This is a genomic window from Paenibacillus thiaminolyticus (assembly GCF_003591545.1).
Lineage (GTDB): Bacteria > Bacillota > Bacilli > Paenibacillales > Paenibacillaceae > Paenibacillus_B > Paenibacillus_B thiaminolyticus_A.
On record NZ_QYZD01000037.1, the window covers coordinates 1 to 52,660 of the forward strand.

48 protein-coding genes and 1 other RNA gene are annotated in these 52,660 nt (G+C 55.1%); 30 read left to right on the plus strand and 19 right to left on the minus strand.

All coding sequences use genetic code 11. The annotated features are described in order from the left end of the window. Positions 1-191 precede the first annotated feature (191 nt). On the minus strand, positions 192-887 hold the full coding sequence (locus DQX05_RS25370; protein WP_259392225.1) for a hypothetical protein: 696 nt from the start codon (positions 885-887) through the stop codon (positions 192-194). Positions 888-1,168: 281 nt separating this feature from the next. Further along, on the minus strand, positions 1,169-2,383 hold the full coding sequence (locus DQX05_RS25375; protein WP_119796132.1) for an MFS transporter: 1,215 nt from the start codon (positions 2,381-2,383) through the stop codon (positions 1,169-1,171). A 351-nt stretch (positions 2,384-2,734) separates the two neighbouring features. Between DQX05_RS25375 and hemE the strand changes: the two genes are divergently transcribed. The 9 genes from hemE (at position 2,735) to DQX05_RS31125 (ending at position 12,752) form a co-directional block, all read left to right on the plus strand. Next, complete coding sequence (gene hemE / locus DQX05_RS25380; protein WP_119796133.1) at positions 2,735-3,781, plus strand: uroporphyrinogen decarboxylase; 1,047 nt, start codon at positions 2,735-2,737, stop codon at positions 3,779-3,781. Positions 3,782-3,812: 31 nt separating this feature from the next. Next, a complete protein-coding gene (gene hemH, locus DQX05_RS25385) occupies positions 3,813-4,784 on the plus strand; it encodes a ferrochelatase (RefSeq protein ID WP_119796134.1) in 972 nt (323 codons plus the stop codon). A 15-nt stretch (positions 4,785-4,799) separates the two neighbouring features. Further along, positions 4,800-6,281: a protoporphyrinogen oxidase gene (gene hemG / locus DQX05_RS25390; protein WP_119796135.1), complete on the plus strand. Its 1,482-nt coding sequence runs from the start codon at positions 4,800-4,802 to the stop codon at positions 6,279-6,281. A gap of 295 nt (positions 6,282-6,576) precedes the next feature. Next, positions 6,577-7,875, plus strand: a complete 1,299-nt coding sequence (locus DQX05_RS25395; RefSeq protein ID WP_259392226.1) for a CapA family protein — start codon at positions 6,577-6,579, stop codon at positions 7,873-7,875. A gap of 47 nt (positions 7,876-7,922) precedes the next feature. Further along, positions 7,923-8,585, plus strand: coding sequence for a fumarylacetoacetate hydrolase family protein (locus DQX05_RS25400; RefSeq protein ID WP_259392227.1), 663 nt, complete (start codon positions 7,923-7,925; stop codon positions 8,583-8,585). Between the two features lie 23 nt (positions 8,586-8,608). Continuing rightward, positions 8,609-9,472, plus strand: a complete 864-nt coding sequence (locus DQX05_RS25405) for a DUF92 domain-containing protein (protein ID WP_119796136.1) — start codon at positions 8,609-8,611, stop codon at positions 9,470-9,472. Positions 9,473-9,582: 110 nt separating this feature from the next. Then, positions 9,583-10,218 (plus strand): TetR/AcrR family transcriptional regulator, encoded by a 636-nt coding sequence (locus DQX05_RS25410; protein ID WP_119796137.1) that lies wholly within the window; start codon positions 9,583-9,585, stop codon positions 10,216-10,218. 141 nt (positions 10,219-10,359) lie between these two features. Next, complete coding sequence (locus DQX05_RS25415; protein WP_119796138.1) at positions 10,360-12,288, plus strand: ABC-F family ATP-binding cassette domain-containing protein; 1,929 nt, start codon at positions 10,360-10,362, stop codon at positions 12,286-12,288. A gap of 293 nt (positions 12,289-12,581) precedes the next feature. Continuing rightward, positions 12,582-12,752, plus strand: a complete 171-nt coding sequence (locus DQX05_RS31125; protein WP_220483276.1) for a hypothetical protein — start codon at positions 12,582-12,584, stop codon at positions 12,750-12,752. Between the two features lie 137 nt (positions 12,753-12,889). Here DQX05_RS31125 and DQX05_RS25425 read toward each other — a convergent pair whose 3' ends face one another. From DQX05_RS25425 to DQX05_RS25450, 6 genes are all read right to left on the minus strand, one after another. Further along, positions 12,890-13,900, minus strand: coding sequence for an oxidoreductase (locus DQX05_RS25425; RefSeq protein ID WP_119796140.1), 1,011 nt, complete (start codon positions 13,898-13,900; stop codon positions 12,890-12,892). A 129-nt stretch (positions 13,901-14,029) separates the two neighbouring features. Further along, on the minus strand, positions 14,030-15,109 hold the full coding sequence (locus DQX05_RS25430; RefSeq protein WP_119796141.1) for a M42 family metallopeptidase: 1,080 nt from the start codon (positions 15,107-15,109) through the stop codon (positions 14,030-14,032). Between the two features lie 60 nt (positions 15,110-15,169). Then, complete coding sequence (locus DQX05_RS25435; protein ID WP_119796142.1) at positions 15,170-15,517, minus strand: LapA family protein; 348 nt, start codon at positions 15,515-15,517, stop codon at positions 15,170-15,172. A 181-nt stretch (positions 15,518-15,698) separates the two neighbouring features. Then, a complete protein-coding gene (gene pepF, locus DQX05_RS25440; RefSeq protein WP_182914901.1) occupies positions 15,699-17,495 on the minus strand; it encodes an oligoendopeptidase F in 1,797 nt (598 codons plus the stop codon). A gap of 297 nt (positions 17,496-17,792) precedes the next feature. Continuing rightward, positions 17,793-17,972 (minus strand): hypothetical protein, encoded by a 180-nt coding sequence (locus DQX05_RS25445; RefSeq protein ID WP_087445321.1) that lies wholly within the window; start codon positions 17,970-17,972, stop codon positions 17,793-17,795. A 51-nt stretch (positions 17,973-18,023) separates the two neighbouring features. Further along, positions 18,024-18,257: a hypothetical protein gene (locus DQX05_RS25450; RefSeq protein ID WP_119796144.1), complete on the minus strand. Its 234-nt coding sequence runs from the start codon at positions 18,255-18,257 to the stop codon at positions 18,024-18,026. A gap of 156 nt (positions 18,258-18,413) precedes the next feature. Between DQX05_RS25450 and DQX05_RS25455 the strand changes: the two genes are divergently transcribed. After that, a complete protein-coding gene (locus DQX05_RS25455) occupies positions 18,414-18,659 on the plus strand; it encodes a cold shock domain-containing protein (protein ID WP_006287735.1) in 246 nt (81 codons plus the stop codon). A 1,330-nt stretch (positions 18,660-19,989) separates the two neighbouring features. On the opposite strand, the gene DQX05_RS25460 is transcribed toward DQX05_RS25455, so the two are convergent. Further along, positions 19,990-23,145, minus strand: coding sequence for a glycoside hydrolase family 2 TIM barrel-domain containing protein (locus tag DQX05_RS25460; RefSeq protein WP_397336042.1), 3,156 nt, complete (start codon positions 23,143-23,145; stop codon positions 19,990-19,992). A 164-nt stretch (positions 23,146-23,309) separates the two neighbouring features. Here DQX05_RS25460 and DQX05_RS25465 point away from each other — a divergent pair, with 164 nt between their 5' ends. Next, complete coding sequence (locus tag DQX05_RS25465; RefSeq protein ID WP_119796146.1) at positions 23,310-24,194, plus strand: helix-turn-helix transcriptional regulator; 885 nt, start codon at positions 23,310-23,312, stop codon at positions 24,192-24,194. Positions 24,195-24,335: 141 nt separating this feature from the next. On the opposite strand, the gene DQX05_RS25470 is transcribed toward DQX05_RS25465, so the two are convergent. Together DQX05_RS25470 and DQX05_RS25475 are read right to left on the minus strand one after the other, a co-directional pair. Continuing rightward, positions 24,336-24,986 (minus strand): nitroreductase family protein, encoded by a 651-nt coding sequence (locus DQX05_RS25470; RefSeq protein WP_119796147.1) that lies wholly within the window; start codon positions 24,984-24,986, stop codon positions 24,336-24,338. Positions 24,987-25,318: 332 nt separating this feature from the next. Then, entirely contained in the window at positions 25,319-26,512 is a 1,194-nt protein-coding gene (locus DQX05_RS25475; protein ID WP_119796148.1) for an MFS transporter, read from the minus strand. Between the two features lie 179 nt (positions 26,513-26,691). Between DQX05_RS25475 and DQX05_RS25480 the strand changes: the two genes are divergently transcribed. From DQX05_RS25480 to pfkA, 3 genes are all read left to right on the plus strand, one after another. Then, the gene (locus DQX05_RS25480; RefSeq protein ID WP_119796149.1) at positions 26,692-27,009 is read left to right on the plus strand and encodes a hypothetical protein; all 318 of its coding nucleotides are present in this window, start codon (positions 26,692-26,694) and stop codon (positions 27,007-27,009) included. A 161-nt stretch (positions 27,010-27,170) separates the two neighbouring features. Further along, positions 27,171-28,208, plus strand: coding sequence for a tetraprenyl-beta-curcumene synthase family protein (locus tag DQX05_RS25485; protein WP_182914903.1), 1,038 nt, complete (start codon positions 27,171-27,173; stop codon positions 28,206-28,208). A gap of 11 nt (positions 28,209-28,219) precedes the next feature. Beyond that, a complete protein-coding gene (gene pfkA, locus DQX05_RS25490) occupies positions 28,220-29,191 on the plus strand; it encodes a 6-phosphofructokinase (RefSeq protein ID WP_119796151.1) in 972 nt (323 codons plus the stop codon). 90 nt (positions 29,192-29,281) lie between these two features. Here the strand turns inward: pfkA and DQX05_RS25495 are convergent, their stop codons facing one another. Continuing rightward, entirely contained in the window at positions 29,282-29,659 is a 378-nt protein-coding gene (locus tag DQX05_RS25495) for a DUF3899 domain-containing protein (RefSeq protein WP_119796152.1), read from the minus strand. Between the two features lie 451 nt (positions 29,660-30,110). On the opposite strand from DQX05_RS25495, the gene DQX05_RS25500 reads away from it, so the two are divergent. From DQX05_RS25500 to DQX05_RS25530, 7 genes are all read left to right on the plus strand, one after another. Beyond that, on the plus strand, positions 30,111-31,895 hold the full coding sequence (locus DQX05_RS25500; RefSeq protein ID WP_119796153.1) for a peptide ABC transporter substrate-binding protein: 1,785 nt from the start codon (positions 30,111-30,113) through the stop codon (positions 31,893-31,895). 74 nt (positions 31,896-31,969) lie between these two features. Beyond that, entirely contained in the window at positions 31,970-32,917 is a 948-nt protein-coding gene (locus DQX05_RS25505) for an ABC transporter permease (RefSeq protein ID WP_119796154.1), read from the plus strand. Next, positions 32,914-34,050, plus strand: coding sequence for an ABC transporter permease (locus DQX05_RS25510; RefSeq protein WP_259392228.1), 1,137 nt, complete (start codon positions 32,914-32,916; stop codon positions 34,048-34,050). The genes DQX05_RS25505 and DQX05_RS25510 overlap by 4 nt, the downstream gene beginning before the upstream one ends. A gap of 17 nt (positions 34,051-34,067) precedes the next feature. Further along, positions 34,068-35,123: an ABC transporter ATP-binding protein gene (locus DQX05_RS25515; protein ID WP_182914902.1), complete on the plus strand. Its 1,056-nt coding sequence runs from the start codon at positions 34,068-34,070 to the stop codon at positions 35,121-35,123. 1 nt (position 35,124) lies between these two features. After that, positions 35,125-36,078 (plus strand): ABC transporter ATP-binding protein, encoded by a 954-nt coding sequence (locus DQX05_RS25520; RefSeq protein WP_119796155.1) that lies wholly within the window; start codon positions 35,125-35,127, stop codon positions 36,076-36,078. A 184-nt stretch (positions 36,079-36,262) separates the two neighbouring features. Next, positions 36,263-36,463, plus strand: a complete 201-nt coding sequence (locus tag DQX05_RS25525; protein WP_119796156.1) for a DUF3906 family protein — start codon at positions 36,263-36,265, stop codon at positions 36,461-36,463. A gap of 97 nt (positions 36,464-36,560) precedes the next feature. Continuing rightward, positions 36,561-37,097, plus strand: coding sequence for an NADPH-dependent FMN reductase (locus tag DQX05_RS25530; protein ID WP_119796177.1), 537 nt, complete (start codon positions 36,561-36,563; stop codon positions 37,095-37,097). 103 nt (positions 37,098-37,200) lie between these two features. On the opposite strand, the gene DQX05_RS25535 is transcribed toward DQX05_RS25530, so the two are convergent. Next, positions 37,201-38,028, minus strand: a complete 828-nt coding sequence (locus DQX05_RS25535) for a YitT family protein (protein WP_119796157.1) — start codon at positions 38,026-38,028, stop codon at positions 37,201-37,203. A 270-nt stretch (positions 38,029-38,298) separates the two neighbouring features. On the opposite strand from DQX05_RS25535, the gene cshA reads away from it, so the two are divergent. Next, positions 38,299-39,849: a degradosome RNA helicase CshA gene (gene cshA, locus DQX05_RS25540; RefSeq protein ID WP_119796158.1), complete on the plus strand. Its 1,551-nt coding sequence runs from the start codon at positions 38,299-38,301 to the stop codon at positions 39,847-39,849. A 90-nt stretch (positions 39,850-39,939) separates the two neighbouring features. On the opposite strand, the gene DQX05_RS25545 is transcribed toward cshA, so the two are convergent. After that, positions 39,940-40,041: a sporulation protein YjcZ gene (locus tag DQX05_RS25545; protein WP_119796159.1), complete on the minus strand. Its 102-nt coding sequence runs from the start codon at positions 40,039-40,041 to the stop codon at positions 39,940-39,942. A gap of 174 nt (positions 40,042-40,215) precedes the next feature. Here DQX05_RS25545 and DQX05_RS25550 point away from each other — a divergent pair, with 174 nt between their 5' ends. From DQX05_RS25550 to DQX05_RS25560, 3 genes are all read left to right on the plus strand, one after another. Further along, on the plus strand, positions 40,216-41,046 hold the full coding sequence (locus tag DQX05_RS25550; protein ID WP_119796160.1) for a YesL family protein: 831 nt from the start codon (positions 40,216-40,218) through the stop codon (positions 41,044-41,046). 102 nt (positions 41,047-41,148) lie between these two features. Beyond that, positions 41,149-41,330: non-coding RNA, 6S RNA (gene ssrS / locus DQX05_RS25555), on the plus strand. Positions 41,331-41,481: 151 nt separating this feature from the next. Beyond that, on the plus strand, positions 41,482-41,874 hold the full coding sequence (locus tag DQX05_RS25560) for a DUF1499 domain-containing protein (protein ID WP_006678038.1): 393 nt from the start codon (positions 41,482-41,484) through the stop codon (positions 41,872-41,874). Between the two features lie 98 nt (positions 41,875-41,972). Here the strand turns inward: DQX05_RS25560 and tpx are convergent, their stop codons facing one another. After that, positions 41,973-42,485, minus strand: coding sequence for a thiol peroxidase (gene tpx / locus DQX05_RS25565; protein ID WP_119796161.1), 513 nt, complete (start codon positions 42,483-42,485; stop codon positions 41,973-41,975). A 222-nt stretch (positions 42,486-42,707) separates the two neighbouring features. Between tpx and DQX05_RS25570 the strand changes: the two genes are divergently transcribed. Both DQX05_RS25570 and DQX05_RS25575 read left to right on the plus strand, forming a co-directional pair. Further along, a complete protein-coding gene (locus tag DQX05_RS25570) occupies positions 42,708-43,307 on the plus strand; it encodes a rhomboid family intramembrane serine protease (RefSeq protein WP_119796162.1) in 600 nt (199 codons plus the stop codon). 57 nt (positions 43,308-43,364) lie between these two features. Continuing rightward, positions 43,365-44,315, plus strand: coding sequence for a glutamate biosynthesis transcriptional regulator GltC (locus DQX05_RS25575; RefSeq protein WP_119796163.1), 951 nt, complete (start codon positions 43,365-43,367; stop codon positions 44,313-44,315). 84 nt (positions 44,316-44,399) lie between these two features. Here DQX05_RS25575 and DQX05_RS25580 read toward each other — a convergent pair whose 3' ends face one another. The 3 genes from DQX05_RS25580 to DQX05_RS25590 all read right to left on the minus strand — a co-directional run bounded on the left by DQX05_RS25580 (position 44,400) and on the right by DQX05_RS25590 (position 47,156). Continuing rightward, the gene (locus tag DQX05_RS25580) at positions 44,400-45,080 is read right to left on the minus strand and encodes a zinc metallopeptidase (RefSeq protein WP_119796164.1); all 681 of its coding nucleotides are present in this window, start codon (positions 45,078-45,080) and stop codon (positions 44,400-44,402) included. 55 nt (positions 45,081-45,135) lie between these two features. After that, on the minus strand, positions 45,136-45,564 hold the full coding sequence (locus DQX05_RS25585) for a MerR family transcriptional regulator (protein ID WP_119796165.1): 429 nt from the start codon (positions 45,562-45,564) through the stop codon (positions 45,136-45,138). Between the two features lie 383 nt (positions 45,565-45,947). Beyond that, complete coding sequence (locus tag DQX05_RS25590) at positions 45,948-47,156, minus strand: MFS transporter (RefSeq protein WP_119796166.1); 1,209 nt, start codon at positions 47,154-47,156, stop codon at positions 45,948-45,950. Between the two features lie 238 nt (positions 47,157-47,394). Between DQX05_RS25590 and DQX05_RS25595 the strand changes: the two genes are divergently transcribed. After that, the gene (locus DQX05_RS25595) at positions 47,395-47,958 is read left to right on the plus strand and encodes a TlpA family protein disulfide reductase (RefSeq protein ID WP_119796167.1); all 564 of its coding nucleotides are present in this window, start codon (positions 47,395-47,397) and stop codon (positions 47,956-47,958) included. Between the two features lie 1,049 nt (positions 47,959-49,007). Here the strand turns inward: DQX05_RS25595 and cimA are convergent. Continuing rightward, a complete protein-coding gene (cimA, locus tag DQX05_RS25605; protein ID WP_119796169.1) occupies positions 49,008-50,621 on the minus strand; it encodes a citramalate synthase in 1,614 nt (537 codons plus the stop codon). A 239-nt stretch (positions 50,622-50,860) separates the two neighbouring features. Here cimA and DQX05_RS25610 point away from each other — a divergent pair, with 239 nt between their 5' ends. Beyond that, positions 50,861-52,180, plus strand: coding sequence for a DNA polymerase IV (locus tag DQX05_RS25610; protein WP_119796170.1), 1,320 nt, complete (start codon positions 50,861-50,863; stop codon positions 52,178-52,180). Between the two features lie 135 nt (positions 52,181-52,315). After that, entirely contained in the window at positions 52,316-52,549 is a 234-nt protein-coding gene (locus tag DQX05_RS25615) for a ferredoxin (RefSeq protein ID WP_119796171.1), read from the plus strand. The last annotated feature ends 111 nt before the right edge of the window (positions 52,550-52,660 follow it).

Sequence of the window (52,660 nt, forward strand, 5' to 3'; positions counted from 1 at the left end):
GGGATAGTGGCACAAAGGCGCTTGTACGCATCTAGTCTGACGGAATGGGATAGTGTCGCAAAGGCTCGTGGACGCATCCGGTCTGACGGAATGGGATAGTGGCACAAAGGAGCGCGGAGGTGTCCTATCTAAGCAGCCCCTTCATCCGGTCTTCGCTGATCGGAGGAGGGGCTGTTGTTGTTGGATACCCGCTACAGCTTCAGCTTCTTTATGTTGATGATGTACATATTTTTAAGCGGGTATTTCCCGTCTGCGTATTTGCGCGCGCCGGATTCGAAGAGCACATAGAGGCTGCTTCCCGTCTGGGAGATGCCTTCGGACATCGGAGGCATTTTCAAGGAGCTGACCTGCTTGCCCGAGGCTTCGCGCGTATATACGAGCAGGGTGCTGTCGTTGTTGCGGCCGCAGGATTGACTGTAGTTTTTCATGATGACATTGCTATAATCCTTTTTGCCGGAGACCGTGCTGACGGGAATTTGGTATACGCTTTTGCCGGATGCGATCCATATGTATTTGGCGCTGGCTGCAACGCCCCCGACATGTCCGGTATGCTTCTTGTTGGCGCTCTCGTACAGGTAGAGCGTCTTTATCCGCTTTTTGGTCTTCGTGTCGGTAATCGAGATGGCGCTTGCCTGACTGCTGGATTTCCCCGAATAATGCGAGACGATGCCCCAATTTTTCCCCGGTATGACCGCCAGTCCTTGAGGCACCCATTCATTTTTGGCGTTTAATCCCGGAATGACCTGACCTACGGTCGACACTTTGTCGAATGCCGGATAACTCGGCTTAGCCTCCGCCTCGGTCGGCCCCAGCACAGCCACCGCGGTCCAGAGCAAGACGAAGCACAGCATGGTCGTCAAGGTACGCGCTGTCCATTGGTTCACCATGTTTTACAATCTCCCCTCTTATTGGATATATACGCACGAAAGCGGAGATCCAAACAGGGAGAAGCTGCCGATAATTTTTTTGAATCGAACCCACGCGGCGATAAATAAAATAAAGAAAGCCGCCTGCCGTAACGCCCCAACGATGTTGTCAGGTAACGCCGGCTGATGGCGGCTCTCTTCATACTGTAGCGGATGAAATGCTTTTCAGATCAAGCCCTTTTGCAAAAAAATAATTCTGCCAGCCACGTTGTTAAGCAAGGCGACATGGCGTGCTGAAGGCATTACGTATGCCGATGACTCGTTCTTTTTCTCCCATATAAGGAGTAACGGGCCCATGCCGTGTTGACGAGCAGCAAAATGCCGGAAATGATAAAAATGCCTTGAATGCCGATAATTCCGGACACCGCTCCGCCGAATATGGGTCCGATCATATTGCCGAGCGCGAGCGTGCTCGTATTGAAGCTGTAGGCGCGGCTCTCCATGCCGTCCGGCGTATACTTCCGTATCAGCGCATTGACGGATGGGAGCAGGCCGCCCATAAATATTCCGAGCAAGAAGCGGACGACGAGCAGCTGCCATACGGTGCCGACGAAGGCCTGCGGAATCAAGGTTAGCGCAGCGCCGATCAGACATACGGTCAAAATCCGGTGGGAGCCGTACTGGTCGCTCATTTTCCCCAGTATCGGGGAACAGATCATGTTGGACACGCCGGTGACTGCGGTGACGAGCCCGGCGAGAAACGCCAGATTTTGCGTCGAGCCATGAAGGTCCTGTACATATAGCGGCAGCAGCGACATTGGGCTAAGCATGGCGAATTGCAGCAGAAAGGTTACCGCGAACAGAGACAGCAGCTGCGGAATGCCAGATAGCTGTTTGAAGCCGGCGAGAACCGAGATTTGCGGCTCTTCCGCCGCTTTCTCGCGGTCGAACGGCTCCTTCACCATGAACAGCGTCAGCATCGTGGCCAGGAACAGCAGTGTTCCGGTAATATAGAAAATCGGCCGATAGCCGACCCAGTCCGCGAGCCCCCCGCCGATAAGCGGCCCGAGAATCGTCCCTGCGACGACGCCGGACTGCAGTATGCCCATTGCGAAGCCGGTCCGTTCCCGCGGCGTTGTCGACGATACAAGTGCGACTGCGGCCGGGTTGAAGCCCGAGATCGTTCCGTTCAGCAGACGAAGCAGCAGCAGATGCACCGGCGTCTGCGCGAAGCCCATTAATACCGTCACGATCGCCATACCTAAGCCGGAACGGATAATCATGACTTTGCGGCCATACTTATCCGCGAACTTGCCCCAGATTGGCTGAAAAATAAATGAGGTCAAAAAATTCGCCGCAAAGATAAGTCCCGTCCAAATTGCAATTTGATGCGGATCGCTCAATCCGATATCATGTTGCAAATACAGCGCCAAGAACGGCGTAACCATGGTCATGCCCGACATGACCAGAAATGATCCAAACCAGAGAATAATCAGATTCAGTTTCCATTGCTGCATAAGATGTTCACCACTTTCTGTCACGGTCCGTACAATGTTCAGCAACGGGTATTATTATACCATACATATATATATCAATTGTCATATGAAAGCAGGGATATGGATGCAGTTGGCAGCAAGTCAGAATAGGTTATGCAATTTCTGGTCATTTCATAGTTTTATGCGGGCAAATTGTCGAAAAATCATCATATACGAACGTTTTTTGTCAACAGATTGTCATAGCTACCCGGAACGGCGAGGTTGTGAGAAGCCTAGAAAAGGGGCATAATGGAAGCGGTAGCTATAAAAAAGTGCGTGTCCAAAACGGACGATTTGTCTATAAGCACAATACCGTCAAAGCGGGGTATATGAATGACTTATAATGATCGTTTTCTGAAAGCGTGTCGACAGGAACAAGTAGACCGTGTGCCAGTATGGTACATGCGGCAGGCCGGGCGTTATGATCCCGACTATCGCAAGATTAAAGAGAAATATAGTCTGCTTGAAATATGCCGCCAGCCGGAGCTGGCCGCCGAAGTGACGATGATGCCCGTCCGCAAGCTAGGCGTGGATGCAGCTATTCTCTATTCCGATATTATGAATCCGGTCGCTTCGATGGGCATCGATTTCGATATCGTGGCCAATGTGGGGCCGGTCATTCACAATCCGATACGAAGCGCGGCTGATGTCGAGCGCCTGACACCGGTCGATCCGGAAGGCGATCTGGGCCATATTCTGGAGACGATTCGCATCCTTGACAGGGAGCTGAAGGTTCCGCTCATCACGTTCGCGGGCTCTCCGTTCACGATTGCGAGCTATTTGATCGAAGGCCGTCCTTCTAAAAATTATATCCTTACAAAGACGATGATGTATGAGACTCCGGAAGTATGGTATGCCTTGATGAACAAGCTGGGAGATATGGTGATTGCCTATGTTCGTTCCCAAGTGGCGAACGGAGCCAAAGCGTTCCAATTGTTCGACAGCTGGGTTGGCTCCTTGTCTCCGCGCGATTTCGAACGGTACGTGCTGCCGACGATGACGCGCATTTTTGCGGAGCTGTCCGAGCTGGACGTTCCGAAAATATATTTCCCGGGCGTCAGCTCCGGCGAATTGCTTCCGACTCTCCATGAGCTGAAGGCGGATGTGATTGGCTTGGACTGGCGGGTGTCCGTAACGGAAGGACGCCGCCGGCTGAACGGCCGGTTCGCCGTGCAGGGCAATCTGGACCCTTATGTGTTGACCGGGCCGCTGAGCGTCATCGAGCGGGAAGCCGCCCATATCGTAGAGCAGGGAATTCAGGAGCCGGGCTACATTTTCAATCTCGGCCACGGGCTGTTCCCGGAAGCTTCGCTGGACAAATTGCAGCGGCTGACCGAGTTCGTGCATGAATATTCCAGCCGATTGCTGGCGAAGAAATAAGAAACAGGATGTAACGCGAGAACGAGTCGGAATGGAGGAACAGCGAGTGTCCAAGCGTAAAATCGGCGTGCTGGTGATGTCCTACGGAACACCCCGCAGCCTCGAAGAAATCGAGCCATATTACACGCATATCCGGCGGGGCAATCCGCCTTCCGAGGAGCAGTTGAAGGAACTGACAGACCGGTATGAAGCGATTGTCGGGGGCGTGTTCCCGCTGCGGGAGCATACGAACCGCCAAGTTGAAGCGCTGCAGGAGACGCTGAACCGCCGTACCGAAGGCACGGGAGTTCAGTATGTGTGCTACCAAGGCTTGAAGCATGCGCAGCCGTATATCGAGGACGGCGTCGCGGCGATGGCCGATGACGGTATCAAGGAAGCCGTGTCCGTCGTGCTGGCGCCGCATTATTCCGCGATGAGCGTAGGCGGCTATAATTCGCGGGCGAAGGAAGCGGCGGCCAAGCACGGGATCGAGCTTCGCTGCGTCAACAGCTACCATCTAAATCCCGAGCTGCTGGATGCGTTGACCGAGCGGGTGAATGAGCGGCTGGACGCCTTCGTCGCCGAAGGGGCGGAGCGGGATGAGATCCAGGTGCTGTTCAGCGCCCACAGCCTGCCCGCGCGCATCCTGGAGATGAATGATCCGTATGTGGATGAATTGAACGCGACATCGGCCGCGATAGCCGATCGCTGCGGGCTGAAGGAAGGGCAGTGGAGATTCACCTGGCAAAGCGCGGGCCGGACGGCAACGCCTTGGCTGGGGCCGGATATTTTGGACACGCTCGCCGCGGTTCAGCAGGAAGGCATCCGCTGGGTGCTGTCGGCGCCGATCGGATTCGTATCCGATCATCTGGAAGTGCTGTATGATCTCGATATCGAGGCGGTTCAGGAGGCCGAGCGCCTGGGCATCCGCTTCAAGCGGACTCGTATGCTGAACGATGATCCGAAGTATATGGCGACATTGGCCGACGTTACGATGAAGGCGATATCGGAAGTGAGTAACTAGAAAGAAGGTAACAACATGAAAGCTCTGCGGAAACTTGTCGTTATCGGTGGAGGAATTACGGGATTGAGCGCGGCGTTCTATGCGCTGAAGCAGGCGGATGAAGAGGGGCAGCCCATTTCCGTTACCATCATAGAGCAATCGGACCGTCTCGGCGGGAAGATTCAGACCCTGCGTAAGGAAGGGTGTGTCATTGAGAAAGGACCGGACTCCTTCCTCGCCCGGAAGCTGCCGATGATCGATTTGGCGCGCGACCTCGGAATGGATTCTGAATTGGTCGCAACGAATCCGCATGCCAAAAAAACATATATATTGCGCCGGGGCAAGCTGTACCGGATGCCGCCCGGCCTCGTGCTGGGCATCCCGACGGAGCTGGGGCCGTTCGCGAAAACCGGGCTCATCTCCCCGTGGGGGAAGCTGCGCGCGGCTATGGATCTGTTCATCAAGCCGCGTCCGGCGGATGAAGATGAATCCGTCGGCGCGTTCCTGGACAGACGTCTCGGACGCGAAGTGACAGAGCATATTGCCGAGCCGCTGCTTGCCGGTATTTATGCCGGAGATTTGCAGGCGCTGAGCCTGCAGGCCACCTTCCCGCAGTTCGCGCAGGTGGAGCGGAAGCACGGAGGCCTGATACGCGGAATGAAGGCGAGCCGCCAAGCAGGCCAATCGGTACCGGGGCTGCCGGATGTCGCCAAAGGAACGATGTTCCTGACATTCCGCAACGGCTTGACCTCGCTCGTCGAACGGCTGGAGGAGACGCTGCGGGACCGGGCCGAATTGCGCCTTGGCATCGGCGCGGAAGGATTCGAGAAGCGGGAGGACGGAACGTATCTGGTGCGATTGAGCGACGGGAGCAGGCTGCAGGCGGATGCCGTCATCGTGACGACGCCTTCGTATCATGCGGGTGCTTTGCTGGAGGAGCATGTCGACGCCAGCGCCTTGAAGGCGATCCGTCATGTATCGGTCGCGAACGTCGTTAGCGTGTTCGACCGCAAGCAGGTCAAGAATCAGTTCGACGGCACAGGGTTCGTCATCTCGCGCCGGGAAGGCCGGGCGATTACGGCCTGCACGTGGACCTCGGTGAAGTGGCCGCATACGAGCCGCGGAGACAAGCTTATCATCCGCTGCTACATTGGCCGGGCCGGCGACGAGGAACGGGTGGACTGGCCGGACGAGGCGCTCAAGCGCACGGTGCGCAGCGAGCTGCGGGAGCTGCTTGATATCGATATCGACCCGGAGTTCGTTGAGATTACGCGCCTTCGCCACTCGATGCCCCAGTATCCGGTCGGCCATGTGCAGGAGATCCGCTCGCTGAGGGACGAGGTGGGGCGGGCACTGCCAGGCGTGTTCCTGGCCGGACAGCCGTACGAAGGGGTCGGCATGCCCGATTGCGTTCGCAGCGGCCGCGATGCGGCGGAAGCGGCGCTTAGCGCGATGCAGGCCATGAGTACGGATACAGAGGCGCCAGCCGAAGATGCCGCCACTGGAACGGCGGGGTAACCGGATCTGCCGGATCAGCGGGAATAGACAGATTTCAATAGGGGAGCCGCGCGAATGCGCGGCTTTTTGGCGTGGTTATGGAGCGAGGTTACGCTTCGGTCTGAGGGCAAGGATATCGGCTGAGTCGTGGGCAGGAGGGCTGTTCGCGGTTAAGCGGATTGATGAGAGCGAGCCTGACGGCCGTCTCCAGGACTATGGTTGCGTTATTTGTCCTTCATGGTTCGATTGGAAAAAAAGGGCGGGAACGCGTTATAATGAAACATATTTGCAAAAATCGGGCGGAAGGAGCGGAACATTGAGACAATCGCGGAAGGAACGCGAAGGGCACGTGCGAAGGAGACGGCGCCGCCCGCTGCTTGTCCTGAATATCGTGCTGGCGGCCACCGTCGCCGGAACGGCCTACGCTGGTTGGCAGCAGGGATGGCTGCCCGGCGAACAAGCGGAAGGTCCGCAGCCGCCGGCGGCCTCCTCCGGAGGGGAAGCGGCAGCGCCGGAGAAGCCGGCGAGCGGGCTGCCCGGCCAACAGGCGGATGGGCCAGACGGTTCATCCCCCGGCGGTGCCGACGGCCAAGAGGCGGGAGCGGGTACGGAGCATCCCGATCAGGATGCGTCTCTTCCGAGGAGCGGGCCAGAGGAGGAGCCGCGCGTTCGTCTTGCCTTCGCCGGCGACGTGATGACGGCCGGACGCGTGGAGGATGTCGTGAAGGAGCATGGATACGACTTTCCTTTTGTACACGCCAAGCGTTGGTTCCAGGAAGCGGATATCGCCGCCGTCAATCTGGAGACGCCGCTGACCGTGCGGGGAGTCCCGGCGCAGGACAAGGAATTCGTCTACAAGTCATCGCCGCGGACGGCACAGGCGATGAGCGATGCGGGCATTGACCTTGTCAGCCTGGCCAACAACCATTCGATGGATCAAGGGGAAGAGGGGCTGCTGGATACGTTCGCCGCGTTGCAGGACGTTCATCTTCCTTACGTCGGAGCGGGGCATGATGCGGAGGAAGCCTTCACTCCGGTACTGTTGGAGAGCCAAGGCATCAAGCTCGCCTTCCTTGGGTTCACGCGCGTCGTTCCGGAAGTAAGCTGGTATGCGGGCAAGAATAAGCCGGGGCTTGCGACAACTTATGACGGGATGAAGGAGAAGGCGGCGGAAGCGGTCGCGAGGGCGAAGGAGCAGGCGGATCTCGTCGTGGTCATTGCGCATTGGGGCAAGGAGAAGGTGGACTTCCCGGAGGACTACCAACGGGAGCTTGCTCACCTGTATATTGATGCGGGCGCCGACCTGATCGTGGGAGGACATCCCCACGTCCTGCAAGGCCTGGAGCAGTACAAGGGCAAATGGATCGCATATAGTCTGGGGAACTTTATTTTTACGCGGGCCGTCCAGCCCGTGACGTGGGAGACAGCCATTTTGCAGGCGGAATGCACGAAGCAGGGCCAATGCGAGCTAGCCGTCGTTCCGTTCTATACCGAACTGGGGCAGCCCGTTCCGCTAGAAGGGGAAGCGGGACAGGCGGTGCTGCAGCGCGTGGAGAGCATATCGGAACAGGTGTCCATCGACGCGGAGGGACGCGTGACGCATGTGAAGAAGTGAGCCGCCGGATGGCCGGCTATCCATAGATCCAGGGGGAGAGATGAAGGATGAGCAATCATAGAGGAATGATGAGCGATGGGCGCCAGGTGCGCAATGTATATTGCATCGGGCGGAACTATCGGCTGCATGCGGCTGAATTGGGCAATGCGGTTCCCGAGCAGCCGATGGTGTTTTTGAAGCCTTCCCATGCGGTGATAACGATGGAGACGGATACGATGCTGCCGCTCCCGCTCGACCGCGGGGCGGTCCATCATGAAGTGGAACTGGTGCTTCGCATCGGACGCCGGGTCGAGCCGGGCATGACGGCTGGGGAAGCAGTCGACGCCTTTGGTCTCGGCATTGATTTCACGCTGCGCGACGTACAGGACATCCTGAAGCAGAAGGGCCATCCTTGGCTGGCGGCCAAGGGCGTGCTGAACTCGGCCCCGGTCACCCGTTTTCTGCCTTTTCCGGGCACGGAGACGCTGGAACGGACGATCTTCGCGATGCATAACAACGGCCGTCTCGTGCAGGAGGGACGTGCGGAGGAGATGCTGTTCTCTCTCGATACGCTGATCGAATATACGGCCCGCCATTATGGGCTCGGAGAAGGGGATCTCCTCTTCACGGGAACGCCGGCAGGGGTAGGCCCGGTACAGGCGGGGGATCGCCTGGAATTAAGCTGGGACGGAGAACTGCTGGGCTCCTGCGTCATCGCGGCGCAGAATTGACCGGTGGGCTAGGAGGAATTCGATTGATACAGGAAGCTATCGGATGGCATACGAGCTGGGGTCCCTGGATTATCGGGCTGCTGGGGAGCCTGCTGGTGGCCGGGGCCGCATGGTGGAAGAAGTCGTTAACCGGATCCGGCGCCGCAGCGGCCATCGTGATGGGGACGATCTATTGCGGCAGCGGCGCGCTGATCTGGTTCGGATTGCTGCTTACTTTTTTTGTGACGTCGACGCTATGGTCCAAGTGGAAGAAGAAAGCGAAGGGGCGTTTCGAGGATAATTATGAAAAGTCAGGGACTCGGGATGCAGGACAAGTCTTCGCCAATGGAGGCTTGGGCCTGCTCCTCTGTCTTGCCTATATTATCGCGCCCCATCCCGCTTGGGTCGCCCTCTTCGTCGGGGCGATGGCCTCGGTGAACGCCGATACATGGGCGACCGAGATCGGCAGTCTGAGCCGCCGCCCGCCGCGATCGATCGTGACCGGGCGAATCGTCCCCCCGGGAACGTCCGGCGGTGTATCTCTGCTTGGCACGACGGCGTCGGCGGCGGGGGCCTTCGTTATCGGGGTGGCCGCGGCCGTCTTCCTGCTGCTTGATCCGTTGCAGACCGGGCTGGAGACGTCCTTCCGCGCCCTGACCGTTCTGCTGTTCGCCGGGACGCTGGGCGGCTTGGCCGGGGCACTGCTCGACTCCCTGCTGGGCGCGACCTTGCAGGCAGGCTACCGCTGCCCGCAGTGCGGAACGGACACGGAACGGACCTCGCATTGCGGAAGCGCAACGAAGCTCGTTCGCGGCTACCGCTGGCTCAATAATGATCGGGTGAATCTGCTCTGTTCCTGCGCCGGCGCGGCCATCTCCTGTCTCATCTGGTTGCTGTCCGGAGGCTAAGCCGCCACATGGCACCCGGGAGTCAAATCGACAACTTGCCGATCTCGTGATATATTCGTATCAGCAGCCGGGATTGCAAGGCTTGCGTCAGATTGGAAGGAGGTGTGCCGATGAGTTACGGGCAAAGCGACAAACTGCATCTGATATTGGATGCGGCCTATGAGCTTTTCGGTGCCAATGGCTTCTATGAGACGAAGATGTCGGATATCGCCGAGAAGGCCGGCATTGCCAAAGGAACGATTTATATTTATTTCAAAAGCAAAGAAGAATTGTTCACGGCCATGTCGGTCCGTGATTTTGAACAATATTTGCGCGAGCTCGATTACGGCTTGAGCCAGGCCGGTTCGCTGGAGGACGGGCTGCGCTTCGCTGCGGATCATCATCTGCGCTATTATTTTAGACGGAGGCAGTATACGAATCTGTTCTTCAAGTCACCGAACAAAGATCCCGATATGATGCAGGCGCTGAGCAAGTTCATGCAACGCTACATCGAGGCGATGGCAGGACTGATGCGGCGCTTCGAGCTGCCCGAGCCGGTGCTTCATGCGAAGTCGTATACGGGGATGCTGGACATGATGAAGATGGACATGCTGTTCTCCCCCGAGTTCACCGAGCAAGATATGGAGCAGCGCATCCGCTTCGTGGCTGATTTGTTCATTCACGGCTGCCCGGCAGCGGGAACCGCTTCACCGGGGGTGGATGCCGGGAACGGATCGCAAGGTGAAGAGAGAGCGCCGAATCGCTAGAAGCGGCAGCAACTGCCGGGATTCGGGACAGCGATGAGGATATAATGGGGGAGAACCGACGGTTCTCCCCTTTGGCTATGGCATGCGGGGCATGCCGAAGCGTCAGGGCAAGCAGATAGGACGTGAATGGGGGAGTACAAGATGCACATCATGACGATTGAAGAGCTAGGTAAAAGCTATGGCGATAAAATACTGTTCCGGGATGTATCCTTCGGCATTGAAGAAGGGGATCGGTTCGGCATTATCGGCGTCAATGGGACGGGGAAATCGACCTTCCTGCGCACAATAGCGGGTTGGGAGCAGCCTGAGCAAGGAAAAGTGCTGGCCGGCAGCCGGATTACAATCCGCTTCGTGCCGCAGGAGCCGGAATTCGATCCGGAGGCGACCATTCTGGATCAGGTGTTGGGGGGAGATGCTCCCGATATGACAGCGGTGCGTGTATATACGGAAGCGCTGGAGCGGGCCGCGCAGCGGCCGGACGATGAAGCGGCGCAGGCCGCATTCATCCGGGCGACCGATGATATGGATCGGCTGCAGGCCTGGCAGCTGGAGAGCGAAGCGAAGTCGATCCTGTCCCGGCTTGGGCTGGATCAATTCGGTGCCAAGATGGGGGATTTGTCCGGCGGCCAACGCAAGCGCGTCGCTCTTGCTGCAGCCCTGATCCATCCGTCGGATCTGCTTCTGCTTGACGAGCCGACGAACCATATCGACAACGACACGGTCACTTGGCTGGAGACGATGCTGCAGAAGCGGAGCGGCGCGCTGCTGATGATTACGCATGACCGCTATTTCCTGGATAGGGTAGCGAACCGGATCGTGGAGCTGGATCGGGGACGGGCGTTCTTCTATGAAGCCAATTATTCGCGCTTCCTGGAGCTCAAGGCAGACCGTGAAGCGCGGGAAGCGGCGTCGGAGGATAAGCGTCAGAACCTGCTTCGCCAGGAGCTGGCCTGGATCCGGCGCGGCGCAAGAGCGCGGACGACGAAGCAGAAGGCCCGGATCGAGCGCTTCGAGGCACTGCAGAAGCAGGAGGGGCCGGGGCAGAACGGGCAAGTGGATATCTCGGCAGCCTCCGCCCGCCTCGGGAAAAAAATTATGGAGCTGGACGAAGTCGAGGCCAGACTGGCGGATCGGCCGCTGTTCGAAGGACTGAGCTATATCGCCGTGCCGGAGGACCGTATCGGCATTATCGGTCCGAACGGAAGCGGGAAGTCGACGCTGCTGCGCATCATTGCTGGCGAGCGCGAGCCTGACGGCGGTTCGATCGTGCTCGGGCCAACCGTTCGCATCGGCTTCTTCACCCAGGAGCATGCGGAGATGGACGAGTCGATGCGGGTGATCGAATATATCCGCGAAGCGGCCGAGACGGTTCACACGGCCGATGGCAATTCGATTACGGCGGCGCAAATGCTGGAACGGTTCCTGTTCGAGCCTGCGATGCAGTGGACTGTAATCGGGAAGCTGTCCGGGGGCGAGAAGCGGCGCTTGCAGCTGCTTCGCATGCTGATGGAAGCGCCGAATGTGCTGCTGCTTGATGAGCCGACGAACGATCTGGATGTGCAGACGCTTGCCGTGCTGGAAGATTATTTGGACGAGTTCCCGGGCGTCGTCATCGCGGTTTCTCATGATCGCTATTTCCTGGATCGGGTCGCTGAACGGATCTGGTCGTTCGAAGAGGGCGCTATCCGTCAGCATGTCGGGAACTATAGCGAGTATATGGAATGGAAATCACGGCACGGGAAGGAGGCCGACGAGCCGAAGCCGAAGGCGCAGACGCCGGCGGAAGGGGCCTCGTCTGGCAAATCGGAACGGCCGGACCGGAAGCCGAGATTAAAAATGTCTTACAAGGAAGAACGCGAATATGAGCGGATTGAAGACGACATCATGGAGGCGGAGGAGCGCATTCAGCAGATCCAGCGGGACATGGAGCTGGCATTCAGCGATTCGGCGCGGCTGCAGGAATTGATGAAGGAAGAAAGCGAGGCCCAGCAGCGGCTTGAAGCGCTGATGGAGCGGTGGACTTATTTGAGCGAGCTGGCGGAACAGATCGAGGCGGAGAAGCAGAAATAAGGGGAGGCAGACCTTCTCCGCTTCGTTACCGGACAAAACGTCCTAGGGTCGCTTGGGCAGCGGCTTGTACCCGGAAGCTTCTCCAGGGTTGTGTCGGGGTCATGTGTATTGGAATCGACGCATTCGTATCCCGGATCCGAAGAGTTGTATCCGGGCAAGCGTAAAATGATTCCTATCCTGCTCGGCCCGGCGCTGTTCGTCGCGGCAGGGATATTCCTCATGAATGCCGAGGAAGGCTTTGCGGTCGCGGTAGGGGCCTCTGCGCCTGTATCAAGGTCGAAAAGCCTGAACGAGTGCTGGCCCATCTTCCATCCTTGAAGCGTGCGCTTCTTCGCGCCAATCGCGGCATGTTCGAGTCGACGGTGAATCTTCCCGTCGCGGCGTTCTCGGAGACGCTGGAGGACGTGGCCCGAAAGCTGCACGAACGGTGGGAGCAGTACAAACGGGCCCAGAGCCGGGCATAGACGCCAGCCGAAGTCCCTATGCGGATGCAGAGGGCCGGGCCATGGCACGCATATTAGAAAACAGACCGAGCGGGTGATTCGCTCGGTCTGTTGCTGTTGTCAGAAGAATTGCGGACTATTGGCCCGGGCTTCCTTTTCTATTCCCCTTCTCCGCTCAGCCGGACGACGGCCCGGCCGGAAATGCCGCCTTCTCTCATGGTCCGCCCATAAGCCGGCACGTCTTCCAGGCGGAGCTCCCGCACCCAGCCATCGAAGTGAACGGCATCGCGCCAATCGGAGGCCATGCGGCTCCACAGCTTCAATCGCAGCTCATGCGGCGCATAGACGGAGTCGATGCCGTACAGCGTGATCCCCCGCAGGATGAACGGGAAGACGCTCGCGGGCCAATCTCCACCCGCTGTCATACCCGTGGCGGCCACCGCGCCGCCATACTTCGTGGAAGCGACTGCGGCGGCCAGGATGCCGCCTCCGCAGACGTCCACGACGCCGGCCCAGCGCTGCTTGTCCAGCGCGCGCGGGCGTTCCGGCCGCCAGTCGTCGCGGGATACGACGCTGGCGGCTCCGAGGCGCCGGAGCGCATCGCTTAGCTCCGGCTTGCCGCTGGCTGCGACGACCTCGCAGCCAAGCTGCGCCAGCATGGCGACCGCCAGCGAGCCAACGCCGCCGCTGGCGCCGGTGACGAGCACCGGGCCATCGCCAGGGCGCAGGCCGTGCCGCTCCAGGCGCTCGACGGCCATTGCTGCCGTCAGTCCGGCCGTGCCGAAGGCCATCGCATCGCGCAGGCTGAGCGCCTCCGGCACCGGCACGATCCAATCGCCGGGAACGCGCGCATATTCGCTCAGTCCGCCGAAATGCGACACGCCGAGCTCATATCCGGTGACGAGGACGCGTTGTCCCGGCGTGAAGCGCGGATCATCGCTGGCCGCGACGATGCCGGACAGGTCGATGCCCGGTACGAAAGGATAGGTTTTGACGATATGCCCGTCCGCCGAGCAGGCGAGGGCATCCTTGAAGTTGACCCCCGAATAGGCGACGCGTATCGTCACGGCGCCTTCCGGCAGATCGCCAAGCGTCCGCTCGCGCACGGCGGCCTGGACATTGCCGTCCGCGGTCTGGTCGACGACCAGGGCAGAGAATTGTTCTTTCATCCCAATTCCTCCTTCATGAAGCTTACTTTTGTCCCAGCTGGGGTACTCACGACGGTCGGCAGCGCTCGCGAACTGGCGGGCTCTGCCGAACAAAGACAGGGGAGAGCGCCCGCCTCCCCTGTCTTCTCCTTATGCTTCGGTAATATACGCGGCAGCGAGCCGGGCCGTGTTCAGCACGGCCTTCAAATGTGTGCGCTCCATCGCATGGGATGCATGGACGCCCGGACCGATGAGCGCGGCGCGAATATTATTGCCGCCGCGCAGCGCCGCGGATGCGTCCGAACCGTAGTGCGGATAGACGTCAACGGCGTAGTCGATGCCTTCCCGTTCAGCCAATGCAATCAGCCGGCCCGTCATCATGTAGTCGTAAGGGCCGGACGAATCTTTGGCACAGATCGAGACGTCGGTTTCCTTGCAGGCGAGATCATCGCCGATGCACCCCATGTCGATGGCGATCATTTCGGTTATTTCCTGGGGAATATACGAAGCGCCATGGCCGATTTCTTCATAATTCGTAATAAAGATGACAGTGTCATGCAGAGGCTGCCATTCTGTGCGCTTCATGCTTTCCAGCATGCCGAACAGGGCGGAGACGCTCGCTTTGTCATCCAGATGGCGGGATTTGAGATAGCCGTTCGGAAGCCGTACCGGGCGGGCGTCGAACGAGACGTAATCCCCGGTGCGGATGCCGAGCTGCTCCGTATCCTGCTTCGAGTGCACCGGCTCGTCGATGCGTACGATCATATTCGCTTCCTCGCGGCGGTAGTCGCGGGCATCGGAGTATACGTGCACGGACGGATGATTGCTCATTATCGTGCCCGTATAGACTTTGCCGCTGCGGGTATGAATTTGGCAGTATTCATTCTCCATCGACTGCATCATGAATCCGCCCACGGAAGTGAGGCGGAGCGTGCCGTCGCTATGAACCGAACGGACCATGGCGCCCAGCGTATCGACGTGAGCGGACAAGCCGATGACCTTGCCGCTGTCTCGGTTCGAGCCGGGAACGCGAATGACGCCGCAGCCTTTGCGCGTCAATTCGAAGGCGTACCCGAGCTGCGTGGCTTCCACTTCAATCCGCTTCATGACATGATGGGTGTAGCCCGTCGGAGACGGAGTATTCAGCAATTCCATCAGCACGGAGGCGACATAGTTCTCATCAATGTCAGCGCGCAGCGGCTGGGATGACAGGGAGTGTGGTTGATTCATCGTACGAATTCCTCCTCGATATTGGAAATTAAGCCGGAACGGCTTGCCGAAGGCAAGCCGCTATGCCAAGTCCTCTTGATTTCGCCCCTCGGCGGTAAATCCTTGAACCTCCTCGTTGGGCGGCGAGAGCGGCATTTCCGCTTCCACTGCTTCCGCCTCCGGCCTCAGTTGGGCAAGCTGCTGCTCCAACTGTTGGATTTTCTTCTGCGATCGGTACTGCAAATAGATGCTATAGGAGCCGACAATGATGGCGCCCAGCAGCGTGCAACCGAGAATCAATAAGATGAGCGGCACTTCGAAGGTGCCGAACAACAGATTGACTTGTACCGGATTCACGTTGATTACGGCGAAGATGGCGGTAATCAAAGCGAAGATAAGCCCTGCTATCAGGGACCATTGAATGCGCATCAGGCATCCTCCTCATGATTTCTATGTATCTACCTTCCAGTATAATATTCGACTCCTTCGGTCACAAGGTGATTTCTCACTTGCTCCCGGCTCCTGGGGTCGAACGGGTTCAGCCATCTTCGGCAGGCAGTCGCAAAAGGAAATGGCGGATTCGCCAAAGGGAACCCGCCATTCGTCCTGTTTATTTTTCCGCAGCTATCTTTTCCATTTCTTCAATCAGCGATTCCAGCAGGCTCATGCCTTCCACAATTGGTGTAGACGCGGACATGTCAACACCGGCTTTTTGGAGGATGTTGATCGAATAATCGCTTCCGCCGCTCTTCAGGAAGCCGAGGTAGCGGTCAACCGCCGGCTGGCCTTCATCGAGAATCTGCTTCGCGAAGCTTTGCGCCGCCGAGAAGCCGGTTGCGTATTTGTACACGTAGAAGCTCGTATAGAAATGGGGAATACGAGCCCATTCCATCTCGATGTCTTGATCGACAACCATATCGTCACCATAATACTTTTTGTTAAGATCATAGTAGATTTCGCATAGGAGCTGCGGCGTCAGGGCCTCGCCCTTCTCGGCATGCTCGTGGATAAGCAATTCGAACTCGGCGAACATCGTCTGACGGAACACCGTCGTGCGGAATTGGTCGATATAATAGGCGAGCAGATACATTTTTTCTTTCTTGTCGTTCGTCTTCTTCAGCATGTAGTCCATCAGCAGCGCCTCGTTCAGCGTAGATGCCACTTCCGCAAGGAAGATCGTGTACTGCGCGTCGCGGTAAGGCAGATTGTTGTCCGAGTAATACGAATGCAGCGCATGGCCCATCTCATGGGTGAGCGTGAACATGCTATTCAGATTGTCTTTATGATTCAGAAGCACGTACGGGTGGGTGCCGTAAGCGCCCCAGCTGTATGCGCCGGTACGCTTGCCCTCGTTCTCGTACACGTCGATCCACCCGTTGTCGAAGCCTTCCTGGAGCGTGGACAGATAATTCTCGCCGAGCGGCTTCAAGCTCTCTTTGACGATCTTTTTCGCTTCGTCGAACGTAATGTCCATGTCGAACTCTTCGACCACCGGAGCGAACAGATCGTACATATGAAGCTCGTCGACCTGAAGCAGTTGCTTGCGCAGCTTCATGTAACGGTGCATGAGCGGCAAATGCTTATGAATCGTATTGATCAGATTGGTGTATACCTCTTTCGGAATATTGTCACCGAACAGGTACATTTCCAGGGCGGATGGATATTTGCGCGCCCGTGCGTAGAACAAGTTTTTGGTTACGTTGGCGCTTAGCGTCGCTGCAATCGTGTTGCGCTGCTTGCGGTATGTAGAGTAGACGCCTTCAAAAGCCGCCCGGCGCACGTCACTGTTGCGGCTCTCCAGGAATTGGACGTAACGGCCATGCGTCAACTCCACTTCCTCGCCCTTTTCGTTTTTGATTTTCGGAAATTTCATGTCCGCATTGTTCAGCATGCTGTAAATCGTCTCCGGCGCCTTCGACATATTGCCGACCTGGGCTAGCAGCGCTTCTTCGCCTTTGCTCAGCACATGGGCCTTCTGGCGCTTCATCTCGACGAGCGTGAAGCGATAGGCGGACAGGGAAGGATCGGCAATCAAGCGATCCAATTCCTCGTCGGATAAGGACAGAACCTCCGGCGTAATGAAGGAGAGCGCTTCGCTGACTTTCACGGACAGCTGCTTCGCTTTCTCGGACAGCGCCTGATAGACCGGGTCGGCTGTATCCTCGTGATGGCTCATGTTGGCATACACATATAAACGTTCCGTATGTAGGGAAATATCGTCTTCCAGCTCAAAGCATGCCTTGAGCGCGGTGGCTTGATTAAGCTTGCCGTGGTATTGCTTCATTTTCTCGACCAATTGAAGCACAAGTTCGTATTCCTTATCCCATTCAGCCCGGGAGCCGAACAGGTCTTGCAGCTTCCAGCGGTGTTCCTGCGGAACTTCCGAGCGTTTCATCAATTGCTGCATATGTATCCTCCTCTTCAATGGTTGTTGCGTTTTGGACGGTTTCGATGGGTTCGCGGCTGTACGGGCCACCGTTTCCTGATGGGAAATGGCGGAAGCCGGAACCAACGTCGAACCCAATACTGAGATGACGATGAGCATAATAAGGATGCGTTGCCGATTCATCCAAACCCCCCTGAATTATTCCGGATTCATACTTGTCGTTACTGTTCACAATGTCTAACGTGACTTGATGAACATACTTCCATAGTATGGCCGGCAGGGGGAGAGTCTAACACGTTCTTCCGGATGCCGATGGGTCTATGTGCCGGCGGTCCAGAAGGAATAGACAACCAGGAAAAAGGCAAAGACAAGGAACAGGAGCGCCGCAATAGCCATCGGGCGGCGAAGGGCAGGCGGCACGCTATCCTTTTTCCATACAAGTATCGCTCCCAGCGAGAATGCCAAAATGATGAAAATAATATTGGTAGACGAATTCATAAGCGACCTGCCTTCATCGAACTGATATAATACCGTGGAGGCGAAGCAAGCTTAGACTTGCTTGAACGCATCCATAATGCTCTGCCACTCTTCTTCCTTACCTGCGTAGCTTTCCTTCGGGAAACGCTGCTCAGCCCACTGCATCAGTGCAGGACGGCTAAGGAAGTTGTGGCACTCTTCTCCCCATTGATCGGATATCTCACGCAAGACGATATGACGGCCCTGCACTTCTACCGTCATCATGTTCCATTTGTCATGCTTGTAAATGACATGCTTTTTTATCATTGTGAAAACCTCATTTCTGCGTTGCCGGGACAGGGCTTGCATTCAGCGCCTGCCTTCGTGTCGCATCCTTGTAACGATCATGATAACCCAGGCCGTGAGCGAAAATCAAATTGAAGTGGCAAAAAAAAGTTGCGTTCCACATAAGCCTCCAGTATAATGACATTATTCACCTGTAAGGGTGGATTATGTGAGGAGGTTTTGACTTTGAAAGGTACTGTAAAATGGTTCAACGCAGAAAAAGGCTACGGATTCATTCAAGTGGAAGACGGCGACGATGTATTCGTGCACTACTCCGCAATCCAAGGTGATGGATTCAAGAGCTTGGATGAAGGCCAAGCGGTAGAATTCGAAATTTCCGAAGGAAACCGTGGTCCACAAGCTGCTAATGTCATTAAATTATAATGAAATGCCCACGACGGGCCCTTCATTTATAAATAGTGTACAATAGCACGACCCAACAGCCCTGACCTCTGGTCAGGGCTGTTTTTTAACGGGTTGATGAGCAGGGAAGGGCTCGGGCTCGGCCTGTTCAAAGCGATACCTTACTTTCTAGTTAAAGCGTATTTCCATATATTTCAACCAGCTGGTCAGATGCTTCTGCGGCTGCATGATGCTTCGGCAACCATATGCTTGCTATCCCCGTCAGTCACGCTCCGCAACACCTTACGCACGATATCCCCGTCGTTCATGCAGTCTCTGCAATGCCTTACGCACGATATCCCCCTCGGTCAGGAAAGTCTCCGCAACACCTTACCCACGATATCCCCGTCGTTCATGGAAGCCACCGCAACGCCTTTGCTAACGATATCCCTGTCGCCCATAGAAGCCTTTGTACTTCCCTATGTTCCGGTCGAACGAGGAAGCCACAGCGGTTCCTTATGTTCAATATTCTCGCCGTTCATGAAGTCTTCGTAGCTCCTTATGTTCAGTATCCCTGTTGGTCAGGGAGCGTCCGCGATTCCTTATGTTCAATATCTCCGTCGTTCATGCTGCCTCCGTAATGCCTTATGCTCAATCTCCCCACCAGTCATGATTCCGTTGTCGTCCTTACATCACTTCTGCAGAATCGCCTTGTTTGAATAGATCGTTTCATATTCCCTTGTCGGTAAGAACGATGAAGTATAAGACCAAGCAGAAACAGTTTCTTACAATATTCTGAATCACGGGGATATCGTGCATAAGGAGAGTGGAAGTAAGGTTATAAGTTGCTCTCCTGCGTTAGAGGGATACGCTTAATTAGCCTGTAGCTGAGCGGATTCTTCGGCCTCCTGCGCGACGGGGATATCGTTCATAAGCAGCGTGGAAGTAAGGCTGCAAGTTGAACTCCTGCGTTGAGGGGATGCGGAATGTATGCCTGTGACTCTACTCTGTGAATTTTTCGACCTCCTGCGTTACAGGGATAGTGCTTATAGGAGACAGGGGAGCATGAGGACTCACTGAAACTTTCTGCGCTACGGGGATAATGGTCTTAAGGACTCAGACCTATGAGTTCTTCTGTATACTGCATCATTCAAGGTTTTTCTATTTTAAAAAGGGTCCTCCACATAACCCGCATATGTGCCGCTGAACGTAAAGCGTGTGTTCCGAGAACGACGAGCCAGGGGAAGGGAGGAACAGAAAGCAGACATTCATCCCCTAAGCCGGCGCTAGCCGATTGTTTCAACTAAGAGCTGTGGGTCCGGCGGAAGCATAAGGAACGGAGCCGCAGATAGCGGCCCCGTTCCTGTATCACTTAGTCCGCGTCCTGAAGAGAAGCGACCCGGCGGGCTAGCGCATCCGGTGTGATGGCGTCCCGGCTAAATGGGACGAGCGTGACGGTGAAGGCGATGTCGTCCACGCGGAGTTCATGCTGGGGCAGCGCCTTCGGTCCGCAGCTGTTGCTGCCGAGGCCATGCTGGGCTTTATCCAGATGGATGATAATATCTTCCCGCGGCGTCAGATCTGCGTGATGCGCCGCGCGCTCCAGGTCGGCAATCGTGTAGCGATGGGCGCTGAAGTCGAATGTGCCGTCGCTTAGCGCCAGCAGGCCGAATCCACGGCGGTTCGTCCAGGCAGCCCAACGCGTGTCGGTCCGGTTGCCGTTCTCCTGCGGCTTCTCATAGGCGGTCATCAGATCGCTAACGCTCGCCTCGTACCAGCCGTAGCTTGCCGCTTGTTTGCTGTCTGTGTAGCTCTCGCCCGGCCCGCGACCGTACCAGACGCAGCGATCGAAGGCGCCCGGAAGCGAGAGCTCGTAACCGAACCGCGGCATCACCTGCGGATGATTCCCCTCTGGCGTGCTGTGAACTTGCACGGTGATGGTTCCGTCCTGCCGGATCGTCCATTCATGCCGGCAGCGGAGTCCCCAACACAAGGCCGGCGCACCCAGGCGAGTGAGGCGGATAACGCGAACCACACCATCGCCGGCTCGGGACGCGTCGAGCTGAACCTCGTCCACCCGCTCATCCAACTGATGAAGACCGAGGGAACGCCACTCCGACACGTTGTACATATCGTTGTCAATGGCGGCCCGCCATAATTGCAGCCGAGGGCCCGATGTCAGCAGCTCCGCGCCTTCGGCTTGCCAGGCGAGAAGGGTGCCACTGCGACGATCGATGTCGAGGCGGAAGCTGCGCCCGGACAATATATAGGCCCCTTCTTCTTCCCGCACGCCGATTGGCGCTACGGATCGATTCGAGTGGCCGTGTGGAGCCATCTCCGCCGAAGCTGGCGGCAGGAAGACGGCCGGATCAAGCGGGAACTGGGCCCAGGACAATTCATGGCCCGCTTCCGCCCAGGCCGTGCTGACCGGCATCTGGAAGGACAGCTTCAGCCATACGTCTTGCCCGATTAGGGAAGGGGCGATCTCGCACAGCGCCGGAACGATGTGCCAGGTCCAAGCCGCTTTGCGGCGAGGAGCGATGTCCGGCACGGGGAATCTTCCGCTTGCGGCAATGCGCCCGCTGGCCACGATGGTGTAGAACCCTTGCAGGACATTCAATGGCAGGAAGTCAAAACGGTTCTCTACTTCGAATTGTCCGGAAGCGGCATCGATGGCGGTGACTTTGACGGGCTCGATTGCCTTTTTGTATTCATGCAGCGCGGGCCATGGCTGGCGGTCGCCGTCGATGAGCCCGTTCAGGCAGAAGTTGCCGTCGTGAATCCGCTCCCCGAACTCTCCGCCATAAGCCATCTCCTGCTGGCCGTCCTCTCTGGTTCGGCGGATGCCCTGATCGACCCAATCCCAGACGAAGGCCCCCTGCAGCTTCGGATAGCGGTAGAACAGCTCGATATAGTCCTCGAACGCGCCCGGACCGTTACCCATCGCATGGGCGAATTCGCACAGAATGAACGGGCGCGGATCGTCATTACCGGCAATCTCCTCCACTTCCTGAACGGAGGTGTACATATGGGAGTGAACATCCATGCCGAGCGCATCATCCCAATCGCCTTCGTAATGGAGGGGCCGGGTAGGGTCATAGCTGCGCGCCCACTCCGCCATCGCGCCATGATTTGGTCCATAGCCCGATTCATTGCCGAGCGACCACATGACGATGCTCGCGAAGTTTTTGTCGCGCATAACCATTCGCTCCATCCGATCAACAAAAGCGGCGGTCCAGGCCGGATCCTTGCTGAGGCGGGACCAATCCCCCGCTGGCTGGAATCCGTGCGTCTCCAAGTCGGCCTCATCAATGACGTACAGCCCATATTCATCACACAGCTCGTAGAAGCGGGGATCGTTCGGGTAATGCGACGTGCGTACCGCATTTACGTTGAAGCGCTTCATCAGCTTGATATCTTCGATCATGGTGGCAAGCGGCACGGCCCGCCCCAAGTCAGGATGGAATTCGTGGCGGTTGACGCCCTTGAACATGACCGCCCGGCCGTTCACGCGCAGATTGCCGCCCTCCAGCTTCACTTCGCGGATACCGACCCGGTGGGCGACGTTCTGAGTCACTTCGCCCTGGGCGTTTTTCAACTCCAGCAGCAGATGGTACAAGTGAGGCGTCTCGGCGCTCCATAGCTTCGGCTCCGCCACGTCAAGAGCGGCGCTGATCGATCGTGATTCTGCTGCGGTCAGCATGTCGATGTCGACGGCAACCGTCTCGGACGCCGGCCGCAAGGAGCGATCCAGCAGGGTGATGGACAGGGTGCCGCCCGAAGAAGAACCGCCTGCGTTGTGAAGGAGCGTCTGTACATCCACGCGGGCGTGATTGCCGGAGTCGAACAGGGTTGTCCGCACGGTCATGTCCCACAGATGCATTTCCGGGAAGGCGAGCAAATAAACGTCACGAAAAATCCCGCTCAGCCACCACATATCCTGATCCTCAAGATAGGTGCCGTCGCTCCACTGATACACCTGCACGGCGATCAGGTTCGCTCCGCTGCGAACATGGCCGGTAATATCGAACTCGGCAGGCATGCGGCTTACTTGGCTGTAGCCAATTAGGACGCCGTTCACCCAGACGTGATAGGAGCTGTCTACCCCTTCGAAGCGGAGCACGATTCTCCGGCCGGACCAGGACTCGTCGATCCAGAACGTGCGACGGTACGAGCCGGTTGGATTCTCGTCGGGAACATGCGGCGGATCGACAGGGAACGGATAAAGTATATTGGTGTAGGCGGGAGCTCCAAACCCTTCCATTTGCCAATTCGACGGTACGGGAATGCGCTCCCACGCCGTGTCATCATAGTCCGGTTGCTCGAACTCCTTCGGTGCTTGCTCCGGCGAAGCCGCGTAATTGAACTTCCACTCTCCGTTCAGCAACTGGAAGAAGGGCGACAGCCCTCTTTCATAGGTCAGCGCATCGTCTGCGTGGGCATGCGGAATGAAGTAGGCTCTCGAATCCAGCCGGTTGAGATGAAGCTTGGTCGGATCTTGCCAGATAGGCAGTGTCAAGGAAATCATCCTCTCGTTGGTTATCGGGAAACATGAATGAAAATAATGACACAATATGAAGCTGTTCTCTATCTATGATAGGACCGTGATCCGTTGCATTTCAATCTAACGATTTTATAATGGATATAATAATATGAAAGAATTCGACATTTCTATGATAAGGAGGGGGCCGATTGGACAGCATTCATTTCCCCATTCTGACAGACGAAGAGCGTCTGCTTCCTCTGGTCGTAACGACGGTGGGAAGCTGGACGAATCAACTGGAGACGATCCGCCCGCACGGTTACCCGGATTATCAGTGGCTGCAATGCACGAGCGGAAGAGGCATGTTCCAATGGGAAGGCGGCGGCCCGGCCGTGGAGATCGGTCCGGGCCAGGGGGTGCTGCTGTACCCGGATGTGCCGCATGTATATCGGCCGCTGGAGGAGCCGTGGGGCATCTATTGGCTCGGTTATCACGGAGCGCTGGCTCAGGAACTGACCTCGATGGTGCATGTACACCAATCAGCCGCCATGACGGTCGGTGACCCGGAGCAGACGCTGGTTCTCATTCGGCGCGCGATCTATTCGTTGGACCGGGCGAGCGGCGGCCATGGACCCCGCTTGTCCGCACTGGCTTATGAGTTGATGATGGCATGGCCCGAATGCGGCCGGCATGACAGGGGGTTGCATCGCAAGTCAGGCGTGCAGCCGTTGGCACCGCTGCTCGATTGGATTCACGAGCATTATCAGGAGGATGTCTCCCTGCAGCAGATGGCGGATCGGCTGCAAGTATCTCCGCAGTACGTCTGCACACTGTTCCGCCGCACCTTCGGCCTGCGGCCGCTGCAATATGTGAATCGCCTTCGCATCCGGAAGTCGAAGCAACTCCTGATCAGCTGCCCGGACATGGCCGTCGCTCAGGTGGGCAAGGAGGCAGGGTTCCGGCATGCAAGCTATTTCATCCAGCGTTTCAAGCAGCAGGAGCATATGACACCGGTCCAGTTCCGCCAGATGTACGGGCGGCTGCCTTACAAGCCGGACGAGCAGGAACGGATGCTGCTGCCGGATTCGATGTAACGTTATAGGCTGGGCCACTAAGAAAAGCTGATGTGGAATCCAATTGGGGAGGAAAACATAAAGACAAGCCCCTCAGCCCATTCGTCTGAATGGAGGCCGGAGGAGCTTGTCTGTATAGAAGGCTGGAACCATCGAGCGCGATTATTCGATAATGCGGAGAATCTCTTCGACAGGCTTGCGTGGAAGCTTGGCCGGCGTATCTGCCGCATAGCCGAGCGAGAGCACCATATTGACCTGCCGGTCGGGCGGAATGTCAAGCAGCGACTTGATCGGATCGGCGGCAAGCAGTACGGGCCCGGTCATCGGGCAGGTCGCCAATCCGCGCGCATGGGCGGCGAGCATCAGATTTTGCAGCGCGAGACAGCTGCTCTTAATGCCCTCTTCCTCCCATACGGCTTCCGGCACGAATTGTATCGGATCGAAGATCCGATCGCGGAACTTGGACGTATAAGGCGTCGCCAGTCCGATGATCAGGACGGGCGCGTCGGAGAAGGCGGTGGCATAAGGACCGAACGACTTGACGAGCAGGCGTGCTTCCTTGGCGAGGCCCCGCTCTTCCGCTTCGGCCGCCTTGGCGTGCAGTGCGTCCCAGGTCATCTGTTCGATCTGCCGAATCCGTTCCCGGTTCATGACTGCAATGAATTCCCACGTCTGCGAGTTCGTGTCGCTTGGTGCATACCGCGCGCAGTCGATCAATTCCTTCACGTCTTCGACGGCGACGGATTGCTCCGTGAAGCGGCGGACGCTCCGGCGGCTGTGAATGACTTCCTTCACGGTATCATATAACGTCATCGTATCATTTCTCCTTCGCTGTATAAGAGGTTGTTCAAAAAGTCCGTCTCTCATTTTGGCCTGCACTGCTCCTTGCAAGTATTGCGATGTGTATTATTTAGTACCACGTACTAAGACCTGATCATATTATACGGGCCGCTATGCCGGATTGCAATGATTTCCGCTTTACGGGCAAAGTGACCACGACGCTTCCTAGCGGCTTGCAGCGATCTGACAGCGACATTTCTCAAAGAGTTGAGTTGGCGCGATCTGACAGTCGACATCTCCCAAATGGCTGGCTGCTTCCTGGCGCCGATGGTCTGCACGGCGTAGTTCCGTCTTCTTGCCGCAGATTATCGGCGGCGCCTTGGCCATCGCGTCCCGGTCTCGGCATAGCGGGAATGAACGGCCATTGCGAGGAAGCCGGCGCAGGCGGCGACGGCGAATGCTGCTCCGACATGGAAGACCATGTCCTTGCCATGTGCTTCGAGCAGAATGCCTCCGAACGTGCCGCTCAGCAGACCGGCGATGCTCGACCATACGATCGTATAGAGCGCGAGTCCCGTGGAACGATATTCTTCGGGTATAACCCGGCTAATATAACGGACGGCGACAAAATAAAAAATGCCGAAGGACACGCTGTGCATCAGCTGCGTCGCCACGATGGCGCCTGGGGTCTGCAGATTGGCTACGAGCAGCAGCCGGATCGCATAGGTCAATCCGGACAAAGCGAGCAGCGGGAGCTCCTTGAAGCGATCGCCGAAGGCGTTGAGCAGGAAGAAGATCGGTATCTCGCTCACGGCCGACAGCATCCAGGCCCAGCCGACGAGCGATTCGTCCGCGCCGAGTCCGGTCAGCGTCACTCCAAGGAAGGCCTCGTTCAACCGGTGCGCGATGGCGAGCAGCAGTACGAACAGGAAGAACAACAGCACCTCGCGTTGTTTGAGCACCGCCCACAGCCCGGAGAACTCCATTTTTTTCATCGATGCCCGCTTGTCCGTCAGGAAGAAAGCAATGCCAAGCGACAAGATCCCGATGAGCACGAGCACCCATACGGTATAGATGGCGCCTGCCGTGCGCAGCACCATGCCGAACAGCAGAGCAGCGATAGCGAATCCGATCGAGCCGAACACCCGGATGCCGATGAAGCTCTTGCCCTGAGCTTGTGCCGTCACGATAGAGAAGCTGTCGTTCAACGGGAATATCGGGAAATAAAAGAAATAGAACAGAATAAGAATCGGGACAACCGATCCAAACGAAGCGAATTGACTAAGAATAAGCGACAGGATAATTTGGGCGCACAGCAGAAGAATCAGAACTTTTTTCAATGTGCCGAGCCGATCGCTGATTAAGCCCCAGAACAGATTGGATACGATAGAGATAAGCGGTCCGATGGAATAAAGCAATCCAATCTGAACGCTTGTAAACCCGAGCGCCTGATAATAAAGCGGAAGATAGGATACGACGACGGATGACGCCATAAAGATGGAAAAGGTAAAGGCACGCAGCCAATGGGCGTCACGGCTCTTCACAACCTGTTGCGACATGATGGTTCCCCCTACGAAGTCAAGCATTGCATCATTAAAAGCATGCTATAGTATATCATGCTTTTACGGGATGCGGGGCGAGATTCGCGACAGATGACATTTACTTTCCAGGCCCGTAATGGTACAGTAACTGCAAAAGTCGCTTCTGCACAGGAAGCGGGAGGAGAGAGGTCGCGGGAATGAATCGGTATCGCTTCGAGCGGGATGAACGGCTTGGCATTGAACTCCCGGTGCTGCTCGTGCCCTGGGATTCGTTAAGCTTCACCGAACAGACCGAGGTCATCGCGCGTTGGGAAGACATCCGAAGCTGCATTCCGGAGCGGGTGAAGCAGCTCGAGGGCTGTATTGTCGCCCTACAGCACGAACTGAATGAGGAAGAACGGTTCGACGCTTCCTGCCGTCTGAATTGGGATATCGCGGAGCTGGCCAGCATCATCAACGATCTTCATCTATGGTTCCGCGTGCAGCAGGATACTGTCGCCAAAAGCCATCTGTAGGCAAATAGGCGCAGGAATGTTTGTGCAAAGAGTCACTTCGTAATATAATAGTTTTGGCTAAAATGAGTGCATCCACTGGTGGAGGACTGGAGAACGGGAGGTTATTCTTGGACCATTACAAGCTTAGCCGTTCAGTGGCTCCAAGGGGGCCGCTGCGGCTCATGCACCGCGTATATAAATACATCCTGCCGGGGGTACGTTCCGAACTGGATACTTGGCGGGCGCGGGCAGAGAATATTCCGAACGAAGAACTGCGCAGACAGGCCTTGGCCAGCATCGCCACGAAGCAGTTTCACTGTCAGGGCGGTGCGGTATATGCCGCCATCCGGCCGGAGACGCGTGGTATCATCATTCCGTTGATTGTAGCTTTTCAGACGATAAGCGATTATTTGGATAATCTGTGCGACCGCAGCACCTCGCTGGATCCGGATGATTTCCGGCTTCTGCACCAATCGATGCTGGATGCAGTCCAGCCCGAGCGCCCGCTTGCAGACTATTACGCCCTGAGGGAAGACAAGGATGACGGCGGGTATTTGCGGGGACTGGTCGAGAAGTGCCGGACCTGTATCGCGCAGCTTCCCGGCTACGAAGCCGCCCGCACGGATATCGTCTGGCTCGTCGGGTTGTATACCGATCTTCAGGTGTACAAGCATATTGATCCGGCGAAGCGGGAAGAAGCGCTGCTGGCTTGGTGGCGGGACTATGAGGCCAGATTCCCGGAATTGACGTGGAATGAGTTCGCCGCAGCGACGGGATCTACTCTCGGCGTGTTCCAATTGTTCGCCGCATCTTTAGACGGCGGGCTAACGAGGGAGGATGCCGGGCTCATCCGGGAAGCTTATTTTCCATATGTATGCGGACTTCACATTCTGCTCGATTATTTGATTGATCAGGAGGAAGACCGGGTGGGCGGAGACTTGAATTTCTGCCATTACTACCCGGACCAATCTACGGTCGTGAACCGGATTGGCCATATTGCGGAAGCGGCGAAGGAGCAGGTGAAGAAGCTACCGGAGGAACGGTTCCACCGGATGATTATCGAAGGGCTTCTGGCGCTGTATCTGTCCGATCCGAAAGTACGAGACCAAGCTGAGGTGCAGGACGTATGCCGGCGATTGATGCGGAATAGTCCGTTGATGCGGTTGTTCTTCTGGGTCAACAGTCGTTGGATACGTAAACATACGCATAAGGATAACTAGGAGGAAACAACATGTCTGATGTCAAAAAAATTGCTATCCTGACGAGCGGGGGAGACTCCCAAGGTATGAACGCGGCGATTCGCGCAGTGGTGCGGGCAGCCTTATTCAATGGAATCGAGGTCTTCGGCATTCAGCGCGGCTATCAAGGCCTCCTGAATCAGGATATCCGTCCGATGGATCTGCGCAGCGTAGGAGATATTATCCAGCGCGGCGGCACGATTCTGCAATCGGCACGCTGTCAGGAGTTCCGTACGGAGGAAGGCCAGCGCAAGGGCGCGGACATTCTACGCGCTCACGGCATCGACGGCTTGATAGTCATCGGCGGCGACGGCTCCTATCAAGGCGCGAACAAGCTCAGCAAGCTGGGAATCAAGACGATGGGCCTTCCGGGAACAATTGATAATGACATCTCGTATACCGACTATACGATCGGCTTCGATACGGCCGTCAGCATCGTGGTCGATGCGGTGAACAAGCTGCGCGACACGATGAGCTCCCATGAGCGCTCCTCTGTCGTCGAGGTTATGGGCCGCCACTGCGGCGACATCGCGTTGTATGCCGGAGTGGCCAGCGGCGCGGAATCCATTCTGGTGCCGGAAGTGCCGTTCGATATCGATGAAGTGGCCCAGCGGATGAAGCATAACTTCGAAGCAGGCAAGCGTCACAGCATCGTCATCGTCGCCGAAGGGGTAGGACGCGGCGAAGACGTGGCTCAAGGCATCATCGAGCGCTGCCCGACCGTCGAGCCTCGCGTTACGGTGCTGGGACATATTCAGCGCGGCGGAACGCCGACCGCCTTCGACCGAATTCTGGCGAGCCGCCTTGGCGACTTCGCGGTCCGCAAGCTGATGGAGGGCGAATCCGGCAAGGGATGCGGCATGATCCGTGGCGAGTTGGTCGCAACCGATATTGACAAGGTCGTCAACACGAAAAAAGAATTCAATATGGAGCTGTACGAGCTGGCAACCCGCCTGTCCCAATAAGGAAAGGGGCTGACAGAGCGTCAAGCAGGCTCTCGCATAAAAATCCGGCTGACTGCACCCGATGCGGTCGGCCGGATTTTGTTTATTAAGCTACATGGAAGCGTATGCAAGCGCCAATGAACAGAGCAGCAGCGGAATAGCGAATAAATAAAATTGTCGGTTCGGCCATGGGCCGCTGCCGATCCGGGCGGCATGTTCATGCAGCTTCAGCTTGGACATCCGTTCCGCCTCCCCGCCCGCGGTATCGATGCGATCAGCCTGCTCTTCGGCTTGTCTTTTGCGAGACAGATGATAGCTCAATGACTTGAAAAATCCAATATTGCGGACATGGCAGAACAAAGCGATGCATAAATAGGCGAGCCCGATGATGAAAAAGGAATTCGAGAGATTGATGTGAATCGGGACGTGAGAGTTAGAGATCAAGTAAGCCAATATAAGTAAAAGGGTGATAAGCGATAGTCGTTTCATGCCCAGAACGGCTCCTTTCCCCGCGCAAGTCGTCAGCTTCGTGAGAGCACATCTCTGGATGATTGGCGGCTGAGTGCGTGTGTCTAGTCGTGCCCGTTCGTCTTCTTTCGACACGCAGATAACAAATTCCTTCTTCCCTTCAAATTTAGAAATATCCCCCTCTCCGATCACATATTTATATCTTGACTACGATTTGTCACTTTGATAGGCTTTTAATAATTGCATTCCACTATTTTCCTCGAGCGTATACTTCTTTGTCACAAATGTAATGCATATCCTTATATCCAAAGATTTGATCTGGCAAAAAAATGGATCACAATTGCATTAATTAACATTTAATTGATTCCATGTGGAATTTTGTCGATGGAATAGGTTTTCTGCATGTCCGTATTCACTGTTACCCGCACAAATTAACATACATGAACAACATTTAACTTGAGGAGGGGATCTTATGACACAGCCCAAAAAACCGTTCTTGGTGATTTTGGCCATGTTAATGGCGCTGACCTTTGCCGGTTGCACCAGCGGAGGAGGGAATGACGCCAGCCAGACGAAGCAAGAGAGCACAGAGGGGGAAAGCAAGGAAAATACCGGGGAGAAGGAAGCTTCCGGCAAGCAGGCCGTAATGCGCTTGTCCGGAATGTCGGCAGAGACATTCAACCAGCACACAAGTGATAGTGCGGAGACGTCGAAGCTGATGGAGTATATTAATGGCAGTTTGCTTGAACTGATCTATGATGAAGCAACGGACAATGTGAAGTTTGTGCCTAACCAGGCCGTTGATTTGCCAGTGACTTCTGATAACAAAACATGGACCTTCAAGCTCAAGGAAGGACTAAAATGGACGGATGGAACGCCAATTACGGCGCATGATTATGAATATTCATACCAGATGCTGCTGGACCCGAAGCTGGTCAACCGCAATGCGTTCATCCTATTCGATAGTATACCGGTTGTAAGCGCTAACAAATATTTTAAGGGTGAAGCCAAGTGGGAAGAGGTCGGCATTAAAGCGAAGGATGACCTGACGCTGGAGATTGTGCTGGAGATAGAAATGCCTGAAGTTGATGTATTCAGCGTCTTCGCAGGCGGAGGATCGACATCGCCCATCCACAAGCAATTGTATGAGGCGGGCATGAATGCGGATAGAACCGCAACGACGTATGGAACGACGCTTGAGCAAGTGCCTTCCAGTGGGACATACCGTCTGACCGAATGGGTGCGCGACCAATACCGTATATTTGAGAAAAATTCGGATGCGCCGCTGAAAGATGTCTATACGCCGGACCGCATCGAGAGCAGGGTCGTATCGGAAAGCTCCACCCGCATGCAGCTGTGGGAGAAGGGAGAAATCGAAAGTGTCTCGATTAGCGGGGAGCAGTTCGATAAATATGGCGACGATCCAAGAGTCGTCTATACCGAAGCGAAGTCGGTATGGGGCTTCTATGTAAATACCGAATCGAAGAAAAATCCGATTCTGGCGAACAGTGATTTGCGAAAAGCGCTGTACTACGGAATCGATCGCGATAAATTGTCGAAGGGGATTTTTAAAACCTTCAAATCTGCTCCGTACTATATTTCAACGATTTGCATGGTAGGGGATTATCGGAATGGAGAAAAATACCGCGATACGGAAGTGGCCAAGGCGATCCTTCCCGAAGGAATCGGCTACGATCCAGAACTAGCAAAGGAATATTTCGATAAGGCTTATGCAGCGAACGGTAATAAGAAAATCACGATTGAAATCACTTATTTCGATGCGCAGGAGACGATGAAGCAGACCGCTGAAGTGACGGAAGAGCTGTACGAGAATCTGTTCGGCAAAGACCGGATCGATATCAAGCTGCGCGCGATGCCGCCTAGCGCCGCTTACGACGCTTACCGTGACGGCGATTTTGAATTGGGCATCGGCTCTATCACCCAGAATGCATTCAACCCATGGTCCAGCATGAAGGCATGGAGAACCGATTTCCCGAACCGTTCGCATCGCTTCAGCAGTCCTGAATTCGACGAGCTCCAAAAGCGGACGACAACCGGGGATCTGCTGCTGAAACCGGAGGAGAGACTTCAAGCGTTGGTGGAAATGGAAAAAATGCTGCTGGACTATGTTCCGCAAATTCCGCTGTTCCAAAATGATAACGCGATGCTGTATCAGGACCGGATTGAACTGGCGGCAAAGGGTAAATTTTTCCCGGAAGTTGAATTTGCACAGATGCAATCCATCATTCATGACTAGGTAGGAGATTGGAGGCCTTGCGCAATCTTCTATTGCGCTAGGTCTCCAAATTTGCGAAAAGGAGCTTCAGGCCCATGCTGCGTTACATATCGCAAAGACTGGTTGCAATGGCAATCACTTTGTTTCTGATCATCAGCCTGTTATTCTTTCTGATCCATTCCATGCCTGGCAGTATCGTAACCGATCCGATGCTGCCGCTGGACGTGAAGGAGCGCATCGAAGCGAAATATCATTTGGACAAGCCGCTTGTTGTTCAATACATATTTTTTTTGGAGGATTTCCTGACGTTTAATTTCGGCGATTCGATCAAAGTGCAGCCGAATGTTGCAGTCTTCGATATCATTAAGGACAAGCTTCCGATCACGATCCAGCTTAATATTTTCGCGCTTGTCTTTACGCTGCCGATCGGCATCATGCTCGGCATTTGGGCGGCGCTGAAGAAGAATACCGCCACCGATCATACGCTTAATATTATGGTTGTGCTATTCATCTCGGTGCCTTCCTTCGTGATTGCGGCGATCCTCCAGTATATCGTCGCATTCAAATGGGAGCTGGTGCCGATTTTGCTCTCGGCAGAGCAGGCGCTGAGCTGGACGAAGCTGAAATCGATGATTTTGCCGGTTCTGGCGTTATCCTTTGGTGAAATCGCGATCATTACCCGTTACTTGCGGGCCGAATTATGCGAAGCGCTGAATTCGGATTATATGCTGCTCGCACGGACGAAGGGATTGACCCTCAAGCAGGCCACCTTGCGCCATGCGATTCGCAACTCATTCGTTCCGCTGTCCAATATTATTATTCCGTTGTTTTTCTCGATCTTGTCGGGAGCGATCGTCATCGAGAATATTTTCGGCGTGCCGGGGCTCGGCTCTCTCGTAGTCAGGTCGATTAACGCTTTGGATCATCCGCTAACGATTGCCATCATGTTCTTTTATTCCTTGATCGGCCTGATCAGTATTTTGGTCGTGGACCTGTCATACGGCATCATTGATCCGCGGATCCGCATGGGAGGGAAGAAATGATGAACATCGAAACGGAGAAACGAAAGGGGCACAATCCGTTCGAGCTGGTGCAGCGCGAGAAGCAGCTTGCCGATCAGAAGTTCGAAGGCCAGGCGATCGGCTTCTTCAAGGATGCGATGCTGCGTTTCCGCAAAAATAAAGCGTCCACCGTCGCCGCTTTTTTTATCGGCTTGATTATCTTGATGGCAATCATTGCCCCATTGCTCAGTTCCTTTACATACCGCGACCAGCATATTGAATGGACCTTGCTGCCGCCGCGTGTTCCAGGGATTGAGAAGCTGGGCATCCTCGACGGCACGAGGACGATGGATATTCAAAAGGCCAATCTGGATGTGAAATATAAAGACAGCGTCGTCAAAATCATCGATGAATTCGAAATGGATTATCGCGGCCGGAAAATTCCGATGGTGAACGCGAAAGTAGACATGTACCAATTGAAAGAAGCAAAGGATCAGTATTTTTGGATGGGTACGGACTCACTGGGGCGTGATCAGTGGACGCGCCTGTGGAAAGGGACGCGCATTTCGCTTCTGATCGGATTTATGGCCGTTACGATTAACGTGCTTATCGGCATCACCTACGGTTCGATATCCGGGTATTACGGCGGTAAGGTAGACATGATCATGCAGCGGATTATCGAGATTTTGAACGGCGTCCCGCAGTTGGTGCTCGTCATTCTCTTTGTCATGTATTTGGGAGCGGGAATTATGCCGATCATTTTGGCGATGGTCATGACCGGATGGATCGGGATGAGCCGGATGATTCGGGCCCAGTTCTATAAGTACAAGGGGCAGGAATATGTATTGGCATCGCGAACGATGGGAGCCAAAGATCGGGCGCTTATCTTCCGGCACATCCTGCCGAATGCCATCGGACCGATCATTACGCAAGCGACGCTTGCCGTTCCGGGAGCTATATTCACCGAGGCGTTCCTGTCTTATCTCGGATTGGGGATCGCGGCGCCCGATCCTTCGATTGGCGTTCTCCTGTCGGATGGTCAGAAATTGCTGCTCGATCATCCACATTTGACGCTGTTCCCGGCCATCGTCATCTCGATTCTGATGCTCTCGTTCAACCTGTTCGGGAACGGACTGCGAGATGCCTTTGATCCGACGTTAAGAGGCCAAGAATAGGAGCGGGGTGAGGACAGATGACTGTGGCAACGAACAAGGAAACGGTATTGCAGGTCAAGGACCTGCGCATTACGTTCAACACCTTTGCGGGCAAGATTCATGCTGTGCGCGGCGTAGGCTTCGATCTACATCGCGGAGAGACGCTGGCGATTGTCGGCGAATCGGGATCGGGCAAATCGGTGACCAATAAAGCGATTATGGGCATATTGTCCAAAAACGCCAATATCGAGGATGGAAGCATACTCTATCAAGGGGACGATCTGACCCAATATACGGAGCGGCAATTCACGCAGATCCGTGGCTCTAAAATCGCGATGATCTTTCAGGATCCGATGTCTTCGTTGAATCCGATCATGAAGGTCGGGAAGCAGATTATGGAAGCGCTCCGGGCGCACAACATCAGCAGGGCGAAGGCGCGGGAAAGAGCGCTGGAGCTGATGATAGCGGTCGGCATTCCCGATCCGGAGAAAAGGTTTGAGCAGTATCCGTTCCAATTTTCCGGGGGGATGAGACAGCGGATCGTCATCGCCATTGCGCTGGCGAGCGATCCGGAAATATTGATCTGCGATGAGCCGACGACGGCGCTGGACGTGACGATTCAGGCGCAGATTCTTGATCTGATCAAGCAGATTCAAAAAGAGCGCCAGCTGTCGGTCATTTTTATTACGCATGATCTGGGCGTCGTGGCGAATATGGCGGATCGGGTAGCGGTTATGTATGCCGGTAAAATCGTGGAATACGGCACGGTCGATGAAATTTTCTATCATCCGAAGCATCCGTATACATGGAGCCTGCTCGTCTCAATGCCTGATCTGGATACAAGCGCATCGGATGAGCTGCTCGTCATCCCGGGTACGCCGCCGAATATGCTGTACCCGCCGAAGGGAGACGCGTTCGCGCCGCGCAACCGCTATGCGATGCGCATCGACTTCGAAGAAGAGCCGCCGATGTACCGAGTGAGCGATACGCATTTCGCCGCCACATGGCTCCTTCACCCGAATGCTCCGCCCGTGCAGCTTCCTGATGTCCTGAAGCGGCGGATAGCACAGCAAACCGAAAGGCTGGTGCGATAACATGACGAATTCGACGGTACAGCCGGTGCTGGAAGTGAAGAATCTGAAGCAATACTTCACGAGCGGCTTCGGACGGAGGAAAACGGTGCTGAAAGCGGTCGACGATGTCAGCTTCACGATTAACAAGGGGGAAACGTTCGGTCTTGTCGGCGAATCCGGCTGCGGCAAGACGACGACTGGCAGGACGATTATCCGTCTGTACCAGCCGACGGGCGGGGAAATTTACTTCAATGGGAAGCTGATTTCGGGTCGATTGAGTAAGGAAGCGAGACAAGAAGTGACGCGCGGCATGCAGATGATTTTCCAGGATCCGATCGCTTCGCTGAACCCGCGCATGACAGTGAAGGAAATTATCGGGGAAGGCCTGAAAATCAACAAGCTGTGCAAGAACGAAAAAGAGATGCTTGCCATGGTCTATGACATTTTGGAGACGGTCGGCTTGACCAAAGAGCATGCGAGCCGGTACCCTCACGAATTTTCCGGAGGCCAGCGGCAGCGGATCGGGATCGCGCGGGCGCTGATTACGAACCCCGATCTGATCATCGCGGACGAGCCGATATCGGCGCTGGACGTATCGATCCAAGCCCAGGTGCTGAATCTGCTGAACCGCCTGCGGAAGAAGCTGGGGCTGACGGTATTGTTCATCGCGCATGATTTGTCTGTCGTCAAATATTTCTCCGATCGGATCGGCGTCATGTACAACGGCAAGCTCGTGGAGCTGGCCAATGCCGATGAATTGTATACACGGCCGCTGCACCCGTACACGCAATCGCTGCTGTCAGCGATACCGCTGCCGGATCCCCATCACGAGCGGAACCGCAAGCGGATATACTACAATCCGGACATCCATAATTATAAGTCGGAACATCCGGAGCTGATTGAGATTCGGCCGGGTCATTTTGTCTATGCGTCTCCATCGGAAGCTGAGGCATACAGGAAAAAATTATCGTTGTAGATGAAACTTAATGCACCGCGGACTCAGAAGGCGGAACTGAGGCGCGGTGTGTTGCATTCACGGAAGCAACCAGATCAACCCTGCCTTCTCCCTAGGCTACAACCTCGTCATGCTGCAGATGGATCCGGTTCTTGACGGTTACTTCCTGTTTATGTATGATTTGCGAAAGGGGAGGGAGTAAGGCATGTACATATACCGGTTGGAAGCGTCATCGGCGCAGGGACCGTTCGTCTGCGTCGTAGTGGCAGAGTCGGAAGCGGAAGCGTTCTCGCATGCGGAAGCGTATTTGACACGCGAAGCGCCTGGTGTAGAATGGACAGACCTGGCGTTGCTGGAAAAGAAGCGCTGCTGTTCTGGCGGCGGGTATGTCATCCCCTCCCGTTAGGTTGTTCGTTCAAAGAGTCCGCCTCCGGCTTTTGTGAACACGAAGCAGAAGGCGATGTTCGCTGGCCAACCGCAACATGACGGAAGGAGAGAAGATTGTGCGTATTGTATGTATTGCCGGGAGCAATCACGCGGATGCGACCAGCTCCAAGCTGGTGCGCTATATCACGGCACGGCTGCAAGGGAAGGATCATGAGGTGGAAGTAGTGGAGCTGCATCTCCTGCCGCTTCCTTGGTACAACCCGGACGGGAACGAGGAGAATGCGAACGTGCTTCGTCTGAAGAAGGCGGTCAAGGAGAGCGACGCGATTGTGTTGGCGACGCCGGAATACCATGGCACCTTGTCGGGCGTGCTAAAAAATGCGCTTGACTACTTGAATTTCGAATATTTCAACAACAAGTTGGTGCTGTCGGTCAGCTCGGCCGGCGGCGCGGTCGGCGTCAGCTCCTTGTCCCACCTCCAGACGATCGTGCGGAATCTGCATGGAATCAACTGCCCGGAGTGGATCTCGATCGGAGGAGATCAGCGGGAATTTACGGCTGACGGCGTGCCGGCGCATGATCATGTCGTACAGCGCGTGAACAAGACGCTGGACTATTTCCTGGCGCTGGCGAAGAATACGCGCGCGCTCTAAAATAGCAGGTTGTCCGGATGAACTCATAAGATCATCGAACAAGCCCGCCCTTGCTTAGGGTGGGCTTGGTTTTGGCTGGAGGGAGCATGTCCCCGCAGAATGCTTACTTCGACATCGGCCGGCGGAAATTGCCGATGACGCCGACCGTCTCCACGATATTGACGAACGCCTTCGGATCGCTCTCCATGATGCTGCGCTTCAGATCAGGCAGCTCGTAGCGGGTCGTCACGGTCATGAGCATATCCTTCTCGATGTCGGTGAACGCACCCCGCGTTTTAATAACGGTTACGCCGTGCGGAAGACAGAGCAGCTTGTTGATAAGTGCTTCCTTCTCCCGGGTAATGATAAACACGGTCACCTTGTAATGGTTGATGTAGATCGTGCCGATAATTTTGCCCGTCGTGAAGATGGACACCATGGAATAGAGGACAAGCTCCCATTCTTGGGATATGTATCCGTGCGAGAAAATAACGGCACCGTTCAAGACGATCAGAATGCTCTGAATCGAGAAATCACGATAGCGGGTCACGATCGATCCGATGATGTCGAAGCCGCCCGACGAACCGCCGACGCGCAGCGAGACTCCGCTTCCGATCCCGACGAGCGTCCCGCCGAAGATGGCGGCAAGCAGCGGCTCATTGGTCACCGAATGGACGGGGATGACGTTCAGCAGCCAGGTCGTAGTGGCGACGCTGAGAATGCTGTACCCGATGAACCGCTTGCCCAGCACGAACCAGCCCCAGATCAGGATCGGAAGATTAAAGGTGAAATACAAGACGCTTGGATTCCATCCGGTCAAGTAATTCGTTACCAGCGACACGCCCGATAACCCGCCGCTAAGCAAATGGTGCGGCAGCAGAAATAGATTGAAGGAGGCGGCGATACAGGCGGCGCCGAAGATAATAATGATGCAGTGGAAAATTCGCTTCAACGTGATGTCACCTCATGAGGTAGTATTCGTTAGTTCGGAACTGGTATTCTTTCAATCATTTGTGTTATAATATGCTGGATATTCTTGAGTAGGCTTATGATACCCACGATGTCCATAATATGATTACATGGTGGAAGTCCGTCGTGCAGGACCCCTCCGCATTGTATATGAGAAGGCGAACGGCTGGAAGTGTCTTTCGTCACCATTGTCGCGCTACTTAAGAATACAGACAAGGATGTGGATTGTCCACAATGAAGGAGTATGAATATATTGAAGACATTTGTTGAATTCGGCTTGGAGCCGAAATTGCTTCAAGCGATTACGGAATTAGGGTTTGAAGAAGCCACTCCGATTCAAGAAAAAGCGGTTCCGTTAGCAATGATGGGACGTGACTTGATTGGACAGGCTCAGACAGGAACAGGTAAGACCGCCGCATTTGGAATTCCGCTTATTTCCAAGATTGACCCGTCGGAAGAGCGAGTCGTCGCTCTCATAATGACCCCTACCCGCGAGTTAGCCATTCAGGTAGCCGAAGAGATCGGCAAGCTGACCCGATTCAAAGGAGTTCGTTCCCTGCCGATTTACGGCGGACAGGATATTGGCCGGCAGATTCGCGCATTGAAGAAGCACCCGCAGATTATTATCGGAACGCCGGGCCGCTTGCTTGACCATATTAACCGCAAGACGATTCGTCTGAACGATGTGCAGACGGTCGTATTGGACGAGGCGGACGAGATGCTCGACATGGGCTTCATGGAAGACATTACGTCGATTCTGAGCCTCGTGCCGGAAGAGCGCCAGACGATGCTGTTCTCAGCCACGATGCCCCCGAACATCCAGAAGCTGGCGAATCAATTCCTGCGCGATCCGGAGCATGTCTCCGTCATGCCGAAGCAGGTGAGCGCTCCGCTGATCGAACAAGCTTATATCGAAGTGCCTGAACGGGTGAAGTTCGACGCATTGAGCCGCCTGCTCGATATGGAGTCGCCGGAGCTGGCGATCGTATTCGGCCGCACGAAGCGCCGGGTTGACGAACTGTCCGAAGCGCTGCAGAAGCGCGGTTATTCCGCTGACGGCTTGCACGGGGATCTGTCCCAGAACCAGCGTGACAATGTCATGCGCAAATTCCGCGACGGCAGCATCGATGTGCTGGTCGCTACCGACGTGGCTGCCCGGGGCTTGGACGTATCCGGGGTTACCCATGTCATCAACTTCGACCTGCCGCAGGATCCTGAATCCTACGTGCACCGTATCGGCCGTACCGGCCGCGCCGGCAAGGAAGGCAGCGCCTGGTCGTTCGTGACGCCGCGTGAGATCGACCATTTGAACTTCATCGAACGAGTGACCCGCCACCGCATCCCGCGCAAGCCGATGCCGACGCTGGCGGATGCAATCGAGGGCAAGCAGCGCATTGTCGCTGAACGTATGATGGAAGTGCTGAAGGATACCGATTTGAACGAGTACAAGGGCATTGCGATTCAACTGCTCGAGCAGTACGATTCGGTGCATCTGCTGTCCGCAGCATTTAAGCTGCTGACGGGCGAGAAGAAGGATGTCCAGATCTCGCTGACGCCGGAAGATCCGATTCGCGTGAAGCGCCGCAAGCCGGACCTGCGCTCCAGCGGCCGCAAGCTGTCCGCGCCATATAACCGTGGAGGACGCCAAGGAGGCGGCGATCGCCGCGGAGGGTACGGCCGGGATAACCGTGGCGGTTCTGGCCGTGACAACCGTGGCGGCAGCCGTGGAGACTCTCGGGACCGCAACGGAGATCGCAAACCGCGCCGCTTCAACGATGAAGGGCGCCGCCAGCGCGACGAATAGATGTGAATGAGGACGGCCAATGCCGTCTTTACGATACGACATTACAAAGAGACCGCATTAGAGCGGTCTCTTTGCGTTTATGGCGCCCAATCAGATGATAAGAGCGCGGCTAACGATAACCAACAGAATGAACAACACCAGAATCGTACCTGTTGACGTCATAAAACCGCCGTATCCTCCTACGTGGCCCATGTTACAACCTCCTTTAGAACAGCAAAGGTTTTGAACTACAGTAGTATCATATGCCGGGGGGGCATTTGCGCCTGAGCAAGTACCTAGAGCCTTGGAAAATAGGCACTGGCATAGCAGGGGAGCTTTGTATTATAGTAGATAGGACAGGATGATGTATTCGAGGGGGAATGACCTTTGGAATTTCGAGGGATAATGGGCGGCTTTTACCGCATTTCAGAATGGATAATGCGATTCTCGGTCACGAACGTGCTTTGGCTCCTCTGTTCGGCGCCGTTTTTCTTTTTTGTGCTGGTCAAATTGCTCGTTATGCAGCAAAACATGCTGAATGAATCGATCACGATGAACTGGATGATGGGCATCACCGCTCCGTTCTTCCTTTTCCCGGCGACAGCCGCCATGTTCTCGGTAGGCCGCAAGTGGGTAATGGGCGATACAGATGTCAAATTGCTCAAAACCTTTTTCAAGTCCTACAAGGAGAACTACAAGCAAGCCATGGTCGGCGGCATCTTCTATACGCTGCTGTTCGTCATCATGTATGTGGATTATACCGTATACATGACGCAGCTCAAGTCCATGCAGATCATCGGATTCGTCATGCTCGGACTGCTCATCGTCTTGTTCGTGTCGCTGTTTAATTTTTTCTCGATGGTGGCACACTATCATATGAAAACGGTTCAGTTGGTCAAGAACAGCATCCTGCTGACGCTGCTGCGCCCGTTCCGCATCATCATGACGACGATCGTCAGCGGCGCCATCTTATATTTCAGCGTGTTCAGATGGCCGTTCCTGCTCATCTTCTTCGCAGGCTCTGTCATTGCCTACTATGCTTTCTTCAACTTCTATGCGGTCTATCAGAAGATGCAGGACCAGCATCAGCGCATACAGGAGCAGGAGGAAGCGGGAGAAGAGCCGGAGAAGGACGCCGATACGGAAGTGCCTTTCGATGAAGTCGATCACGCTCCGGTCAAGGAGCATGAAGACGGGAACCGTTATTCCCGTCCATAGTTCGTACGGCTTGCCGGGTGGCGGGAAGCTGCTGCGCACGCTTGGCATGATTGGGAATAAAGTACCGGTTTACATTTGCTGTTCGCCGCTATATAATAAGATTACTTCCTGCGATGTACGTGTCGGCTTTCGTTGTTTTGAACCAATGTTTGTTTCTTGGGAGTCCTAGATCGAATTGCGGCTGGCAAGCCCTCTCGAAGGGAAGTCAAAAGCATTTTTGCGGACACCCACCTGCTAGAGCAGGTTCAGAAGCATAAAGGCCAAACGGCATAGGCGGGTTTTCCTATTGACATTTCAGCCACCTTTCATGTGAATGGCCATTCGCATGGAAGGTGTTTCTCTTTATTGGACACATTTTTCCTTCCGTTAACTTCGGAACAGTGATACACTATAGATAAGTGAGCAACGGCTGTCATGAAAAGGAGGAACACGCTCTTGTCACTCAAACGAGTATTGGTCGGCATTATTCGCAGTTTTGAATCCAGCGGCGATCGTGCCAAAGACCCCAAATTGAAAACGCACTACTATCAAATGTCCCGGGATAAAGCATGGGAAGAAATCGCATCGACATTGAAGAAAATTCAGGGGTACAAAATACTTCATGAGGTTCCTTCGGTCGGTGAAATCACTATGGAGAAACGGACGATGACCGGACGGACGATGGATATTACTGTCTCTGTCATCAACGTGGGACCAATGAGAACGGCGGTTGATATTTACTCGGCTTCACGCGGGGGATTAGGTGATTTGGGCGCCAATTATCGCGTAATACTCGATTTGTTCGCTGTCTTGGACAAGAAGCTGGCGGCATACAAAGTAAATAGTTAAGGAAGCGGCCGCCGATAGAGGCAATGGGCACTGCCTGACGATAAAGCGAGAGGAGAGCCGAAACTCTTCTCTCGCTTTTGTTCTCCCTGGAAGCGGAATTAGAGCAAGCTTTTGACGGCATCGACCGCTTTCTCGTAATTCGGATGCTCCGTCATCTCGCCAAGCACTTCGACGTAACGAATCGTGTTGTCTGCGTCGACGACGAAGATGGAGCGCATATCGAGTTGAAGCTCCTTAATCAGGACGCCATAGGCTTCACCGAATGTATTGCCCTTGTAGTCGGAGAGCATGACGACATTCTCTACGCCTGCCGCGCCACACCAGCGGGCTTGCGCGAACGGAAGGTCGGCGCTGACCGTCAGCACGACGACGTTGCCGCCAAGCTTGCCTGCTTCTTCATTGAAGCGGCGGGTCTGCGCATCACATACGCCCGTATCGATCGAAGGAACGACACTGATGAGCTTAATCTTGCCTGCGAAATCGTTCAGGCCTGCTACCTCCGTCAATGATTTGTTCAATTGGAATTCAGGAGCTTTGTCTCCTGCCTTCAATTCCGGTCCCACCAACGTGATGGGATTGCCCTTGAGCGTAGCTTGACGTTCATTAGACATACAGTTAGCCTCCTTCAATAAAGTGACGGTAACTTATCGGTGTAGTTCAAAAAGTACGCTTTGGCTCGCGAAGAGATGCACCTTTTGAACAGTCATTTACCTTATTTTTCATTATAAAGCTTTGCTTGTACGATTGTCCAATGTCCGTTCGTGATAGGTACCCCGCATCGATGAGAACGATTGGAGAGTTCAGGCCGGCGGAGAGAGAGGAAGAGAAAACTCGTGATATTTATCCGATATGAAAATTGGCGCAGCTACATCAAGCAGTTCCCGGTAACGACGCTCCTCATTATCGCGAATGTGGCGATGTTCATCGTGCTCGCATTGAATGGGGGAAGCCAGGACGGCATGACGCTGTTGAAGTTCGGTGCCGTCTGGAAGCAGGAGCCGTATGCCAGCGAGACTTGGCGGCTGGCAACGGCAATGTTCCTCCATGCAGGCTTCCAGCACCTCTTATTCAATATGTTTGCGCTCTTCGTGTTCGCGCCGCCGATGGAACGCATCCTCGGCTCCTTCAAATATGCCGTGCTGTATCTGCTCAGCGGCCTGATGGGCAATGCGGCGGCCTTGTACCTGTCCGAATGGGGGACACTGGCCGTGGGAGCCTCAGGCGCGATTTATGGCGTGTATGGAGCCTATCTGTTTATCGCTATTTTCCAACGATGGGCGCTCGATCAGGCATCGCGGAAGACAATTATGATTATTCTTGGTATCGGGATTGTGCAGTCGTTCGTCATCACCGGAATCAGCTGGAGCGCTCATTTGGGCGGCTTGGCGGCCGGATTCGTCTTGTACGCCATACTGCAGCGCATTCGGTCGTAACGGGCTGGCAACGCATCGCAAGAACCGTATTATTGAGTAGAACGGAGCGAGAGATTCGTGGAACTTAGGCAATTGTTGTACTTCGTGAAGGTGGCCCAGAAGGAGCATGTGACGCAGGCAGCAGAGGAGCTTCATGTCGCCCAGTCTGCCGTAAGCCGGCAGATCCATCAGCTGGAGGAGGAGCTTGGCGTCAAGCTGTTCCTGCAGAAGGGACGCAACCTCCAGCTGACGCCGGTAGGGCAGCTGTTCTGCAGCCGGGCGGAAGCGGTGCTGAAGGATCTGGAGCGCGCGGTTCAGGAGGTGCAGGAATTCATGCATCCGGAGCTGGGAGAGGTGCGAATCGGGTTTCCGCACAGCTTGGGGATCCATCTGATTCCGAAGCTGGTGGCCGAGTTCCGGAAGCGGCACCCGAACGTGAAGTTCAGGTTCAAGCAGGGCATGTACCCGTCCCTCATTCGGGATATCGTATCCGGCGAAGTCGATCTTGCCTTCATCTCCCCGTATCCGAAGGACAGCGACATGGTGACCGGGGAGATTGTGCTGAACGAGGAGTTGCTCGCCATCCTTCCGCCGAATCATCCGCTGGCCCAGGAGGAGACGATATCGCTGAAGCAGCTGAAGGAAGAGATGTTCGTCATGTTCAGTCCCGGATATTCACTGCGGCCTATCGTATGGGATGCCTGCATGAAGGCAGGCTTCACGCCGCATATCGGCTTCGAGGGGGAAGAGACGGAGACGATTCGAGGCCTCGTGGCCGCCGGCATGGGAGTCAGCCTGCTGCCGGATATGGCGCTCCAGCACACATCAGAGCTTCAGCCGGCTCGCGTCAGGGTGATCGATCCGGTGGTCACACGCTCCATCGGGCTGATTCGCCGCATCGACGAGAAGCTGCCGTTGGTCGCGCAGACCTTTCACACCTTTTTGCTGCAATATTTCAGAGAGCATGAAAGCGCCACCCCCAAGCAGGGGAAGCCTGACTCGGCACAGGATGAGCTTGAGCTGCTGTAGCCCGCGTTATCTATCCACACACAAGAGCCCCTTCCCCCTGCGACAGCAGGAGGAAGGGGCTCTTGTCAGTGTATCCCGTCGGGATTAATCCCGATTGTTCGCGAAGATCATAATGAACTTGAGCAGTTCAAGAAGCGAGATGAGGGCAGCCGCAACGTACGTCAGGGCGGCCGCGTTCAATACTTTGGCGACGCCGCGTTCCTCTTCGTTCGTAATGAAGCCTTCGGACACCATCAGCTCTCTTGCCCGGTTGCTGGCGTTGAACTCGACCGGCAGCGTGACCAGTTGGAACAGCACAGCGGCCGAGAAGAACAGAATCCCGACGAGCAGCAGGTTCGACCATTGGAACAGCAGGCCGGCAATGATGAGGAACGGCGCTGCGCCCGACGTCAGATTGACGAGCGGGAACATGCGGTGCCGCAGCACGAGCATTGGGTACGATTGCTGATGCTGAATCGCATGGCCAACTTCGTGGCAGGCCACCGAGATGGCCGAGATGGAGCTCTCGTAATAGACGGGCTCGGACAGCCGGACGACCCGGTGAATCGGATCATAGTGGTCGGTCAATGCCCCCTGCACAGGCTCAATCGGAACGTCATGCAGTCCGTTCGAGTCCAGCATGCGCCGCGCCGCTTCGTAGCCGGTCATGCCGCTGATGGCTTGCACCTGTGTGTAACGGTTGAACGCTCCCTTGACGCGGAATTGGGCCCAGATCGAGATGCCGAGCGCAATGAAAATCAAAAAGTCCATGGGATGAAAAAACATAATTGTTGCCTCCTATCCAGTACAGATGATGCGAGCTTATTCAGGACCGAAGACGTCACATCATGAAATGATTGTTCTTGTCAATAAAGGTGAGCAGCACTTCGATGCAGGCCGCGCTCTGGGTGCCGAGACGGTTGAACAGTCTGCGGGCTTGCGTCGGCTTCAGCTTGTCAAGCATCGGCTTCAATTCCTTCGCCTCGCGTTCCAGCTTCTGCATGTGCAGCTGCAGCTCCGTCAGCCGGTCGGCAAGCTCTTGCTCCGCCGACGCGTGCCTCAGCTGGGCGAAATACTGCTTGATTTCCTCCAGCGAATATTTTTCTCTCTTCATTTGATGTATACGTTTGAGCCGCTCGATCGTTTCAAGGTTGTACAGACGATAGTTCGTATCTGTCCGTCCTGCCGGCTCGATTAGCCCAATCGTCGTATAATAATCAATTGTCCGCTGGCTGACCTCCGCCGCCCGGGCAAGCTCTCCTATCCGTATTAACGACTTAGTCCCATCGTCCTCACCTCACTTTTTACTCTAAGAGGTTGTTCAAAGAGTACGCTTTTGATCATGAAGTTACACAGGAAGCTACTCGACATCGAATCTTGCACTCACTTTCGAAGAGCGTATGCTTCCGAAGTATGTTTCCTGCGGAAGCATTTTAGCTCATGTAGTCTTGCCTACATTGCGCTGCTTCTTCTTCAAGTTCCCGCAACCTTCTCGGTGCTGAAAACCGTCCTCTTTGAACTCTTATTTCTTATGATACTAAAAACCAAACCATACAGTCAAACGTGATGGTTTGGCGAAATAGGTACATTTTTTGAACGATTTGCAGGCTAGGCCGAGATCGTTCTTCCCCGGAAAATAGAGGAAAAAGCCCGTTAGCGCACCTTTTTGTCCGGCTTGATGAACAAGAACACGAGGATGAGCGCAATGACGGACAGGACCGTGACGACGATAAAAATGAGACGGTGCGATTTGTCCATCATCCAGCTGAACAGCGGCGGTCCGAAGGCGACTCCGAGGAAGCGAAGGCTGCTGTAGAGCGATGTAATCATGCCGCGCTGCGCCTTCTCCACCGTGCCGGTGATCATCGTGTTCAGACATGGCAGCAACAAACCCGTCCCGATGCTGCTCACCGTAATGAGCGCGATAAAGCCGTACACGTTTTTATAGAAGAAAATCGTGCATCCAAGCGAGACCGCCATAAGCAGCAGGCCGATGTTCATCAGCCACCGCATCAGCAAGCCGTTCTTCTTGATGATCGATCCGGTAATATAGGCGGTCGTCACCATGCCGAGCAGCGGAATGGCCAACACAAGACCTTTGACAATCCCTTTCAAATGGTATGGCTTCTCCTCCAAAATGTCGGATAAATAGAAGAGGATGCCGAACAGGATGAACAAGGACAGCGCCCCGGCAAAAAAGGCGGGAATGAGCCAGCGGCCCTGCTCCTTGAAGATTTGTCCAATGTTGCGGATATACGTTTTGATCGGTTGCGGCTTCTGCTTCCGTTCGGGTTCCTTAATCAGGAAGATGACCGCGACCAGCGACAGGGCGCAAAATACGGGAAACGCAAAAAAGGGCGCTGTCCAGGTCCACAGGGCAAGCGCCGAACCGAGAATTGGACTGATGACCTTGCCAGTGCCGTTGGAAGCTTCGATCAGGCCCAAAGCCTGGCTCTCCTGAGCGTCTTTGTACAAATCGCCGACGAGTGCCATCGCGATTGAGGCTGTACCGGCCGCGCCCAGGCCCTGGACCGCACGGAATCCGATCAGGATGCCGTAGGATTCCCATAACGCCCCGAGGCCGGTGACGATACCTGCCGCCCCGTATACGATGAGGGAAGGGATGATGATCGCTTTGCGTCCGAAGCGATCCGACAAGTAGCCTGCGATCGGAATAATCAAGCCCGCCGATACGGAGAACACCGTAATGATGAGACTGGTCTGCAGCTGAGTCAGATGCAGATGACGCTTGACCTCCGGCAAAATGGGAACAAGCATGGAGTTGCCCAGTACGAGCACAAGCGGTACGGTGGCGATCGCCGTATATTCGAGCCATAGGGAGGAGCTGCGTTGTTTGGCCATGATAAGGGTTCCTTTCCTGCGTAATTTCTAGAGAGCAATTATGGCAAGCACGTCGTTACTATTCCCAGGGAAGGATGGAGTCATACCAGCGGGCTGGATGGCGGAAAGGATCGTATTTTATGCAGAAAAAGGGTACAATACATATAAAAGCACATGTTCAGACTTGCCTGGCCGGCATGCGAACCCCGGCAACGAAGTTGATCAGTAATATTGAACATATAAAGGAGAGAAGCCGCAAATGAAAAAAAGTGCAGGCGTGCTTATTGTTGGCGTACTGTTCATTCTCTTCGGCGTGTGGCAGAATCTAAGCCAGTCCTCTGCCTCTTCGACCGACATGAGGCAAGGCTCGGGAGAAGTTGCCCTGCCGGCGGAGACGGGGCCGCAAGTAGGGAAGCTGGCACCTTCGTTCACGCTGGAGACGGCCGATGGAACGAAATATAAGGTGGGCGGCAAGCAGGATAAACCGATATTTTTGAATTTCTGGGCCTCCTGGTGTTCGCCATGCCAGGCAGAAGCGCCTGATCTTGTCAAATTGCATGCCCAATACAAGGATAAGCTCGATATTCTGGCGGTCAATGTGACGAATTATGATACGAAGGATAAAGCGAAGGAGTTCGTGAAACAGTACGGGATGGTCAACCCGGTGCTATGGGACGAGAAGGGGGAGGCCTATAAGCTGTATAACGGCATCGCCTTTCCGACCAATATTTTGATTGACAAAAATGGTGTCATCCGGGAGTTGTTCATCGGGCTGCGTCCGCCGAAGGAATTGGAAAAGGCCATCGAAAAGGTGATTGACTGAGACCTGGCGGTTATCGAAAAGAGGCTGTTCCATTGGGAGTCATAAGGATGAGCAGTAAGACGGGACAACAGAGAATAAAGAGGCGGGAAAAGAGTTGCAAGATGGATAGGCTGTCCAATCCTGCGCTAATGCAGCAATTTACGGTCTTTGGGCCGATAATTTATGGAATTCCTGCAAAACAGGCTGTTGAGAAAGTCCAGGGGAATTTTCGGAACTTCATTTTTTATGTGGTGGATCTCGTCTCTCAGTAGAAAAAATCGATTTAAAACGTTCTGAGTGCCAAGTTTTGATTATAAAAATGGACAATCTCCACCGCTTCGTAAAAAACAGGGGTTTTCCAACAGCCTGAAAAGCGCATTATTTCCGTCGATTTTTGCCTTCTATTGATTGCATGGGCTCAAATTCATGCTGTTTTCAGGCTGTTTTCGGAGGGGTGATTACCTAATCGAAACATGGCATTCAGAGCGTCATCGCCTTCTGGAGACATCATAATCTCCTGGGGTTTCCTAACGTGTGGAGGGAATTGCTGCTATTTTACAGGAATTTCGGCTCAATGAGTCCACATTTCGAGGAATTGCTGCACAGCTACATCATTTTAGGCCCTTTTGAGCTAAGTCGAAGAGAAACGGGTGAAATTGCTGCAGTTTTACAGGATTCCCTTTCTGGTGAAGTCGTCCCTATCGAGTTGCTGTATTTTTGCAGGATTTTGCCTACCGAATCAACGTGTCTTGAGAAACCGTGCAGTTTTGAGGACTTCGCCTATCGGATAGACATTTCATTGTGCAGTTTTCAGGCACTTCGATCAGAGCGTTTGAAATCACAATTTTTCTACTGAGAGACAAGTCCTAATGAAGTGCCCAAAAAATCCTTTGAATTTTTTCAACAGCCTGTGTTTAGCTGGAATTCCAGTGATGGAGTCAACATAAGAAGGGAAAACTGCGTTTTCGCAGTTTTCGGAAAGTCGAGCTCTAAGAAAGCCGGGGGCGATCTCAATGTAGCTAAAAACTACGTATGGGATAGCCCCCTCTTCGTCTTGTCCGCGATAAGGATTAATGATTAACGAGCCCCAGTGGCTCTCTGCGCTCGGGCGCGAGCTCCAGCTTCTCTTTCCCGATGAGCGCATAGCGGATGCTGTCCACGAGAGCTTCCCAGCTCGCTTCAATGACGTTGCTCGATACGCCGACCGTGCTCCATTTATTGTGGGAATCGGTCGACTCGATGAGCACCCGCACCTTAGCGGCTGTCGTATCATTCTCGTCCAATACACGTACTTTATAGTCTGTGAGATGCATATCTTCAATAAAAGGGTAGTGGCGGACGAGTGCTTTGCGCAGCGCGTTGTCAAGCGCATTCACCGGACCATTGCCCTCGGCAGCCATGTACACAGTCTCATTGCCGACACTCAGCTTCACGATCGCTTCGGAATTGACGGAGCGATCGGCCGATTTCTCGACGAGCATTTTGAAGGAGGCAAAGGTGAACGGCTCCTCATATGTCCCGGTCGCCTGACGGAGCAGCAATTCGAGCGAGGCGTCTGCACCTTCGAATTGGTATCCCTGATGCTCCAGTTCCTTGATACGCTCGATAATGGCTCGCGTATTCGGATTGCTGGCATCAAGCTCATAGCCGAGCTGCTGTGCCTTGGACAATACGTTGCTCTGGCCGGCCAGCTCCGAGACGAGCACCCGCTGCTTGTTGCCGACCTGTTCGGGTTCGATATGCTCGTACGTGCGCGAATCCTTCAAAATCGCCGACACGTGGATGCCTCCCTTATGAGCAAAGGCGGCGTTGCCGACGTAAGGCTGGTTAACCGGCATGTTCACATTGGCGATCTCGCTGACGTACCGCGCGACCGACGTCAAGTGGTTAAGCTGATCGGCGGAGACGCACGAGTATCCCATCTTCAATTGAAGGTTCGGGATGATGGAGCACAGATTGGCATTGCCGCACCGCTCGCCGTAGCCGTTCATCGTGCCTTGAACCTGGGTTGCCCCGGCTTCCACGGCAGCCAGCGTATTGGCGACAGCCAATTCGCAGTCGTTATGCGTATGGATGCCCAGCTTAATGTTGACATGGCTCTTGACGTCCCGGACGATCCTTGCGATCTCGTGCGGCAGCGTTCCGCCGTTCGTATCGCACATGACGACCCAATCGGCTCCTGCCTCCTCGGCGGTACGAAGCACGGCCAACGCATACTCGGGATTATGTTTGTAGCCGTCGAAGAAATGCTCCGCATCGAGCATCACTTCCAGTTGGGCCCGCTTCAAGTAGGCGATAGAGTCCGAGATCATGGCCAGATTCTCTTCCAGCGTCGTCTCCAGCGCCGTATGGACATGGAAATCCCAGGATTTGCCCACGAGCGTCGCCGCGGGAACGCCTGCTTCAATGATGCGGTTCAGGCTCACGTCTTGCTCGGCCAGCGACATTTTGCGGCGGGTGCTGCCGAAGGCTGTCAACTTCGCTTGCCAGGAATACGACTTGACCCGCTTGAAGAACTCGATGTCCTTGCCGTTGCTGCCCGGAATTCCGCCTTCAATATAAGACACCCCAAAGGCGTCCAGCTTGCGCGCAATTTTTATTTTATCATCCGCGGACAGGCTGATTCCTTCGCCCTGGGTGCCGTCGCGCAGCGTAGTATCAAAAATGGAAACGAATGTCGACATACTCGAACCCCCCTTATTTTTAGTACACGGACGATACAGTACCGAAACTATATTTTCCTATTATAGCATCCGAAAAGAGGATGTATAGTCCGTAATTTCGGCGGGCGCCGGCAATTGAGCCGGTTGTATTGGCATGGAGAAAGCGGTAAAATGTACCTAGAACAGTTGTTCTGGATCGGAGTGCAGCTTTTCCTGCATAAGTAGTTGAACACTTCCATGAGGGAAGAAAGGTGAGAGGAATGGGCGGTAAGGAAGAGGCGCGTGACCGGGTCGAGCAGCATTATCCGCCGAAGGGCCGTGTCATTCTCCATGTGGATATGAACGCGTTCTATTGTTCCGTTCATGAAGCCGAGGACCCGGAGACGTACCGGGGCAAGCCGACGGCCGTCGCGGGCAGCATTGAGCTGCGCAAAGGAATTATCGTAACCTGCTCCTACGCGGCGCGAAAGAGAGGAATTCGCACCGGCATGCTCGTGAAGCAGGCGCTGCGCCTCTGTCCCCAGCTTGTCTTGATCCGCCCGGATTTCTATCTGTATCGGCGTTATTCCCAGGCATTTATTGCTATTGCGCGCGATTATACCCCGTTGGTTGAAGTCGTCTCCATTGACGAATGCTATATGGATATTAGCGGCTCGAAGCTATTCGGCACGCCGCTTGAGATTGCGAATGAGCTTCAGCAGCGCATTCGCGGCGAGCTGTCGCTGCCATGCTCGATCGGCATCGCGCCGAACAAGCTGCTGGCGAAGATGGCTTCGGATATGAAGAAGCCGAACGGCATTACGGTGCTCCGCATTCGGGATGTGCCGAAGCTGCTCTGGAGCAGGCCGTGCGGCGAATTGTTCGGCATCGGCCAGAAGACGGCTATGAAGCTGTCGCGATCGGGTATTCGCACGATCGGCGAGCTGGCGCAGGCGGATGAAGCACGTCTCGTGTCGCTGTTCGGCGTGCAGGGTCAATGGATGAAGCGGGCGGCGAATGGGCTGGATGAAGGGCCCGTCCGCCCGGAACGGGAGCCGAACAAGTCTGTCGGACATACGACGACATTGCCGCAGGACGTGACCGCGAAGGAGGATGTCCGCCGGGTGCTGCTCAATCTGGCCGATCAGGTGGCCCGCCGCATGCGCAGGCAGCAGCTGATGGCCCAGACGGTTCAGGTCACGATCCGCACGCCGGAGATGAAGACGATTACGCGATCGGCCACGCTGGAATCGCCTACGGACGATGCGGCCCGCCTGCTGGAAGAAGCCTGGCGCCTGTATGAGCAGCATTGGCCGGAGGAGCGGCCGATACGGCTGCTCGGAATTACGGGTCAGAACATGGTGGCCAAGGAGGAGGCAGCGATTCAGCTCGATCTGTTCGACTTCGAGCAGCAGCCGAAGCGGGAGCAGCTAATCCAGGCGATGGACCGGATCCGGGACAAGTACGGGGAGAACGCGCTCGTCACCCTGGGCATGCTGGGAGATGACCCTTCGGCGCTGCTGCGGAATCACAAAGTAAGAGGGACTTCCCTGCAGACGGATTTTCTGCGTAATGAAGATGGGGACAACGGCTCCGATTAAGGCTGCCCCGGCATCGGAAATCCGCGTGGGAGCGCGATAAAAACGTGATTTCGTTTGAATTTCCACCCTGTTTGTATTATATTGATTACGGAGGAACCATGACGAACTGTTCTGATTACAGGAGGGAACGAACCAATGGCAAAATATACTTGGGTAGATAAAGACACATGCATCGCTTGTGGAGCGTGCGGCGCAACCGCTCCGGATATATACGACTACGACGATGAAGGCATCGCAGAAGTGATATACGAAGGCGACGACAACCAAGGAATTACCGAGATTCCGGAAGATTTGTACGACGATCTGCAGGATGCGGCTGACGGCTGCCCTACGGATTCGATCAAGATCGCGGATACGCCTTTTAACTAACTGCGTTGCATCAACATAGAGTAAGCTTGTCCCTGCTTAGAGCAGGGATTTTTTTTATTTTAGCGTGCCCAGCGAAGCACGCATCATCTAGCCGGTGAGAGTCCGGTCGCG

Bases quoted from the DNA above. Each gene is read 5' to 3' on its own strand.
- DQX05_RS25370 (WP_259392225.1), bottom strand. From the start codon at position 887: ATGGTGAACCAATGGACAGCGCGTACCTTGACGACCATGCTGTGCTTC.
- DQX05_RS25375 (WP_119796132.1), bottom strand. From the start codon at position 2,383: ATGCAGCAATGGAAACTGAATCTGATTATTCTCTGGTTTGGATCATTT.
- hemE (WP_119796133.1), top strand. From the start codon at position 2,735: ATGACTTATAATGATCGTTTTCTGAAAGCGTGTCGACAGGAACAAGTA.
- hemH (WP_119796134.1), top strand. From the start codon at position 3,813: ATGGAGGAACAGCGAGTGTCCAAGCGTAAAATCGGCGTGCTGGTGATG.
- hemG (WP_119796135.1), top strand. From the start codon at position 4,800: ATGAAAGCTCTGCGGAAACTTGTCGTTATCGGTGGAGGAATTACGGGA.
- DQX05_RS25400 (WP_259392227.1), top strand. From the start codon at position 7,923: ATGAGCAATCATAGAGGAATGATGAGCGATGGGCGCCAGGTGCGCAAT.
- DQX05_RS25410 (WP_119796137.1), top strand. From the start codon at position 9,583: ATGAGTTACGGGCAAAGCGACAAACTGCATCTGATATTGGATGCGGCC.
- DQX05_RS25415 (WP_119796138.1), top strand. From the start codon at position 10,360: ATGCACATCATGACGATTGAAGAGCTAGGTAAAAGCTATGGCGATAAA.
- DQX05_RS25425 (WP_119796140.1), bottom strand. From the start codon at position 13,900: ATGAAAGAACAATTCTCTGCCCTGGTCGTCGACCAGACCGCGGACGGC.
- DQX05_RS25430 (WP_119796141.1), bottom strand. From the start codon at position 15,109: ATGAATCAACCACACTCCCTGTCATCCCAGCCGCTGCGCGCTGACATT.
- DQX05_RS25435 (WP_119796142.1), bottom strand. From the start codon at position 15,517: ATGCGCATTCAATGGTCCCTGATAGCAGGGCTTATCTTCGCTTTGATT.
- pepF (WP_182914901.1), bottom strand. From the start codon at position 17,495: ATGCAGCAATTGATGAAACGCTCGGAAGTTCCGCAGGAACACCGCTGG.
- DQX05_RS25445 (WP_087445321.1), bottom strand. From the start codon at position 17,972: ATGAATTCGTCTACCAATATTATTTTCATCATTTTGGCATTCTCGCTG.
- DQX05_RS25450 (WP_119796144.1), bottom strand. From the start codon at position 18,257: ATGATAAAAAAGCATGTCATTTACAAGCATGACAAATGGAACATGATG.
- DQX05_RS25455 (WP_006287735.1), top strand. From the start codon at position 18,414: ATGACATTATTCACCTGTAAGGGTGGATTATGTGAGGAGGTTTTGACT.
- DQX05_RS25460 (WP_397336042.1), bottom strand. From the start codon at position 23,145: ATGATTTCCTTGACACTGCCTATCTGGCAAGATCCGACCAAGCTTCAT.
- DQX05_RS25470 (WP_119796147.1), bottom strand. From the start codon at position 24,986: ATGACGTTATATGATACCGTGAAGGAAGTCATTCACAGCCGCCGGAGC.
- DQX05_RS25475 (WP_119796148.1), bottom strand. From the start codon at position 26,512: ATGTCGCAACAGGTTGTGAAGAGCCGTGACGCCCATTGGCTGCGTGCC.
- DQX05_RS25480 (WP_119796149.1), top strand. From the start codon at position 26,692: ATGAATCGGTATCGCTTCGAGCGGGATGAACGGCTTGGCATTGAACTC.
- DQX05_RS25485 (WP_182914903.1), top strand. From the start codon at position 27,171: ATGCACCGCGTATATAAATACATCCTGCCGGGGGTACGTTCCGAACTG.
- pfkA (WP_119796151.1), top strand. From the start codon at position 28,220: ATGTCTGATGTCAAAAAAATTGCTATCCTGACGAGCGGGGGAGACTCC.
- DQX05_RS25495 (WP_119796152.1), bottom strand. From the start codon at position 29,659: ATGAAACGACTATCGCTTATCACCCTTTTACTTATATTGGCTTACTTG.
- DQX05_RS25500 (WP_119796153.1), top strand. From the start codon at position 30,111: ATGACACAGCCCAAAAAACCGTTCTTGGTGATTTTGGCCATGTTAATG.
- DQX05_RS25505 (WP_119796154.1), top strand. From the start codon at position 31,970: ATGCTGCGTTACATATCGCAAAGACTGGTTGCAATGGCAATCACTTTG.
- DQX05_RS25510 (WP_259392228.1), top strand. From the start codon at position 32,914: ATGATGAACATCGAAACGGAGAAACGAAAGGGGCACAATCCGTTCGAG.
- DQX05_RS25515 (WP_182914902.1), top strand. From the start codon at position 34,068: ATGACTGTGGCAACGAACAAGGAAACGGTATTGCAGGTCAAGGACCTG.
- DQX05_RS25520 (WP_119796155.1), top strand. From the start codon at position 35,125: ATGACGAATTCGACGGTACAGCCGGTGCTGGAAGTGAAGAATCTGAAG.
- DQX05_RS25525 (WP_119796156.1), top strand. From the start codon at position 36,263: ATGTACATATACCGGTTGGAAGCGTCATCGGCGCAGGGACCGTTCGTC.
- DQX05_RS25545 (WP_119796159.1), bottom strand. From the start codon at position 40,041: ATGGGCCACGTAGGAGGATACGGCGGTTTTATGACGTCAACAGGTACG.
- tpx (WP_119796161.1), bottom strand. From the start codon at position 42,485: ATGTCTAATGAACGTCAAGCTACGCTCAAGGGCAATCCCATCACGTTG.
- DQX05_RS25580 (WP_119796164.1), bottom strand. From the start codon at position 45,080: ATGTTTTTTCATCCCATGGACTTTTTGATTTTCATTGCGCTCGGCATC.
- DQX05_RS25590 (WP_119796166.1), bottom strand. From the start codon at position 47,156: ATGGCCAAACAACGCAGCTCCTCCCTATGGCTCGAATATACGGCGATC.
- DQX05_RS25595 (WP_119796167.1), top strand. From the start codon at position 47,395: ATGAAAAAAAGTGCAGGCGTGCTTATTGTTGGCGTACTGTTCATTCTC.
- cimA (WP_119796169.1), bottom strand. From the start codon at position 50,621: ATGTCGACATTCGTTTCCATTTTTGATACTACGCTGCGCGACGGCACC.
- DQX05_RS25610 (WP_119796170.1), top strand. From the start codon at position 50,861: ATGGGCGGTAAGGAAGAGGCGCGTGACCGGGTCGAGCAGCATTATCCG.
- DQX05_RS25615 (WP_119796171.1), top strand. From the start codon at position 52,316: ATGGCAAAATATACTTGGGTAGATAAAGACACATGCATCGCTTGTGGA.